This is a genomic window from Campylobacter sp. IFREMER_LSEM_CL2101, assembly GCF_025771825.1.
Lineage (GTDB): Bacteria > Campylobacterota > Campylobacteria > Campylobacterales > Campylobacteraceae > Campylobacter_D > Campylobacter_D lari_C.
Map to the genome: position 1 here is coordinate 1 of NZ_JAKMQZ010000009.1, position 57,671 is coordinate 57,671.

General features: G+C 29.2%; 56 protein-coding genes and 1 pseudogene (1 of these 57 running past the window's edge). 23 read left to right on the forward strand and 34 right to left on the reverse strand.

Annotated elements, in window-relative coordinates:
* Position 1: 1 nt before the first annotated feature.
* The 12 genes from L8V88_RS06240 to L8V88_RS06295 form a co-directional block, all read right to left on the reverse strand.
* Positions 2–2,326, reverse strand: coding sequence for a hypothetical protein (locus tag L8V88_RS06240; protein ID WP_263727265.1), 2,325 nt, complete (start codon positions 2,324–2,326; stop codon positions 2–4).
* Between the two features lie 452 nt (positions 2,327–2,778).
* Positions 2,779–3,363 (reverse strand): hemerythrin family protein, encoded by a 585-nt coding sequence (locus L8V88_RS06245; RefSeq protein ID WP_263724072.1) that lies wholly within the window; start codon positions 3,361–3,363, stop codon positions 2,779–2,781.
* Between the two features lie 8 nt (positions 3,364–3,371).
* Complete coding sequence (locus tag L8V88_RS06250; RefSeq protein WP_258108547.1) at positions 3,372–3,962, reverse strand: bacteriohemerythrin; 591 nt, start codon at positions 3,960–3,962, stop codon at positions 3,372–3,374.
* Positions 3,963–4,159: 197 nt separating this feature from the next.
* Complete coding sequence (cmoA, locus tag L8V88_RS06255) at positions 4,160–4,864, reverse strand: carboxy-S-adenosyl-L-methionine synthase CmoA (protein WP_263727266.1); 705 nt, start codon at positions 4,862–4,864, stop codon at positions 4,160–4,162.
* Positions 4,854–5,705: a bifunctional riboflavin kinase/FAD synthetase gene (locus L8V88_RS06260; RefSeq protein WP_263727267.1), complete on the reverse strand. Its 852-nt coding sequence runs from the start codon at positions 5,703–5,705 to the stop codon at positions 4,854–4,856. Before L8V88_RS06260 ends, cmoA begins: the two co-directional genes overlap by 11 nt.
* Entirely contained in the window at positions 5,671–6,393 is a 723-nt protein-coding gene (locus L8V88_RS06265; RefSeq protein WP_263727304.1) for a TlyA family RNA methyltransferase, read from the reverse strand. The genes L8V88_RS06260 and L8V88_RS06265 overlap by 35 nt, the downstream gene beginning before the upstream one ends.
* Positions 6,383–8,338, reverse strand: a complete 1,956-nt coding sequence (gene ligA, locus L8V88_RS06270) for an NAD-dependent DNA ligase LigA (protein WP_263727305.1) — start codon at positions 8,336–8,338, stop codon at positions 6,383–6,385. The genes L8V88_RS06265 and ligA overlap by 11 nt, the downstream gene beginning before the upstream one ends.
* 2 nt (positions 8,339–8,340) lie before the next feature.
* Positions 8,341–9,483, reverse strand: a complete 1,143-nt coding sequence (gene folP, locus L8V88_RS06275) for a dihydropteroate synthase (protein WP_263727268.1) — start codon at positions 9,481–9,483, stop codon at positions 8,341–8,343.
* Complete coding sequence (locus tag L8V88_RS06280; protein WP_263727306.1) at positions 9,470–10,081, reverse strand: DNA polymerase III subunit delta'; 612 nt, start codon at positions 10,079–10,081, stop codon at positions 9,470–9,472. The genes folP and L8V88_RS06280 overlap by 14 nt, the downstream gene beginning before the upstream one ends.
* A gap of 41 nt (positions 10,082–10,122) precedes the next feature.
* The gene (locus L8V88_RS06285; RefSeq protein ID WP_133319197.1) at positions 10,123–10,659 is read right to left on the reverse strand and encodes a HobA family DNA replication regulator; all 537 of its coding nucleotides are present in this window, start codon (positions 10,657–10,659) and stop codon (positions 10,123–10,125) included.
* Positions 10,660–11,862: an aspartate kinase gene (locus tag L8V88_RS06290; protein WP_263676831.1), complete on the reverse strand. Its 1,203-nt coding sequence runs from the start codon at positions 11,860–11,862 to the stop codon at positions 10,660–10,662.
* Positions 11,862–12,332: an RNA pyrophosphohydrolase gene (locus L8V88_RS06295; protein WP_263724063.1), complete on the reverse strand. Its 471-nt coding sequence runs from the start codon at positions 12,330–12,332 to the stop codon at positions 11,862–11,864. The genes L8V88_RS06290 and L8V88_RS06295 overlap by 1 nt, the downstream gene beginning before the upstream one ends.
* 80 nt (positions 12,333–12,412) lie before the next feature.
* Here L8V88_RS06295 and hemW point away from each other — a divergent pair, with 80 nt between their 5' ends.
* Positions 12,413–13,462 carry a radical SAM family heme chaperone HemW gene (hemW, locus tag L8V88_RS06300; protein ID WP_263727269.1) on the forward strand — a complete coding sequence of 350 codons (1,050 nt, stop codon included), beginning with the start codon at positions 12,413–12,415 and terminating at the stop codon, positions 13,460–13,462.
* Here the strand turns inward: hemW and L8V88_RS06305 are convergent.
* Both L8V88_RS06305 and L8V88_RS06310 read right to left on the reverse strand, forming a co-directional pair.
* Positions 13,459–13,776 (reverse strand): ArsR/SmtB family transcription factor, encoded by a 318-nt coding sequence (locus L8V88_RS06305; RefSeq protein ID WP_263676834.1) that lies wholly within the window; start codon positions 13,774–13,776, stop codon positions 13,459–13,461. The genes hemW and L8V88_RS06305 overlap by 4 nt on opposite strands.
* A gap of 8 nt (positions 13,777–13,784) precedes the next feature.
* The gene (locus tag L8V88_RS06310; protein ID WP_263727270.1) at positions 13,785–14,759 is read right to left on the reverse strand and encodes a permease; all 975 of its coding nucleotides are present in this window, start codon (positions 14,757–14,759) and stop codon (positions 13,785–13,787) included.
* Positions 14,760–14,908: 149 nt separating this feature from the next.
* Here L8V88_RS06310 and tatB point away from each other — a divergent pair, with 149 nt between their 5' ends.
* Genes tatB through queA form a run of 3 tightly spaced genes read left to right on the forward strand, consistent with a single transcriptional unit; the run spans position 14,909 to position 17,059 of the window.
* Positions 14,909–15,301, forward strand: coding sequence for a Sec-independent protein translocase protein TatB (gene tatB / locus L8V88_RS06315; protein ID WP_039618091.1), 393 nt, complete (start codon positions 14,909–14,911; stop codon positions 15,299–15,301).
* A 2-nt stretch (positions 15,302–15,303) separates the two neighbouring features.
* Entirely contained in the window at positions 15,304–16,044 is a 741-nt protein-coding gene (tatC, locus tag L8V88_RS06320) for a twin-arginine translocase subunit TatC (protein WP_047208214.1), read from the forward strand.
* Positions 16,031–17,059 carry a tRNA preQ1(34) S-adenosylmethionine ribosyltransferase-isomerase QueA gene (gene queA, locus L8V88_RS06325; RefSeq protein WP_263727307.1) on the forward strand — a complete coding sequence of 343 codons (1,029 nt, stop codon included), beginning with the start codon at positions 16,031–16,033 and terminating at the stop codon, positions 17,057–17,059. Before tatC ends, queA begins: the two co-directional genes overlap by 14 nt.
* Here queA and mrdA read toward each other — a convergent pair.
* The 12 genes from mrdA to L8V88_RS06385 all read right to left on the reverse strand — a co-directional run bounded on the left by mrdA (position 17,052) and on the right by L8V88_RS06385 (position 27,753).
* On the reverse strand, positions 17,052–18,878 hold the full coding sequence (gene mrdA / locus L8V88_RS06330) for a penicillin-binding protein 2 (protein WP_263727271.1): 1,827 nt from the start codon (positions 18,876–18,878) through the stop codon (positions 17,052–17,054). The two genes, queA and mrdA, sit on opposite strands and share 8 nt — an antisense overlap.
* A 2-nt stretch (positions 18,879–18,880) precedes the next feature.
* Complete coding sequence (locus L8V88_RS06335) at positions 18,881–19,372, reverse strand: hypothetical protein (RefSeq protein ID WP_263727272.1); 492 nt, start codon at positions 19,370–19,372, stop codon at positions 18,881–18,883.
* Entirely contained in the window at positions 19,362–19,961 is a 600-nt protein-coding gene (gene yihA, locus L8V88_RS06340) for a ribosome biogenesis GTP-binding protein YihA/YsxC (RefSeq protein ID WP_039628248.1), read from the reverse strand. Before yihA ends, L8V88_RS06335 begins: the two co-directional genes overlap by 11 nt.
* Positions 19,958–20,416 (reverse strand): lipopolysaccharide transport periplasmic protein LptA, encoded by a 459-nt coding sequence (lptA, locus tag L8V88_RS06345; RefSeq protein WP_263727273.1) that lies wholly within the window; start codon positions 20,414–20,416, stop codon positions 19,958–19,960. The genes yihA and lptA overlap by 4 nt, the downstream gene beginning before the upstream one ends.
* Positions 20,398–20,877 carry a hypothetical protein gene (locus L8V88_RS06350; protein ID WP_263727274.1) on the reverse strand — a complete coding sequence of 160 codons (480 nt, stop codon included), beginning with the start codon at positions 20,875–20,877 and terminating at the stop codon, positions 20,398–20,400. Before L8V88_RS06350 ends, lptA begins: the two co-directional genes overlap by 19 nt.
* Positions 20,878–20,894: 17 nt before the next feature.
* Positions 20,895–21,383 (reverse strand): 3-deoxy-D-manno-octulosonate 8-phosphate phosphatase, YrbI family, encoded by a 489-nt coding sequence (locus tag L8V88_RS06355; RefSeq protein WP_039618077.1) that lies wholly within the window; start codon positions 21,381–21,383, stop codon positions 20,895–20,897.
* Positions 21,384–21,387: 4 nt separating this feature from the next.
* Complete coding sequence (locus L8V88_RS06360) at positions 21,388–22,227, reverse strand: septal ring lytic transglycosylase RlpA family protein (protein WP_263727275.1); 840 nt, start codon at positions 22,225–22,227, stop codon at positions 21,388–21,390.
* Positions 22,163–23,314: a lytic transglycosylase domain-containing protein gene (locus L8V88_RS06365; protein WP_263724056.1), complete on the reverse strand. Its 1,152-nt coding sequence runs from the start codon at positions 23,312–23,314 to the stop codon at positions 22,163–22,165. Before L8V88_RS06365 ends, L8V88_RS06360 begins: the two co-directional genes overlap by 65 nt.
* A complete protein-coding gene (locus L8V88_RS06370) occupies positions 23,314–24,111 on the reverse strand; it encodes a TatD family hydrolase (protein ID WP_263727276.1) in 798 nt (265 codons plus the stop codon). Before L8V88_RS06370 ends, L8V88_RS06365 begins: the two co-directional genes overlap by 1 nt.
* On the reverse strand, positions 24,102–25,346 hold the full coding sequence (locus L8V88_RS06375; RefSeq protein WP_263727277.1) for a response regulator: 1,245 nt from the start codon (positions 25,344–25,346) through the stop codon (positions 24,102–24,104). The genes L8V88_RS06370 and L8V88_RS06375 overlap by 10 nt, the downstream gene beginning before the upstream one ends.
* A 62-nt stretch (positions 25,347–25,408) precedes the next feature.
* On the reverse strand, positions 25,409–26,923 hold the full coding sequence (locus tag L8V88_RS06380) for an AAA family ATPase (RefSeq protein WP_263727278.1): 1,515 nt from the start codon (positions 26,921–26,923) through the stop codon (positions 25,409–25,411).
* Positions 26,923–27,753, reverse strand: coding sequence for an NAD(+)/NADH kinase (locus tag L8V88_RS06385; RefSeq protein WP_263675634.1), 831 nt, complete (start codon positions 27,751–27,753; stop codon positions 26,923–26,925). The genes L8V88_RS06380 and L8V88_RS06385 overlap by 1 nt, the downstream gene beginning before the upstream one ends.
* Before the next feature lie 85 nt (positions 27,754–27,838).
* Here L8V88_RS06385 and aspS point away from each other — a divergent pair, with 85 nt between their 5' ends.
* The 9 genes and pseudogenes from aspS to L8V88_RS06430 all read left to right on the forward strand — a co-directional run bounded on the left by aspS (position 27,839) and on the right by L8V88_RS06430 (position 38,123).
* Positions 27,839–29,590 (forward strand): aspartate--tRNA ligase, encoded by a 1,752-nt coding sequence (aspS, locus tag L8V88_RS06390; protein ID WP_263727279.1) that lies wholly within the window; start codon positions 27,839–27,841, stop codon positions 29,588–29,590.
* Complete coding sequence (locus L8V88_RS06395; protein ID WP_263727280.1) at positions 29,587–30,159, forward strand: adenylate kinase; 573 nt, start codon at positions 29,587–29,589, stop codon at positions 30,157–30,159. Before aspS ends, L8V88_RS06395 begins: the two co-directional genes overlap by 4 nt.
* A gap of 10 nt (positions 30,160–30,169) precedes the next feature.
* Positions 30,170–30,688: an inorganic diphosphatase gene (gene ppa, locus L8V88_RS06400; protein WP_120759358.1), complete on the forward strand. Its 519-nt coding sequence runs from the start codon at positions 30,170–30,172 to the stop codon at positions 30,686–30,688.
* A 37-nt stretch (positions 30,689–30,725) separates the two neighbouring features.
* Complete coding sequence (locus L8V88_RS06405) at positions 30,726–31,757, forward strand: hypothetical protein (RefSeq protein WP_263727281.1); 1,032 nt, start codon at positions 30,726–30,728, stop codon at positions 31,755–31,757.
* Positions 31,758–31,835: 78 nt separating this feature from the next.
* Entirely contained in the window at positions 31,836–34,448 is a 2,613-nt protein-coding gene (locus L8V88_RS06410) for a valine--tRNA ligase (RefSeq protein ID WP_263727282.1), read from the forward strand.
* A gap of 3 nt (positions 34,449–34,451) precedes the next feature.
* Positions 34,452–35,408: a methionine ABC transporter ATP-binding protein gene (locus L8V88_RS06415; protein ID WP_263727283.1), complete on the forward strand. Its 957-nt coding sequence runs from the start codon at positions 34,452–34,454 to the stop codon at positions 35,406–35,408.
* Positions 35,409–35,410: 2 nt separating this feature from the next.
* A pseudogene (locus L8V88_RS06420) lies at positions 35,411–36,067 on the forward strand (methionine ABC transporter permease); the annotation flags it as partial.
* Between the two features lie 9 nt (positions 36,068–36,076).
* Entirely contained in the window at positions 36,077–37,282 is a 1,206-nt protein-coding gene (locus L8V88_RS06425; RefSeq protein WP_263727284.1) for a glycosyltransferase, read from the forward strand.
* 70 nt (positions 37,283–37,352) lie between these two features.
* Complete coding sequence (locus L8V88_RS06430; protein WP_263724045.1) at positions 37,353–38,123, forward strand: MetQ/NlpA family ABC transporter substrate-binding protein; 771 nt, start codon at positions 37,353–37,355, stop codon at positions 38,121–38,123.
* Between the two features lie 29 nt (positions 38,124–38,152).
* Here the strand turns inward: L8V88_RS06430 and L8V88_RS06435 are convergent, their stop codons facing one another.
* On the reverse strand, positions 38,153–39,337 hold the full coding sequence (locus L8V88_RS06435) for an acetate kinase (RefSeq protein WP_263727285.1): 1,185 nt from the start codon (positions 39,335–39,337) through the stop codon (positions 38,153–38,155).
* An 8-nt stretch (positions 39,338–39,345) separates the two neighbouring features.
* Positions 39,346–40,815, reverse strand: a complete 1,470-nt coding sequence (gene pta / locus L8V88_RS06440) for a phosphate acetyltransferase (RefSeq protein WP_318529686.1) — start codon at positions 40,813–40,815, stop codon at positions 39,346–39,348.
* Between the two features lie 85 nt (positions 40,816–40,900).
* Here pta and flgH point away from each other — a divergent pair, with 85 nt between their 5' ends.
* Complete coding sequence (gene flgH / locus L8V88_RS06445) at positions 40,901–41,602, forward strand: flagellar basal body L-ring protein FlgH (protein WP_263664106.1); 702 nt, start codon at positions 40,901–40,903, stop codon at positions 41,600–41,602.
* A gap of 11 nt (positions 41,603–41,613) precedes the next feature.
* Here the strand turns inward: flgH and L8V88_RS06450 are convergent, their stop codons facing one another.
* The 6 genes from L8V88_RS06450 to L8V88_RS06475 are packed head-to-tail and all read right to left on the reverse strand — an operon-like array spanning position 41,614 to position 47,432.
* Positions 41,614–43,014: a Mur ligase family protein gene (locus tag L8V88_RS06450; protein WP_263727286.1), complete on the reverse strand. Its 1,401-nt coding sequence runs from the start codon at positions 43,012–43,014 to the stop codon at positions 41,614–41,616.
* Positions 43,007–43,750, reverse strand: a complete 744-nt coding sequence (locus L8V88_RS06455; RefSeq protein WP_263683534.1) for an alpha/beta fold hydrolase — start codon at positions 43,748–43,750, stop codon at positions 43,007–43,009. Before L8V88_RS06455 ends, L8V88_RS06450 begins: the two co-directional genes overlap by 8 nt.
* A gap of 2 nt (positions 43,751–43,752) precedes the next feature.
* The gene (locus L8V88_RS06460; protein ID WP_039618043.1) at positions 43,753–43,968 is read right to left on the reverse strand and encodes a type II toxin-antitoxin system Phd/YefM family antitoxin; all 216 of its coding nucleotides are present in this window, start codon (positions 43,966–43,968) and stop codon (positions 43,753–43,755) included.
* A 2-nt stretch (positions 43,969–43,970) separates the two neighbouring features.
* Entirely contained in the window at positions 43,971–45,011 is a 1,041-nt protein-coding gene (locus tag L8V88_RS06465; protein WP_263727287.1) for a D-alanine--D-alanine ligase, read from the reverse strand.
* 16 nt (positions 45,012–45,027) lie between these two features.
* Positions 45,028–45,579: a Holliday junction branch migration protein RuvA gene (ruvA, locus tag L8V88_RS06470; RefSeq protein ID WP_263727288.1), complete on the reverse strand. Its 552-nt coding sequence runs from the start codon at positions 45,577–45,579 to the stop codon at positions 45,028–45,030.
* A gap of 5 nt (positions 45,580–45,584) precedes the next feature.
* Positions 45,585–47,432, reverse strand: coding sequence for a FapA family protein (locus L8V88_RS06475; RefSeq protein ID WP_263727289.1), 1,848 nt, complete (start codon positions 47,430–47,432; stop codon positions 45,585–45,587).
* Between the two features lie 126 nt (positions 47,433–47,558).
* On the opposite strand from L8V88_RS06475, the gene murJ reads away from it, so the two are divergent.
* The 9 genes in view from murJ to rseP are tightly spaced (at most 51 nt apart) and all read left to right on the forward strand, a layout consistent with a single transcriptional unit that may run on beyond the window.
* The gene (gene murJ, locus L8V88_RS06480; RefSeq protein WP_263675733.1) at positions 47,559–49,013 is read left to right on the forward strand and encodes a murein biosynthesis integral membrane protein MurJ; all 1,455 of its coding nucleotides are present in this window, start codon (positions 47,559–47,561) and stop codon (positions 49,011–49,013) included.
* Complete coding sequence (gene cysS / locus L8V88_RS06485; RefSeq protein WP_263724038.1) at positions 49,013–50,395, forward strand: cysteine--tRNA ligase; 1,383 nt, start codon at positions 49,013–49,015, stop codon at positions 50,393–50,395. Before murJ ends, cysS begins: the two co-directional genes overlap by 1 nt.
* Positions 50,388–52,151, forward strand: coding sequence for an ABC transporter ATP-binding protein (locus L8V88_RS06490; RefSeq protein ID WP_263727290.1), 1,764 nt, complete (start codon positions 50,388–50,390; stop codon positions 52,149–52,151). The genes cysS and L8V88_RS06490 overlap by 8 nt, the downstream gene beginning before the upstream one ends.
* A 50-nt stretch (positions 52,152–52,201) precedes the next feature.
* A complete protein-coding gene (locus L8V88_RS06495; RefSeq protein ID WP_263727291.1) occupies positions 52,202–53,260 on the forward strand; it encodes a quinone-dependent dihydroorotate dehydrogenase in 1,059 nt (352 codons plus the stop codon).
* Complete coding sequence (locus L8V88_RS06500) at positions 53,257–54,510, forward strand: M16 family metallopeptidase (RefSeq protein ID WP_263727292.1); 1,254 nt, start codon at positions 53,257–53,259, stop codon at positions 54,508–54,510. Before L8V88_RS06495 ends, L8V88_RS06500 begins: the two co-directional genes overlap by 4 nt.
* Positions 54,500–55,396, forward strand: coding sequence for a 4-hydroxy-tetrahydrodipicolinate synthase (gene dapA / locus L8V88_RS06505; RefSeq protein WP_039666865.1), 897 nt, complete (start codon positions 54,500–54,502; stop codon positions 55,394–55,396). The genes L8V88_RS06500 and dapA overlap by 11 nt, the downstream gene beginning before the upstream one ends.
* On the forward strand, positions 55,396–56,175 hold the full coding sequence (locus tag L8V88_RS06510; protein WP_039628226.1) for an enoyl-ACP reductase: 780 nt from the start codon (positions 55,396–55,398) through the stop codon (positions 56,173–56,175). The genes dapA and L8V88_RS06510 overlap by 1 nt, the downstream gene beginning before the upstream one ends.
* 51 nt (positions 56,176–56,226) lie before the next feature.
* Entirely contained in the window at positions 56,227–56,757 is a 531-nt protein-coding gene (gene pgsA / locus L8V88_RS06515; RefSeq protein WP_263727293.1) for a CDP-diacylglycerol--glycerol-3-phosphate 3-phosphatidyltransferase, read from the forward strand.
* Between the two features lie 2 nt (positions 56,758–56,759).
* Positions 56,760–57,671, forward strand: partial view of an RIP metalloprotease RseP gene (gene rseP / locus L8V88_RS06520; RefSeq protein ID WP_263727294.1) — the 5' portion only. 195 nt of this gene lie beyond the right edge of the window; 912 of the gene's 1,107 nt are visible here — the first part of the coding sequence; the start codon lies at positions 56,760–56,762; the stop codon falls past the right edge of the window.

Below are 57,671 nucleotides of genomic sequence, written 5' to 3' on the forward strand. Positions count from 1 at the left end.
TTTAATTTAAATTCACTACTATGCTTTTTGCATCTTTACTTACACTTAGAGTGTATTTAGCTTTTTGAACTTTTGCTTTGATGTTTTTATGTAAGCTTTGATTGTTTTTAGTAATAGTTTCTAATAAGCTTTGTAAGTCTTTTTGATTTAAGTGTTTATTGTTTGCATCTACAAAGCCTTTTTCACTTTGCATTAAAATAATGCTTTTATTTTTTACATTATTGTTAGTATATACATTAATAGAACTATCTTTAGAAAGATTAATAGCTTCTTTAGCACTTAAATAAGTTTTAGTATCATCTTTTAAGATAAAGCTATAATGATCAAAGTTATTAATAGTATTTGCTTTTATATTTGTATTTAATACTAAATGATTATTAGTGCCACTTTTATGCATTAGTGCTTTTGAGCTAAAATCATTTTCCATTCTAGTTTGTAAAAAGCTACCTGCTAATACTTTTATATTAGTATTATTAAAAATATTAGTATTGCCACTTAAATATAAGGTATTATTATAGCTTTTATCATTTTCACTATATACACCAGAAGCTGCTATGATGATAGTAGAATCATCTTTATACTCATCTATATTTAAATTATTTATATGAGTATAATTATCATGAGTATTCTTAGCTATACCTGCACTAATAATAGCTATACCTTCTCTTTTATCAGAAGCTGTACCTAGAGCAAGTCCATCAAAGATAAAAGTATTATTAGCACTTTCATTTTTTGCATTAATAACATAAACATTATCATGTGCTGCAGAAGAATAATCTTTAATATTTAAAGTATTATCATTAGCATTTTCATTGGCTCTTAAAATGATTTTAGAACCTTTATCTATATTAGAAGCATTCGATAAAGATTGTACAAGATTATATTTTATAGTGTTTTTTTCTAAATTATCTGCTTCTATAATAGCAGTGAGGTTTCTACCTGATTTTACATTATCTAAAACTATACTATTAGCATTAGCACTACTAGCATAATAATCTTTATTATCTATACTTGCTTTACTAACTCCATATAAGTATAAAGGCATAGCAATGTTTGAGTTTTTAATAACAATGCTATTATTATTTGCTTTAGAACTTAGAGTTTGTGCTGCTGTGATTTGAATTTTATCTTGATGATTTTCAACAGTAAGTCCTTGGGTTAAATCTCCATTGATATTAATACTATTTCTATTAGCTCCTTTAGTAGCTACCCCACCATAAAGATTAAACTCATTTTTACCTGTAAAATTAGAATTAATCTCAAATGGCTTTTTAAGATTAATGCTAATGCTATTATCATTAGCTATACCATTATTAGTAGCACCTGCATAAAAGTCTAAAAGAGCTTTTACTTCTACATTAGTATTTAATGCTAATAAGGTTTGTAAGTCTTTTATATCTATGGTGTTTTTATAAGCATTACCTTGTATGATTTTACCCCCATAGATTTCCCCTACTAAGATAGCATTATAAGCTAATGGAGTATTTTTAGTATCTACTCTTAAATCTAGTTTTAAATCATTGATTAATACACTATTATTACTTACTTCATAGCTTTGATTATTATTTACATCTACAAAAGCTCCTCCTAAGTGAGTAGCAGCTGATGTTGAATATGCTCCACTTGGACCATGAACTAATAAAGAAGCTCCATCTATAATAACCTTATTATTTTTAGCATTAGCATTATAAGTAATTGCTCCTGTTACATGAGTCATTCTCTCATCAAAGATATTATCTCCTAAAGCACTTTGTCTATAAGGGGTAGTATGAAAGTCTATCTTTACACCCTTATTTAATATAACTGTATTATTATTAGTATTAGCATCAATACCAAAAGCACCTACTACATAAGGAGCACCATTTAAAGGTAAGGTGTAAGTGTTTTCAACACCCATATTTACATAGGCATCTTTTAAGAAATTTAAAGTATTATTACTTGCTTCACCTTTTCTTGCTATGGCTGGAGTGATTAAAAAATTATATTTATTATCTAAGCCACTAGCTTTAGGATTGATTACTTCTTTATCGGTAGGTTTTAAATAATATACTGAAGATAATTCCCCTGCTTTTAATACCAAGGTATTATTATTTGCTTTTGCATTAAAGGTATAAGCAGAAACTAAAAAAGGTATATAGCTTAATTGATTAATGGTAGTATTAGCTGAGTTAGAACTATGAAAGCCATTAACTACAAAAATATCTTCTTTAATACTTGGAGTAAGTATGTCTTGTTTAAAATATAAATCATTCATTTTAGAATGAGCTTTATCTTTAGGATTATCATAGATTAAAGTAATATTTGAAAGATTTTTATTAGTAGCCATTTGGCCATAGAAGTTTTTACCACTTAAGAGTTTATATGTATCAAGATTATAATCATAGACATCATTATTATTAAATTTGTGTTGTTTGATAATATAAGCATTAGAGGCTTTATCATAGTCTGCCTAGGTGGCAGCTTCTAAAGAGCTTAAGGAAATAATAGTAGCAAAGGATAGTTTTAGTAAAGTGTTATTACCCCCCCCCATGAGGCACTTTTTAGACAATTTTTTATTCATTGAAAATTCCTTTCAAAAAATAGTTAATGTGTTGTTTGATTTATTGCTTGTTTGTATATTTTGTAACGCTCATTACTAACAATTTAATAATGAACTAGGAATATTAATATTTTGTTTATAAATTTTTCCTTAAAAATATTTTAAGATAGAAAATATCTTAAAATATTTTATTTAGCTCAAATACCTATTTTATGGTATTTTAGATTGAAAATATACTTTCAATCTAAATTTTCATCTTGTAGTTTAAAAATTAGTTCTTTGGAGCATTTTTTACACTTGTAAGCTATATTTAAATACTTAATTTTTACATGTAAGCCATAATCAAGCTTATGAGTCATATCTTTACAACCACAAATGTATTCAAATTTATCATCTTTTTCCTGCTCTTGTATTTTGTCTTCTTTTTCCAAGCTTTTTTTGAATTTGTTAATCCTCATATCGTGCTCTACAATATGTTCTAAAAGCCATATTGAAACTATTTTGTAAAGTTTTTCCTTAAGATCATTTGTGCTAGCACACTCGCTAAGTAATGCACTCATATCTTTAACGATTTTTTTATGCATTGCTTTATGCTCTGATAAATACGGATAATTTATTGAATGCATATAATTTTCTTCATCTTTAAAATGCGTTCGCATATAATCAAAAAAGTCACTTAATAACTCTTTAACCTCTGTCTTGTAAATATGCCTATTTAAAAGCTTGGCAGTTTTATCTGCTAAAATAAAAAGAGTTTGGTGTTGCAAGTCAATATCTGCATTTTCAATACTATATTTATCATGCCATATAGGGAATGCTTCCACAAAAAACCCTATGCAATGCGAATGGTTTTTTTACAAACTTTACAATTATATTTTGCACCATCAAGAATTTGCAAATGCACGCGATGAGGAATTTTATGTTTTTCATTTAAACAACCACAAACATAAATAATATATTTTGGTGTAATTTCTTCAAAAGTACATTCTACAGCCGAAGTATCTTCTTCAAATGTACTTTCTTTTGCTTGAAGTTGTTTTTGTTTTTCATATTTGTGGTATTTCATATCTTCTTTTAATATATGCTCTAAAAGCCATTTTTCTGTAATGACATTAAGCTGTGCTTTAAATTCATTCACAGTTTTGATATTTTTTACTAAAGCAATTAATGAAGCTGTGATTTCTTGATGAATTTTTTTATGATGTTCTAAATCAGGATAAGCTATGCTTTCCATATATACTTCCTCATCTTTAAAATGAGTTTTTACATATTCAAAAAGCTCACTTAAAACACTTTTAATCTCACTTATACTTGCGTGATTTTCAGCAATTAGATAAGCCTTTTTGGCTATATCAAACAAAGCTTTATGTTGCTCATCAATAGTTTTATTGTGCACACTGTATTCTTTTGCCCATTTAATCATAAAAGTCCTTTTTTATAATATTTTTTAACAATCAAGCAATAAGCATAAATAAACACAAAAAAACGGGCAAGATTATATAATAAATTTTAAATATTTGCAATAGCAATAGTATTAATTTATAAAATATTTAAAATAGAAGAAAAAATATCTGATTTATTCAAAATATGATATTTTTAAGTTTTTTTACTAAAAAATAATTACTTAAAAGCTATGAAGGTTTCAAAATTTACCCATTTAAAAACACTTTCTACTTTAGAAAATCCTGCTTTTTTAAGCATGGTTATATTTTCATTTTGAGTATAAGGTATGAGAACATTTTCCAAGGCTTCTCGTTTGCTTGAAATTTCTAGCTTACTATAACCTTGCTCTAGTTTATACTGCTCATAAATTTGTATCATTTTTTTGGCTATTTTGACATCTTCATAAAGAATTTTTTCACTAAGCACAAATATACCATTTTCATTTAGGTTTTGATAGATTTTATCAACCAGCTCTTGTCTTTTAGGTGGGCGGATAAACTGCAAAGTATAAGTAGCTATAAAAACATCATTTTTAAAAAACTCAAAGTCATCTAAATTTTTTTGATGAAAATCCACTCTAGCTCCAAAGGCTTGGCATTTACTTTTAGCAATCTCTAGCATAGCATTAGCCTCATCAACCCCACTTAAAAGAAAATCTTTTCTTTTTTCATAAAGTGCAAGCAATAAACTAGCAGTAGAACAACCAAGATCGCAAATTCTCGCATTTTGCGAGGCAAAATGATCTATGAGTTCGACTATGAGTTTTAAATTTTGCGTATAAAAAGGCACGGATCTTGACACCATATCATCAAAAACACTTGCTACACTTTTATCAAATTCAAATTGTTTTTCTAAGGGTTTTTTAAAAATTTCATCTTTCATTTAATTTTCCTAAAATTTCTTTTGCTTTGTTGATATCTTTACTAATTTGTGCTTTTAATAAGGCTAAGTCGTTAAATTTCTCATTAGCTCTTATATAGTCAATGAAACTTAATTCCACTGAATTTGCCTTTGTACTTGTAAAATTTTCATCTAAAATATGCGTTTCTAAAGCAAAATTTTCATCAGTAGATCTTATGCCTATAAAGCTTACACTATGATAGCTTTTATTTTCAATCTTTACCAAAGTCGCATATACGCCATCTTTAGGTAAAAAGAAGTCTTTTGCGTATAAATTTAAAGTTGCAAAAAGCTCTTTAGCGCCTATGCCCTGCCCTTTTATGATATTTGCATGTATAGTATAAAATCTACCTAGAAATTTTTTAGCTTTCTTAACTTTTGCTTCTTTGAGTAAGGTTTTAATCATACTTGTATGAACACTTTTGTTTTGAATTTTAAACTCATCTACAATGATGGTATTTATACCACAAAGGCTTTGTATGTCTTTGGCACTGCATTTTCTTTCTTTACCAAATTTAAAATCATAACCTACGATGATTTTTTCTAGTTTGGGAAATTCTTGCTTTAAAAGCTTTAAAAAATCCTCGCCTTTATAGTTTTTGATTTTATCAAAATCACAAAAAATCATAGGAAAATCAACTAAATTTACTCTAAAATCCTTAGGCGTTAGAGCTTCTTTTTCTTCTTTTGTGATGATAAACAAAGCTCCATTTTCATCTAAATGCTTGAAAAGCTCAAAATGCCCCAAATGCATACCATCAAAACGCCCTATGGCTAAATTTGTGATTTTAGTTTTTTCTATAGGCGTAGAAAAACTCAACATTACCTTCTTTTCCTTTTAAATGTGACTCTTGACTTACTTGCAAGATCCAACCAAGCTTTGCACAAGCTTTTTCAAAGCTCTCTTTAGCAGTTTTAATAGCTTTTATATCTTTTACCACTCCATTTTTATCGCGCTTAGCGTTTTTACCTACTTCAAATTGAGGTTTAAAAAGCAAGATGATAAGATCTTTAGCAAGCTTATCTATATGAAAAATCAAATGTATTAAAGAGATAAAACTCACATCACAAGTGATAACATCATATAAATTTTCACTTTTAAACTCACGCAAATCAGTGTTTTCACAAATTTGGATATTTTCTAAATTTCTTAAGCTCTCATGAAGTTGGTTAGAACCTACATCTAAAGCTGTGATGTGTTTAGCCTTATTTTGATGCAGAATTTGCACAAAGCCTCCGGTTGATGAACCTATATCTAAACAAATTTTATCTTTTATGGTAAATACATGCTCTTGTAAAAAATGCTTGAGCTTAAAAGCAGCTCTGCTTACAAAAAGCTCTTCTAAAAGCGTGAGTTTTAAACTCTCATCTTCTAAAGGATTTAAAGATGTGATTTTAAAAGAGGTTTTTTTAAACTCGCCATTGAGTAAAATTTGCTTGTTTTCTATAAGCTCACAAGCTTTATTGCGAGAAATGTTTAATTTTGTGCTTACAAAAACATCAAACCTCATCATCACCGCCTAAAAGAGCATTAAACTCAGCTTCATTAATACATTTAACCCCTAAGTTTTGAGCCTTTTCAAGCTTTGAGCCTGCTTCACTTCCATATAATACAAAGTCAGTTTTTTTAGATACGCTTGAGCTTACTTTTGCTCCAAAGCTTTCGATTAGCTCTTTAAAATGATCGCGTGATTTGCTTAAAGTACCTGTGATAACAAAGGTTTTATTAGAAATATTATCATTTACAATAAGCTCTTTTTTCTCATCCTCTAAATGCAAAATTTCATAAAAATGCTTAATACGATTTGCATTGACATGGGTAAATTCTTCTAAGCTTTTAGCCATTTGCTCGCCAAAGCCTTCTAAATTTGCATAAGCTTCATAGCTTTGCATAAACCATTCAAAGCCAAAAGATTGTGCTAGTTTTTTAGCTGCTACTTCTCCGATATGCTCTATACCCAAAGCAGTGATAAACCTTGATAAAGAGCATTTTTTTGCATTTTCAATGGCGCTTAGAAGATTGTTGATTTTTTTCTCTTTAAAGCCTTCTAAACCTTCAAAATCACTGTATTTTAAGAAAAATATACTTTCTATGTTAGTGATTTTTCCTTCTTTAAATAAAAGCTCGACGATATTTTCTCCAAGACCGTCTATATTCAAACACTTTTTAGATACAAAATGTATAATAGAATTTACAAGTCTTGCTTTACAGTCTAGGTTTTGGCATTTTAAAAAAGCGCCCTCATCTAAAAGCTCATTTAAACACTCAGGACAAAGAGTTGGCTTAGCAATTTGACTTTCTAAACCATCACGTCTTTGGGTAAAAACTTTAGTGATTTTAGGTATGACATCTCCACTTCTTATCACACTTACGCTATCGCCTATCATCACTCCAAGTCTAGCTATCTCATCAAAATTATGCAAGGTTGCAGACTTTACGATAACCCCATCTAAATTTACAGGTTCTAGCACTGCCACAGGGGTAATCACTCCACTTCTTCCAACTTGTAAATTAACCCCAAGCAAGGTTGTGGTTTTTTCCAAAGCAGGAAATTTAAACGCAGCCATAAATTTTGGAAATTTCACGGTATAACCCAAAAGCTTACAATGAGCTAAATCATCTACCCTTACAACCATACCATCCATCATCATAGGCTTTTGATCTCTTTTTTCTAAAAGCTCATGATATTTTTCTAAAACCTCATCTAAAGTTTTCACACAAAAAACAAAATCGTCTTTTAAAAAGCCAAGACTTCTTACAAACTCCATCACTTCAGAGTGCTTACTAAATTCTAAAGAATTCTCCCCCACTCCCCAAGGATAAAATTTTAAATTTCTTTCTTTTGTAATGCTTGTATCAAGCTGTCTTAAAGAGCCACTTGCTGCATTACGTGGGTTTGCAAATAAACTTAAGCCATCTTTAGCTCTTTTTTCATTGATTTTTTCAAAATCTTCTTTTAAAATTACCACTTCGCCACGAATTTCTATCTTGTCTTTATAAGGAATTTTTTGAGGTATGTTTGATATTTCTTTTACATTTAAAGTAATATCCTCGCCTATTTCGCCATCGCCTCTTGTAGCACCGCTGATTAAAATACCATTTTCATAAGTAAGATTTAAACTTGCTCCATCAAATTTAGGTTCTATGAAAAAATCAAACTCGCATTTAGCTCTTTTTGCCCAAGCCCTAAGCTCAGCTTCATCAAAAACATCTTCCATAGACCACATTTTTGCACTATGTGCAAGTTTGTGAAACTCACTTTGTATAGTAGGGGCGATATTTTGTGTAGGAGAATCTTTAGAAATCTTTTCTTGATGAAGCGTTTCAAATGCTTTTAACTCTCTTATAAGTTTATCGTATTCTTCATCGCTTGCTAAAGGCTCATCATCTTCATAATAAGCCCTCATCCATTCTTTTGCTAATTTTACCTTTTCTAAATACTCTTGATAAGTCATCATTACTCCAAAGAAAGTTCATCCATAGCTTTTGCAAGTTCAAACATTTGCTTATGTTCATACACATCATGCACTCTTATAATACTTGCACCATTTTTAAAAGCCTCTAAATGTAAATAAAGCGTACCTGCTAGTCTTTGCTCAACACTTGAGTTAAAATAAGCATTTATCATACTTTTCCTACTAGCTCCGATTAAAAGTTCTTTTTCAAAGCGTAAAAAATGCTCTAAATGCTTAATTAACATCATATTATGCCAAGAACTTTTGCCAAAACCAATACCAACATCTAAAATCACATCTTCTAAACCAAGCTCACTTAGCCTTTCTAGCTTTTGCGCAAAAAAATCATCAAGCTCAGCAAGTACATCTTCATAATGCGGGTTATCTTGCATATTTTGTGGGGTATTTTGTATATGCATAAGTGTATAAGTGGCTTTGTATTTTAAAGCTAGTTTGGCTAAATTTTCATTTTTAAAACCAGTAATATCATTAATAAGCTTAAAGCCTTTATTTAAAGCATATTCTAAACAATACTCATCAAAGCTATCTAAGCTAAAAATACATTTTTCATAAAGTTTTTCTTTATAGATTAAATCTAGGGTATTTTTTAAGCGTTTAAACTCTTCTTCTTTCCCACAATACACACTACCAGGTCTTGAAGAAACCCCGCCTATATCTATATAATCCACTCCTTGAGAGATCATAAGTTCGATTTTTTCTAAAACTTCATTTTCTTTAACCCTACTTTGAGCATTAAAACTATCTTCATTAACATTAATCACACCCATAATTTTTGCATATTTTGGTTTGTTAAAATTAGACTTTAAAAATAGTGCTAAATTTTTAAGTTTAAAATCTTGTAATTTTTCTTTTTCTATAAGCTTTTTGGCTTGATCTTGTGTTACCATAAGTAAGGCATTAGTATGTTCTTTACCTAGTATAACTTCTTTGTGTGTTACAAGTTCAGCTCCAACTCTTAATGCATCTTGCTTGAGTATATTTGCAGCAGGCGCTCTTAACTCTTTAATAAGAAAAAAATGAATTTGAGTTTTTTCACTCATAATTTTCTCGCCTGCTTTGTGTGGTTTTATGTATTTAGAAATTTGTTCAAAGTCTGTGTTAGGATTGATTTTAATGATTTTCATTTTTTCTCTCGTGTAAAATTAAAGCTATGGTACTTAGTAAAATAGTTGGCTTTGCATTTAATTTAGCTAACTCATAAGCTTTGTAAAAAAATTCAATTTCTTCATCGTTTAATTTTATATCTTGTTTAAAACATTCATGGCTTAAAGCATTAATTAGCTCTAAACACTCATGCTTGTCTATATTTTCATATTGTTTTAATAATGAAGCAATTTGAGCAAGATCTATTTTTTTAAGATCTAAATTTAAAGACATTTTTTCTTTTTGAATTTTATGTTTTTCTATGATAAACCTTGAAAGTATAGTAGGTAAAAAAACATTTTTTGAAGGAGCTACGATGATAAAATATACATTTTTTGGTGGCTCTTCAAAAAGTTTTAGTAAAAAATTTTGCGCTTCTTCGCGAAAAGACTTAGCTAGTATAACAATGATTTTAGCTTGCGCTTCAGCTACATAGCTTTCTTTCATAATAGCTTTTGCGGTTGCTTGGGCGTTTTTGTCATAAGTTAAGTCATTTAGTCTTAATTCTAAGTCAGGATTTTTAGGTATGAAAAATTTAAGATTTTTTGCTCCATATTCTTCTGTGAGCTTTTCTTGCATTAGTTCAAAATCATTATGGATAATGATTTTATTTCTTAGATTCAAATTTCTACCTTAGAAAAAAGTACAGCCTCTAAGCTTTGTTCAAATACTTTATATAAAGAAATGAGTTTATAGTCTAATTCTTTATCGCGTGAGGAAAGATAAAAGCTATTTTGTAATTGCTCATCAAAAAGCCAAAGCATACTTTCTGCTTTAGAATTAGCGATTTTAAATTTAAACCCTGTATTAGTTCCTATATAAAAAAAGGCATAACCATTAGGAAAAGAAATGCTCAAAAGATCATTAAGCAAATCTATATCTTCTTGGGTATTGCAAGCTTTATTATAAATTCCTTTTAAAGATACAAAAGGCACTAAAGGTCTTGTAGTATTAGCATTGATTTGGCTTAAAAAATACTCTTCAAACCAAGCTCTTTGCTCATCAGTAATCACAATAAAAGTATAACCTTGCAAAAGCAAAGCTAGCTTAGAAGCGATCAAAGGCGACCATTCAAGACGCCTTTCTTCTAACCAACTTGTATAAGTGCCATTTTCTCGGATTTGTTCTAGGGTAAATTTTAAAAAACTATTACTCATTTATATATCTAGTTTATAAACTTCATGCAATACTCTTACAGCCAATTCGCCGTATTTTTCATGCACGATAACTGAAATTTTAATTTCACTTGTAGAAATCATTTGTATGTTGATATTTTCATTTGCTAATGCTTTAAAAGCTGCCGAAGCTACTCCAGAATGTGATTTCATACCCACGCCCACAACTGAAACTTTTACCACAGCACTATCTGTTTCTATATTAGCATTAGCACCTAAAACTTTTTTCATAGCATTAGTTGCTAAATCAAGCTCGTTTTCAGGCACAGTAAAGCCCAAATTTGTAGCTCCATCTACACCTACATTTTGGATAATCATATCTACATTGATATTTTCATTTGCTAAAGTCCCAAAAATTTCAGCAGCAATTCCTGGCTTATCATCAATATTTCTTAAAGTAACCCTTGCTTGGTTTTTATCTAGTGCTATACCACTAACCAAAGCTTGTTCCATATTTTCCTCCTTAGTAATAATCGTCCCTTCATTTTCATTAAAGCTACTTCTAGTAACTAATTTTACATTTAATTTTTTAGCAAGCTCTACAGAGCGATTTTGTAAAACTTTAGCCCCCAAACTTGCAAGCTCTAGCATTTCTTCATAAGAAATTTTATCTAGCTTTTTAGCCTTTGGCTCAATTCTAGGATCGGTAGTATATACCCCATCTACATCAGTATAAATTTCACACAAATCAGCATTTAAAGCTCCTGCTAATGCAACTGCACTTAAGTCACTTCCACCACGACCCAAAGTAGTAACATTACCCATTTTATCAATACCTTGAAAGCCAGCAACTACTACAATATACCCCTCATCTAAAGCTTTGTTGATATTTGTAGTATCAATGTGTTCTATTCTTGCTTTAGTATAAACATCATCTGTAACAATCCCTGCATTGCGTCCGGAAAATGCAGTGGCTTTTAAACCCATTTCATTTAATGCAATGGCAAGTAAAGATGAAGTTACGCGTTCACCACTACTTAAAAGCATATCCATCTCACGACCTGAAGGATTTTTGCTAAAATGATGAGCAAAATCAATAAGCTCATTAGTAACCCCACTCATCGCTGAAACTACTACAACTAGCTTATCGCAAGTTTTTTTACTTTTTGCCACTCTTTTAGCAACTTCATCAATACGCTCAAGCGTTCCTACACTCGTTCCCCCATATTTTTGTACGATCAGCATTAAATATACCCCCTTTCTTTAAAATATTTCAAAACCTTGATATATATAGGTTTTTTAAAATGGTTAATCATATCATAAACATCTTCTAATGAAGTAAATTTATATGCATCAAATTCAGGATTTTTAGTATTTAGATTAATAATAGCTTTATTTTTTAATCTAACTAAAAAATATTTTTGACTTTGACCATCATAAGGATACATTTTTTGCGCAACCTTAGCTGGAAAATCATAACTAATCCACTCAGGATGTTCAGCTAAAATTTCAACCTCATCTGTGCCTATTTCTTCTTTTAACTCTCTAAATAATGCACTTTTAACATCTTCTCCCTCATCTACTCCACCTTGAGGAAACTGCCATATATCTTCCATATCATTGCGTTTAGCAAGTAAAATTTTACATTCAAAAGGATAAGCTGATGATAGCACTATAGCGGCTACATTTGGCCTATATTTTTTTTCTTTTTCCATGATTTTCTTATCCTTGACTTTTTAATAATATAATTCTAACAAAAAAATACGAATTTATAATCACATTTTAAAGAAGTTTTATGCATTTATACATACATATACCATTTTGTGAAAGTAAGTGTTTTTATTGTTCTTTTACTTCACTTAAAAAAAAGGACTTTGAAAAAGATTATCTAAACGCATTAATGCAAGATATAAAATATCAACTAGATTTTTTTAAGCTTGATAAAAATTCCATAAAGACTGTTTTTGTAGGTGGTGGTACGCCTAGTTTAATGGAAGCTAGTTTTTATGAAAAAATATTTATTTTTTTACAAAGTTATTTACAAAAAGACAGCGAAATTAGTATAGAAGCTAACCCCAACTCGAGTAATTTTTCATGGCTTAAAGAAATAAAAAATTTAGGTTTTAACCGTATTTCTTTTGGAATGCAAAGTTTTCATGAAAAAAAACTACAATTTCTTGGACGCATTCATGATCAAAAAAGCATTTTTACTAGCATAGAAAATGCAAAAAAAGCAGGATTTGATAATATCAACTTAGACTTAATTTATGATACAAAACTTGATGATAAAAAAATGCTTGATTATGAAATTTCTAAACTAACCCTGCTTGATATTAATCATATAAGCGCTTATAATCTAACCATAGAAGAAAAGACAAGATTTGCTAAAAAATTTCATTTTAAAAAAAATGCGCCACGCCTTGCAAAATATTTTATCAAAGCTATTGAAAACCTTGGTTATAAACAATATGAAATCAGTAATTTTGGACAAATTTGCAAACACAATCTTGCTTACTGGCAAGGAAAAGACTATATAGGATGTGGTTTAAGTGCGGTAGGATTTTTAAAAAATCAAAGATTTTATACCAAAAAAAGTTTAAAAGATTATATCAATGATCCTTGTTTTAGAGAGATTGAAAATTTAAATTCAAAAGATTTGTGTTTAGAGCATATTTTCTTAGGACTTAGAAGTATTATAGGAGTGGATGAAACAAAACTAGAACCTTTAGAAAAAGAAAAAGCTATGTTTCTTAGCAAAAAAGGAAAGCTAATTTATAAAAATGGAATTTTTTATAACACCAACTACCTTTTAAGCGATGAACTAGCTTTGTATATTAGCACTTAAGTTTTACATTCACAAGAAATTCTTTTTAACTCAGGAAGCTTTATAGAAAGCTCGTTAATGTTTTTTAGTATATCATTGCAAAAATTATTTAAATTTTCTTTTACTCCATAATACGCCCAAACACCTTGCCTATCTACTTCTAAAAAATTAGCTTCTTTTAAAATTTTTAAATGTCTTGAAAGTCTTGATTGACTCATATTTAAAGAACTTTGCAAATCACACACACAAAGTTTTCCGTATTTTTGTAAGAAAGCTAGGATCAAAATCCTGCTTTCATCATTAATCGCACTTGTTATTTTTAAAAACTCTTGCATAAAAATCCTTATATAAAAAATATTAAAAGCCCAAAACTAATTGCTATAAAAACAATCATACCTGCAAATAAAATCAAAAAGCTTGTTTTGAAAATTCTTTTAAGCAAAATAATCTCAGGTAAAGAACACCCTGCTCCTGCTATTAAAAAACTCATCATTATACCAAGTGGAATTCCGCTGGTAGTTAAAGCTAGTGCTATAGGTATCATAGCTGTACAATTCATATAAAGCAAAACTCCTATAAAAGCTGCTATAAATACACCTAAAACTCCATAATCTTTCATATAATTTTGAAAAAAATCTTGCGGAAAAACACCATGTATAATAGCCCCTATAGCCATACCTATAACAATATAAGGTAAAATTTTTTTATACTCTTTAAAACTTTGTGAAAATAATATTTTGATTTTATTTTCTTTAGTTTTGTTTTTAAAATTTAAAATTCTACTTGTTTTGGAATTTTTGTTAAAAACCAAGCTAGATTTTTGACAACATGAGCTTTGAAAAGTATTATTAGAACAACATGACTTTTGCTCTAATTCATTTTTTAAAAAGTCTTCATTAAAAAATCTTTGAGTGTTTATTTTAGAAACACAAAAAGCAAGAAGTAAAATCACACAAAATAAAAATCCCACGTATAATAAGGATATTTTTAAACCAAAACTTACTACAAACATCACTACTATAATGGGATTGATTAAAGGTGAGGTGATTAAATAAGCTATGCATACCCCAAGTGGAACTTTAGCTTTTAAAAATGCGTTTAAAAGCGGTATGCTCGAACATGAGCAAAATGGGGTTAAACAGCCTAAAAGTATGGCTTTTATATAGCTTGTAAAAGAATCTTTCTTTAAATGCTCATTAAAAAATTTGGCATAGCGCTCATTTAAATAAGCAATAAGCATACTAACTAAAATAAACAAAACAGATATTTCTATAAACAAAATAAGAAAATCTTTTAAAATAAAAACTAATTTTTCCATGCTCTTCCTTTTTGTTTTTAATCAAATATAACAAAAATATATTAATATATCAAGATATCTTTATATATTAATATAGTAAAAGTAATAATATTTTTAAGTATTTTTATGTAAAATGTAAACCATATATTCAAGCGAAAGAAGACAAAATAATGAGTTTTGGTGAAATTTTAGTTATTTTAGTTGTAGCTATTTTAGTACTTGGGCCTGAAAAATTACCTTCAACTATAGTTGAAATTGCAAAAATTTTAAAAGCCATTAAAAGCAATATTGATGAAGCAAAAGCAAGTATTAATAAAGAACTAAAAATAGCAGAATTAAAAGATGAAGCACAAAAATACAAAGATGAATTTTCACAAACTAATGAAAATATCAGAAAAAAACTAAGTTTTGAAGAATTTGATCAACTCAAAGAAGATATTTTAAATAATACCAAAGAATTAAAAAGTGAAATTAATGATTTAGAAAAGGATATACAAGAACTTTCTAATCTTGAAGAAAAAATTCAAAAAGATGAAAAAAATACTCAGAAAATGGAAAGCTAAGAATGTTTGAAGAATTAAAACCGCATTTAGTGGAACTTAGAAAAAGATTATTTATAAGTGTTGCTTGTGTTGTTGTGATGTTTTTTGTATGTTTTAGTTTTAATAACTATATCATAGACATACTAAAAGCACCTGTTGAAGCAGCCTTACCTGAAATTTCAAGACAAATGACCTTCGTTGAATTGCAAGAGCCTTTATTTACCGCAATGAAAGTTTCATTTTTTACAGCTTTTTTGATTTCTTTACCGGTTATTTTTTGGCAGTTTTGGAAATTTGTAGCACCTGGACTTTATGATAATGAAAAAAGATTAGTAGTGCCTTTTGTAAGCTTTGCTAGTATTATGTTTGCACTTGGTGCTTTGTTTTGTTATTATATAGTTATACCTTTGGCTTTTAAATTTTTGATTGATTTTGGGGTGCAAACCCAAGATTTTAAGCCTTTAATTAGCATAGGTTTATATGTAGGCTTTTTTACTAAATTAGTAATTGCTTTTGGTTTAGCTTTTGAAATGCCTGTAATAACCTTTTTCTTTGCTAAACTTGGACTTGTTGATGATACTTTTTTGAAAAAACATTTTAGAGTTTCTGTTTTAGTGATTTTTGTTTTCTCAGCTATGATGACACCACCTGATGTTATATCACAATTTTTAATGGCTGTGCCTTTGTGTGGACTTTATGGGATTTCTATTTATATAGCTAAAAAAGTTAATCCTAGTCAAAAAGAAGATGATGAAAATGATTGATAAAGATCTTTTGCTTTCTAGTTATGATTATGATTTACCCAATGAACTTATAGCAAATTTTCCTATTTTACCCAAAGAAAATGCCAAGCTTTTAGTATATGAAAGATGTAAAGATCAAATTTCACATTTACATTTTAAAGACTTAGCTAGAATTTTACCACCTTGCGAAATCATCTTTAATGACACTAAAGTCATCAAAGCAAGAATTTATGGAAACAAAGAAAGTGGTAGTAAAATAGAACTTTTTATCAACCATCCTTTAAAAAATAATGATTTTTTAGTGCAAATTCGGGGTAAGGTTAAAGAAGGGCAAATTTTATATTTTGAAAATTCTTTAAAAGCTAAAATCAAAAAATTACATGATGATGGCACAAGAGAAGTAGAATTTTTTAATGATGAAAAAGAGCTTAGTCATCATGAAGTTTTTGAAATTTTAGAAAAAATAGGCCATGTGCCTTTACCACCTTATATAAAAAGAGCAGATGAAGCACAAGATAGCATTAACTATCAAAGTATTTTTGCTAAAAATCAAGGCGCAGTTGCTGCACCTACTGCAAGCTTACACTTTGATGAAGTAATGATCGATGAACTTAAAAAAAATCATAATATCCACACTATCACACTACACGTTGGCGCAGGAACTTTTAAAGGTGTAGAATGTGAAGATATACGTGATCATAAAATGCATTCAGAATTTTTTCATATTGATGATGAAACTTGTGCTTTGATTGATTCTTCTAAGAAAATACTAGGTGTTGGTACCACAGTTACTCGTTGCATAGAGTACTATCATAGAAAAAAATTAAAAGAAGGTTTTTGTGATTTGTTTTTACACCCACAAAATACCCCGCAAAGACTTGATTATTTACTTACTAATTTTCACTTACCAAAATCAACTTTAATTATGCTTGTAGCAGCATTTATAGGTAGAGAAAAAACCTTAGGGCTTTACCATGAAGCTATAAAAAACAAATATCGTTTTTATTCTTATGGCGATGGAATGCTAATTATTTAGTCTTTTTCTTGATATATTTTTTATCAATATAACCCAAATCTATAAGTTTTTGATAAATTTTAGCCAGTATAGGTCCCCCTGTGCTACTACCACTTTTCCCATGTTCGATTAAAACCACTACTACATATTGTGGTTTTTCATAAGGCGCATAAGAAGTAATCCAAGCATGAGATCTTAAAAAATACTCTAAATCCTCTTCTTTAATACGCTTTTTTTCACTTTGAGAAATTCCAACCACCTGCGCTGTTCCTGTTTTGGCTGCTATGGTAATAGACGAATTTCTTAAAAATCTTGCCGTAGTTCCACCATCCTCATTAGCAACTTCATACATCGCACGCCTTAAAAGTGGGAGTTTTGATAATTCAAAAGTTGTAAAAACACTTTCATTATTGTCAAAATTTATCTTAGTAACATTATCATCAACGCTATGTAAAAAATGTGGAGTTATATTTTTAGCCGTAGCAATCATAGCTGTAAATTTAGCCACTTGCATAGGAGTAGCAAGAAAATCACCTTGTCCTATACTTGTATTTAAAGTTTCACCTTGATACCATGGTTGGTTGTATTTTTCTTTTTTCCAAATTCTATTAGGTACTGTTCCTATAAATTCATTAGGTAAATCAACTCCTGTTTTTGCACCAAAACCTATTCTTTCAAAAACAGAACTAATAGTGTCAATACCAACTTCTAAAGCACCTTTATAAAAATACACATCACAGCTTTCTCTAATAGCATCATTCATATTTACATAACCATGACCTGTAGCTTTCCAACATCTAAATTTTCTACCACCAAGCTCAAAGTTAGAATCACACAAATATTTATGATTTTCATTCACTTTTCCACTATCTAAAAAAGCTAAAGCTGTACCCATTTTCACAACTGAACCTGGAGGATAAAGACCGTTAATAAGTTTATTAGTAAAAGGATGGTTTAAATCATTAGAAAGTTTATCCCATTCTTCTTGGCTAATACCTGTAACAAAAGGATTAAGATTATACTCAGGAAAACTACCCGCTGCTAAAATAGCCCCGCTTTTTACATCCATTATTATAGCCGCACCTGCTAAATTTTCAAAAATACTAGCTAAGTATTCTTGCAAATCAAGATCTATACTTAAAGTGATATTACTTGAAGTAGGTTTTTTGTAAGAAAGCTCTTCTATTTCTTTATTTAATGCATTTACCTTACTAACCTTTTCGCCCTTTTGGCCTTGTAAAATTTCATTATAAGAACGCTCTATGCCACTACGCCCGACATAGCTAGTTAATCTTGCAATTTCATTTTCATTCATATCATTTAAATTTGCTTTTCCAACATAACCTACAACATGGCTAGCTAAAGCATCATAAGGATAAAATCTTTGAGTAGTAGATTTAACTTGCATATTTTCACGCAAATTAAGCTTAGTAAAATGCTTAATCATGGCATCATATTCTATAAATGGCACCACTTCTATATAATCTTGATTATAATAAGAATCTGCTTTTATATAATTTCGTTTTAATTTAGTTATATTTAAATCAGGAAAAGCATCTACTATGGCTTGTAATTCTTGCTCTAAAAGATTTCTGTTTTTCTTTTTTATATGCAAATATGGCTTTATAGAGATTGAAAAACCTAATTTATTTACCGCTAATGGTCTACCTTTAACATCTAAAATTTGCCCTCTTACAGGTGCTAAAAACTGCGTTTTAATGGCATTTTGCTTGGCTATTTCTTCATAATAAACATTAGATTTTATACTTATATAATACACTCTAGCAAGCAAAAGCATAAAAAAACAAGCTATAAAGCCCATCACTAAGCGCATACGCATAATCAGATTTTTCCTTTAAAAATAACAAAAGAAATCAAAGCTTCAACAGCAAAAAACCATAAATATTCAATACCAAATTTTAAAATTTCATTATTATCTAAATATGCTAAAAACACATCAAAAAGATAGATGAAAATATAAGCACATAAAGTGAATATAACGAGCAAATAATGTCCTAGTTTTAATTTACTTTTAAACCAATCCACAAAAAAATGATAAAAAATAAAAAAAGCTATCCATGAGCTAAAAAGATAAAATCCATGAATAACATCAATTAATAAAAGATAAAACAAAGAAAAATACCATCTAAAATCAAGTTTATTAAGGGTTCTTTCTTTTTCTTTTAAAAGCACTATCATATAACAAAAAAATACCCCAAACAAAGGAGGCATCCAGTAATACACAGAGCTTAGTACTTGATAAAAAATCAAAGATAGATAAAAAAATAAATAAGAAAAATCAAATCTATTTTTTACTAAATTTCTACTCCTCATTAAAACCCAAGCTCTCTAAAATGATTTTTTGTTCTAATTTATCAATACCACTTTTTTTCAAATTTGACACCAAAATGGCATTTTTATTTGCATTTAAAATTTTTGCTTTTTGGCTTTGATTGAGCTTATCTGCTTTTGTAAAAACTGTTATTTTTTTTTGATCAGCTCTGATAAAAGAATCTAAATATAAATCCAAATTTGTATCAATATCTAAATTATCATGCCTTGAATCTATTAGATGGATAAAAAGTTTAATAGAACTGCGCTCTTTTAAAAACTCATCTAAATTTTTATTCCAAATAGCCTTAGTTTTTTTGCTCACTTTCGCATAACCAAAACCAGGCAAATCAATAAATACTAGTTTAAATTTATCCTCATCTTTTTTACAATCAACTTCAAAAAAATTAATAAGTTGGGTTTTGCCCGGAGTTGAAGAGCTTTTTGCTAAATTTTTATTCTTACAAAGAGTATTAATCAAAGAACTTTTACCCACATTAGAGCGTCCTAAAAAAGCGATTTCAGTGTATATAGGTTGTGGGGCTTCGTCTATTTTGGAAGCAGAAATTAAAAATTTAGCATTTAGTATCATTCTTTTACTTCAAATACAAATTTCACAGGTTTTTTATCTTTACTCACTACTCTATAAGTCATATTTTTTCTATCTACTATGATTTTATCCCCTATGAGTTCTTTTTTTGTTTGCATTTCTGTGATTTTTGCATTGCCATTAATCTCATATGTATCCTTAGCTACATTATAAACAAACTCATCACCACTTCCATGATAAGTTTTATCTTTCATCATGATCTTAAATTTAGCATCTTTAGTAGCTATATACTTAATAGGTTGTTTGTTTTTCATATAAATAACTAATTTTTGCGAATTTAAAATATCTTTGCCTTTTTTAACTTCCACATCACCGGTTAATACACTTGTTTCGTTTTTTTCATCTAAATAAAAATCTTTAGCATAAACTTCTATTTTTTGTGCACTAAATGCAAATAAATTTAACAAACACAAAAAAATTATTGCTCTAAAAACCATGCTTTTATTCCTTGAATTTTTAATTCTTTTTGATTCACATCATATAAAAAATTATCCCCAAAAACCTCATTTAAACCTATATATGCTTTAAAATTATCACTAGAAAATAAAATTTTATTTTTCATATCATAAGTTGCTTTTTGGGTAAAAATAGAAGTTTGATTATGATCAAAATAACTTACATTACCTTCTAAAATGGATTTTTCATCATTTCTTACTAATAAATCTGAACTTAAATTATAATCAAGCGCTTGCACTTTAAAATCATCAAAAATATCTTTATCTTGGTATTTTACCCATCGACTTGCCTGATATGTAGCCTTAATTACACTAGCATTTAACTCATAATCAAGCACATCAAAAGCTTGCATATTTGCCACATCTACCTTTTGTGGTTTTATGGCAAATAAATAAGGATCTTGAGTACTTAAAATCACCATAACAAAGGCGAATAAACTCATTAATATAGCAAAAATTTTTATCGCCAAAGTTTATCCCATTGAGCTTGCATATTATTATGTTCAATTAAAATTTCTATCATCTCACTCACTGCTCCATTACCACCTTTTCTGTTTAAAACTTTATCAGTTTTTAAAGCCTTGTGTGCATCTTTTGGCTTAAAGCTATATCCAACTGCTTCAAGCAAGCTCATATCATTATAATAATCCCCAATAGCAGCACATTGAGAAAAATCCAAATTTAATTTTTCTAAAATTTCTTTAGCACAAGCTAGTTTATCACTAATACCTTGATAGACTAAATCAATTTTTAAATCCCTAGCTCTAAAATACACACACTCACTAGTTCTACCTGTAATGATAGCAACTTTTTTACCAAGCTTTTGCCAAGCCTCAATTGCTGCGCCATCTTTTACATTAAATTCTTTAATCTCACCATAATTTTGTGTGTAGATGATTTTACCATCTGTTAAACAACCATCTACATCTAAAAAAATAAGTTCTATCATGATTTTACTCTCTTACTATAAACGCACCTGGGAAAGATCCACTATCAACAAAATCTCTTGCTTCTTGCTCACTTCTAAAACCTTTTAAAAATACTCTATGTAAGCCATCTTTAGCACTTGTTTGTATAGTTGAAGTGTAAGAATTATAATTTTTATATCTACTTGCTATTAGCTCTGCACCACTTTTATTTCTAAATGCTCCAATTTGCACCATAAAAGATCCACCTTGGAAAATATGACCACTATCAGCAATCTCTCCACTGCTGCCTAAATTAGAATTAGTATGCACCGAACCCGAACTTGCACTTGTTCCAAAGCCAATCACTTCAAGTCTTACAGGAGCTGTTCCTGCTTGAATCATATCTATATCTCTTGCAGCCATATTAGATAAATCTATAATCCTACCTGCTACAAAAGGTCCCCTATCGTTAATCCTAACAGTAGTTTGACGATGATTTTTTAAATTAGTTACTTTTACTATGGTATTCATAGGTAAAGTTTTATGAGCTGCGGTATATGCGTGTTGATCATAAGTTTCACCATTAGAAGTTTTTTTACCATGGAAACCCGGACCATACCAACTAGCTATACCATCAGCAGTCTCACCTACTTCTACTACTGTTGGATAATAAGTTTTACCATTAATAGTGTAAGGCTTCATAGTGCCTTTTAAGCTTGTATTATTATGCTTTATACTTTTAAAATCTCTTTCTGGGTAATACACAGTAGGCGTGCTAATAGGTACCATACTACAAGCACTGAACAAAACCCCTACACAACTAACGACTAACGACTTTTGTATGAGAGTTTTTTGATATTTTTTGAGTTGTTTTAATTTTTGCATTATTATTCTCCTTAATTTTTAACACAAGTTTTTGATTGATATTGATTAAATTTCCTTTGATTTTATTATATTCTTTTATGCTTTCAACACTTATTTTGTGTTTTCTTGCAATAGTATAAAGACTATCACCCTCTTTTACTATATAAATTTTTGTATGCGGAATGGTTGTATCCACCTTAGCTAATTTTACATTCTCTAATGCCTTTTCTACTGCCACGCTTTTACTTAAAGGAATATACATGTAATAATCTTTTTTATCAGGTGGAGTAAAGTCATAATTAAAATGTGGATTATAACGTTTAAATTCATTATAAGACATTTTAGCTACTTTAGCAAGCTCTCTTAAAGAAACACTTGGGGGAACTGAGATTTTTTTAACTTCACTTGATAGGGCGTAATTAAGCAAGGCACTATCTTGTGAAATTAAAAAATCATTATTATTAGCCAAAAATGCCATAGTAAGAATTTTTCTAATAAAAATTCTAGTTTCTAATGGTAAGTATTTTTTATCAGGATCAAGCAAAACCCTTAAATCATCACTTTTTGCTTTTTTTATAGCTTGACGTAATTTACCATCACCACAATTATAAGCTAAAATAGCCAAATACCATTTTCCAAACTGCTCTTTTAATTGTTTTAAATAAGTAATAGCTGCATAAGTTGATTTTACTAAATCTTTTCTCTCATCTACATAAGGATCTATCCTTAAACCCAAAGTTTGCGCCGTTGGTTTCATAAATTGCCAAACACCTACTGCTTTAGTTCTTGAAATACTATGAATTTTTAAACCAGATTCTACAATCGCTAAGTATAAAAATTCTTGAGGAATATTTTCTTTTTCTAATATTTTACGGATAATCGGAGTAATTTTATAAAATTCCCTCATCGTATCTACTAAAGTTTTAGAATGCATATCCATGGAAGATTCTTTAAATTCTAAAAAAATCATATCACTAAGATAACTTGCTTCTATATCTAAATTTCTTAAGATTTGTGCTTGTTGCGTGTAATGCTCTGGAGTAAATTGCAAGGCCTTAGCATTTAAACATAATAATACTAAAATAAAAAACAAAAAGCTTTTTTTCATTATAAACCTTGGAAAAACAAACGATTAGCGTTAAAATTAGTAAGTTTTATTATTTCATTTTTTGATAAATTTAAAAGTTCAGCCATTTTTTGAGCTACAAAATGCGTCAAAATAGGATCATTTACCTTGCCACGATGTGGTTCTGGGGTTAAATAAGGTCCATCTGTTTCTAAAACAAGCTTATCTTTTGGAATTTTAGGTAAAACCTCTACTAATTTTTTTGCATTTTGAAAAGTTAAAACCCCACCTATACCAAAATAAAAACCATCATCTGCTAGCTGAAGTAAAAGCTCACTAGCATTAAAACAATGCAAAACACCACCTTGTAAATCTTTTGCATATGTTTTTAAAATATTAAAACTATCTTCATTAGCCTCACGCACATGCACAATCAAAGGCTTTTTATATTCAATAGCTAGTTGAATTTGAGCTATAAAAACTTCTTTTTGCTTTGCTTTTATTTCATCCTCATCAGCCCTTAAGCGATAATAATCAAGCCCACACTCGCCCACTGCAACGCATTTTTTATCATTTATAAATTCTTTTAAAATATCTAAATCAAAATCATCTATATCATAAGGATGTACCCCACAAGAAAAATACACATTTTCATAATCATGTGCAATTTCTCTTGCTCTTGGTAAATCTTTTATATCCGCACCAGGTATGACGATTTTATCTACTCCATTAGCAAAGGCATGGTTTAACATTTCATCTAAATATCCAAAATAAACTTGGCTATCTAGATGACAATGCGTATCTATGATTTTTTCACTAAAATCACAATCTAAAAACATACCTCTACCCTATTTTTACCATTAGACTTAGCTAAATCTAGTGCTTTTTGAGCATTATTAAGTAAATCTTGCATTTGACTTGTTTTAACTCCAAAAGCAACTCCCACAGAAACACTATAATCAACCTCATCTAAAGCTATTAGAACACTTTCTTTAGCAATATTTACTCTTATATTTGAAAAAGCTTTTAACGCTTCTTTATTATCTGTATTTTTTAAAAGTACATAAAATTTACCATCTTCAATTTTAGTTGCTAAGTCCATACCGCGAATTTGATCTTTGATTTTTTTAGCTGTGTGTTTTATTACTCCATCGCCACAATCATAACTTAACTCATAATTAATTGTTGCAAGATTGTCTATATCAATTAATGCCAAAGCCATTTCTTCATTTTCTTGCATATCTTCTAAATAATCTAAAAATCTTTTTTCAAAATTTACATAATCATCAAGTCCTGTTAGCAAATCTTTACCCAAACTATACTCATCAAGTAAAACACATTTTTGCATATAATCTAAGCAATTATTCACTCTACAATTGAGTGATTCTTTTTGGAAAGGTCTAATCACATAATCATTCACACCCTTTCTAAAAGCTCTTGCCTCTAGCGCATCATCTTTATCTCCAACCATAATCACACCAAGCTCTATTTTAGAGTATTTTGAGCGAATTTCTACAAGCAAATCTTCCCCATTAATTACAGGCATAGTTGCATCACAAATTACTAATTTTGTATCAGGATTATCACTTAAATAATTTAGCGCTTCTTCTCCATGCGCTGCTGCTAAGACATTAAAAAGTTGATTATTAAGATTTTTTTTCATTTCTGCACGTAAAGTTACATTTGCGATTGCTAGAATAATTTTAGTTTTATTATTTTTTTGAAGCATTCTAATAGAGTTTAGCATTTCATCAATACAGCTTTCGCTTTCTTTTTGAATATAACCTATAATATCTTTTTCCATAAATTTCTTACGCGTTTGTCCATCACTACTTCCTGTAAGCACTATAGCAGGAATATTTTTTTCTAAAATTACATCTACCACTTCCCCATTAGGAGCATCTGGCAAACAAAGATCTACAAAAGCCATAAAATAATCATTTTTCACTAATTCTTTAGCACTGCTCATATCAAAAGCAACATCTACTTTTAAACCTAAAGTATTTTCTACTTTTTTTGCCAAAAGCTTTGTAAGCATTTTATTATCATCAATAATTAAAATTTTTTCTTCCATAGCCAACTCTCTTTGTAATTTAAAACTATTATTATACCATATAGAAAATTTACTTTTTATTTTTAAAGTAAAGTTCTAGTAAATTCTAAAGCTTCTTGGGTAATATTTTCCCCACTTACCATTCTAGCAAGCTCTCTTACTCTTTCTTCTTTTTCTATTTTTCTTACCCTACTTTCATTTCCTATTTTTTCTACTAAAAAATGGTTGCTTGCTTTTGATGAAAGCTGTGGTAAATGTGAAATTGCAAAAATTTGATAAAACTTAGCAAGCTCTTTTAAAACTTCAGCTATACTCATAGCTTCTTTACCACTTAAATTTGCATCAATTTCATCTAAAAATATTATACCACTAGCTTTATTAGTAACATTGCATTCAGTTGCAATAAAAGAAAGTCTTAGACGGTTTATCTCGCCTGAGCTTAAATTTTTCAAACTAGCTTCATTGATATTTAAACTCACTTCATCTTTACCTAAAATACTTAAAGCACAATCTTTAAGTTCTAATTTAACTTCTTTCATATAAAGTTTTTCAAGATAAAGATTCAGTAATTTTTCAAGCTCTTTTAATCTTTTTTTACGCAAAGTACTTAATTTTTGACTTTTCTCATCTAAAAGCATTTTAGCACTTTGAACTTTTTCTTCTAATTCTTTTTTTTCAAAACTTAAATTTTCATAATGAGCTAATTCTGCTTTTTTCTTCTCTAAAGCTTCTAAAGCTTCTTCTATGCTTCCATATTTTGAAATCAAAGAAGAAAGTTTTTCTATCCTATCAAGTACTTCTTCTATATCAAAATCAAAATCGTCAAAGCTTTGATTTTCCCACACTGCCCTTAATTCATTTAAACACTCTGAAAAAAATGAACTATCAACATCACTAATTTGCAAAGCTTCAATCACTGCTGATTCTAATTCAAAAATTCTGCTTGCCCTATTCCAAGCAGCGTCAATTTTGTCTTTTTTAGAAAGTCTTTTTTTTAAACTCATCAACTCATCAAATTCGCCAATTTTTGGGTTAATACTTTGAATTTTTTGTATTTCAAAGCTCGTAAATTCTTTTAATTCTTCTACTTTTTTTTCTTCTTCTTGAATTTTTTCTAATTTAGTTTTATTTTCCATATATTCTTTATAAATATTTTTATATTCATTTAAAAAATCTTGAAATTTCTTATCCTCTTTTGATTGCATAAAATCAAGTAAGTTTAAAAATCTTTCATTTGAGAACTCATTATTTTCCTTAGCTGAAAGATATTTTACAAATTTCTTAGAAAGCAAGGCTAAATTCTTTTTTGAAATAAGTTGATTATTGATAAAATAACGCGAGCTTTTATCTTTTAAAAGTTTAAATACATTTAATTCTTCATTTTCGATACCAAACTCATCTAATTCAAGTTCATCATTTAACAAAATTTCTACCATTTTAGCTTCACTCTCACTTAGAGCAAATGCTGCCAAAATAGCCTTAAAAAGCACCGATTTTCCAGCACCACTTAAGCCAGTAAAGACAGTAAGTCCCACTTCTAAGTCTAATTTTGCTTGTTTAAAACCTAAATTTTCTTTAATCAAAATACTTTCTATCATCACTTACCCCAATTTAACTTTTCTTTTAAAACTTGGAAATAATCTCTATCTTTTTTATGTATAAAACTAAGTTCTTTTTTACTAAGTCCTATAATAATTCTATCATATTCTTTAGGATCAATCACTTCTTGCCCATCTAAATACAACAAACAATGCTCAACTTTTAGTTCAAGCTCGAAACCATAAGGTAAAACTATAGGCCTTTGGGTTAAAGAATGAGAACAAACCGGAGTTAGAACAAAAATTTCACTCCAAGGATGAACTATAGGCCCACCTGCGCTAATATTATAAGCAGTTGAACCACTTGAACTAGCTATGATTAAACCATCTCCATAATAAGCATTAAAAAGTTTATTTTCAAAAAAAACTTCCACATTTGCCATTAAAGCATTATCACGAGAAAAAACTGCGTCATTAAAAGCAAATTTTTTGATAATCTTATTTTTTTTATACAAAGTAATTTGAAGCATTTTGGCTTTTTCTATTTTAAAATCACTTTTAAAAAAATCTTCAAAAAAACTTTCTATCTCATTAAAAGAAAGGGCTGTTAAAAAACCTAAATTTCCTGCATTTATCCCCAAAATAGGCTTTTTAGCCTGATAAGCTTGCCTACATAAAGACAAAAGCGTACCATCCCCACCTAAAGAAATCAAAAAATCTAATTTTTGTAAATCTTTTAAATTAATTTTTTCTTGTTCTAATAATACAAGCTCTATATTTTTTTGCAAAAAAATTGTTTTTAAAAAAGCAATTTGCTCATTTAAATTTGTATTTAACCTGCAAAATAAGCCTATTTTTTGAATTTTTTCTATATTTATATTTTTTTTCATAAAAAAATTATAACAAAACTTAGCTAAGCAAAAGAATAAAATACTATAATAACAAAATTGAACAAAATTAAGCTAAGGAAAAATTTTGAGAACTCATTACAATACAGAGCTTAACATACAAAATGTTGGCGCGGAAGTAACATTATGTGGTTGGGTAAATTCTTACCGTGATCATGGAGGTGTAATTTTTATCGATCTTAGAGATCGTAGCGGACTTATACAGTTAGTATGCGATCCTGCAGATAATCAAGAAGCACACAATATAGCTTCATCAGTAAGAAATGAATATGTTTTAATAGCTCAAGGAAAAATTCGCCCACGCGGTGAAGGACTTGTAAATCCAAAATTAAAAACCGGGGAAATAGAAGTTGTTATAAGCAAACTTACTATTGAAAATGAAAGCGCTGTAATACCTTTTGCTATAGGCGATGAAAGCGTGAATGAAGAATTAAGATTAAAATATAGATTTTTAGATTTAAGAAGTAAAAAACTTTATGATAATTTTGCTCTAAGATCAACTGCTTGTATAGCAACAAGAAATTCTTTAGCAAAAATGGGATTTTTAGAGGTTGAAACTCCTATTTTAACTAAAGCAACTCCAGAAGGCGCAAGAGATTATTTAGTACCATCACGCGTACATCAAGGCGAATTTTATGCCCTACCTCAAAGTCCTCAACTTTTCAAACAACTTTTAATGTGTTCAGGATTTGATAGATATTTTCAAATTGCAAAATGCTTTAGAGATGAGGATTTAAGAGCAGATCGCCAACCTGAATTTACTCAAATAGATATAGAAATGAGTTTTTGTGAGCAAAAAGATATCATAGCTATGGCAGAAAATTTACTCAAAGATATTTTCAAAGCTTGCGGAAAAGAAATTAGCATACCTTTTAGACAAATGAGTTATAAAGAAGCTATGGAAAATTATGGTTCTGATAAGCCTGATTTAAGATTTGATATGAAATTTATTGATGTAATTGATATTTTTGCAAAATCAAATAACGAAATTTTTGCAAATATCGCAAAAGATACGAAGAAAAATCGCATTAAAGCTTTAAGAGTTCCAAAAGGCGATACGATTTTTTCTAAACGCCAAATGCAAAGATTTGAAGAATTTGTGCGCAAATTTGGAGCGGCAGGACTTGCATTCATACAAATGAAAGAAGATGGTCCTAAGGGTCCACTTTGCAAATTCTTTAGTGAAGAGGATTTAAACGCTTTAATTCAAAGATGTGAATTAGAAGTTGGAGATGTAGTATTTTTTGGCGCAGGAGCTAAGAAAACCGTGCTTGATTATATGGGTAGATTTAGATTATTCCTTGCTGATGAAATGAAAATTATTGATGAGGATAAGTTAGAATTTTTATGGGTTATTGATTTTCCTATGTTTGAACAAAATGATGATGGAAGCTATTCTGCAATGCACCATCCATTTACTATGCCAAAAAATATTGATGAGCAAGATTTAGAAGAGATTAATTCTATTGCACATGATGTGGTATTAAATGGTGTAGAATTAGGTGGTGGTAGCATAAGAATTCATAAAAGCCCTATCCAACAAAAAGTCTTTAAACTTTTAAATATTGATGAAGAAGAACAAAGAAAGAAATTTGGTTTCTTACTTGATGCATTAAGCTTTGGAGCACCGCCACATGGTGGTATAGCAATAGGCCTTGATAGACTTATCATGCTTTTAACAAAATCTTCAAGCATTAGAGAAGTTATAGCATTTCCTAAAACACAAAGAGCGCAATGTCTTATGACTCAAGCTCCAAGCGAAGTAAGCAATGAACAAATGAGAGAATTAGGTATAAGATTAAGGGAGAATACTAAATGAAACAATTATTTTTAATCATAGGCGCACCAGGTAGTGGCAAAACAACTGATGCAAGCATTATAGCTACAGATGATGCAAATATTACTCATTATTCTACAGGTGATTTACTAAGAGCAGAAGTGGCTAGTGGAAGCGAACTTGGAAAGACTATTGATAGTTTTATTTCTAAAGGAAATTTAGTTCCACTAGATGTAGTTGTAAATACCATCATCACTGCTTTAAAAAATGCACCAACCAACACGATACTTATAGATGGTTATCCAAGAAGTGTTGAACAAATGCTTGAGTTTGATAAGGTATTAAAAAATCAAAATGAAGTAAATTTAAAAGGTGTTATAGAAGTTAAAGTTAGCGAAGAAGTTGCTAGAGAAAGAGTTTTAGGGCGTGCTAGAGGTGCTGATGATAACGAAGAAGTTTTTAATAATAGAATGAAAGTTTATTTAGAACCTTTAGAAGAAATAACAAATTTTTATACTAAAGAAAATATCCACCATGTAATCAATGGTGAAAGAAGTATTGAAGCTATCGTAGCTGATATGAAAAATTTAATCAATGATTTATTAAAATAAAGGATAAAAAATGGATATTAGCAAAATCAAAGTTGGAGAAGTACCAAACAAACTTAATGCAGTTATTGAAATTCCTTATGGATCAAACATTAAATACGAGCTTGATAAAGAAAGCGGAGCCATCATGGTTGATCGTGTGATGTATTCAGCTATGTTTTATCCAGCAAACTATGGTTTTATACCAAATACTCTTGCAGATGATGGCGATCCTATTGATGTTTTGGTTTTAAATGAATACCCTATCCAAGCAGGAGCTGTGATTCCTTGTCGTTTAATAGGAGTATTGTTAATGGAAGATGAAAGCGGTATGGATGAAAAATTACTAGCTGTTCCTGTAAGTAAAATTGACCCAAGATATGATAATATTAAAAGTTTAGATGATTTACCAAAAGCAAGCTTAGATAAAATCAAAAATTTCTTTGAAACATATAAAATGCTTGAACCTAATAAATGGGTAAAAGTAAAAGAATTTGCAGGCATTGAAAAAGCAAGTGAAATTTTAGAAAATTCTATTAAAAATTATAAATAATCAAAAGTCCTTTTAAGGACTTCACAAAGGATAAAAAATGAAAAGTATTATTGCTTTTAGTATAGCTTTTGTGGTGCTAATAGGCGCTAGTATTGGTTTTTATATGTGGTATTTTGAAGATGATTCAAATACTTATGTATATGATTATAAAAAAAGTAGTTCTTATCAAAGCTACACTCCGCCAAGTACTCAATACAATCAAGAAAGAAATAATATAAGTGATAATACTTATCAATCACAACAAACAGTTCAAGAGCTCTTAAAAGAAGAAACTCCAGTGCAAAATAATCCTATCATGGATGAAAATAAAAACACTCAAGAAGTTGCACCAACAACCCAAACAAATATAGCTGAAGTTTCTAAAAATGAAACTATTACACCTAAAGCAACCCAAGAAAAACAAAAAGTTCTCGTTGAAAACAACAAACAAACAAGTATAAAAAAAGAAACAACAACAAAATATAAAAATACCATGCAAGAATACATTGCAAAAGGTAAAACTAGCAGATATGAGCCAAGTTTGAGTGATGATTTTGTTAAAGTTTATGTATTAGATGGAAAAAGCTTAAGTGATTATAGAATTGATATGTTAAAAGAAATGATTAATCCTGTTAAAGTTAATTCCCAAGATTATAATTTAACTATTTTTATTGATATGCTTTCAAATGACAATATGAAACTAAGCATATATAATAAAGATATTGTTTTTGCTAAAAATAAGAAAAAATACAATTATGTAGATGTTAAAATTTCTGATTTGAAATTTTTATTTGAAAGAAATGGGTATAGCGAATACAGCAATGAAAATTTACTGGAAAAAATCAATCAAAATCTAGCAAGAGAAGATATACTCAAAAGAGTTAAAATTCAAGGTTATGCAGACGATAGAGGTAGCACTTTTGCAAACTATATGATAGGGTTAAATAGAGCAATGAATGTGGCCAAACATTTCTTTAGTTTTACTGAGGTTATAGAAATAGAATCTTTGGGAAAAGATACCTACCCTACTAAAGATAAGTCTGATTCTCAAAGACAAAATAATCGTAAAGTAGAAATTAGTTTTTTATAACTAATTTCTAAATTTCAAAACTTCTTTAACAATTTTAAGCTAACATAACAATTTATTTTCATTCTCAAGGTAGCAATTATGTATGATAAATCACTAGAAAAAGAATATTATAAAATTTGCGAAGAACGCGGATATTTTGAAATCAATGGTAATGAAAAAATTCAAGAAAAAGGCAAAAACTTTTGCATTATGATGCCTCCACCTAATGTAACAGGCGTTTTGCACATAGGTCATGCTCTAACTTGTACTTTACAAGATATCACAACGCGTTATAAAAGAATGGATGGTTATAAGACTCTTTATCAACCAGGGCTTGATCATGCAGGGATTGCAACACAAAATGTTGTAGAAAAACAACTTTTAGCTCAAGGCATTAAAAAAGAAGAACTTGGTAGAGAAGAATTTATAAAAAAAGTATGGGAATGGAAAGAACAAAGCGGTGGTACCATAGTTAAGCAAATGCGAATTTTGGGTATCACTCCTGCTTGGAGTCGTTTGCGCTTTACTATGGATGAAGGTTTAGTAAATGCGGTAAAAAAAGCCTTTGTAGATCTTTATGATAAAAAGCTTATTGTGCGTGGAAATTACATGGTAAATTGGTGTACTCATGATGGAGCATTAAGTGATATAGAAGTAGAACATAAAGAAAATAAAGGAAAATTATATTATTTAAAATATTTCTTAGAAAATTCTCAAGAATACATTGTAGTAGCCACCACAAGGCCAGAAACTTATTTTGGCGATAGCGCTGTGATGGTTAATCCAAACGATGAAAGATTTAAACACTTAATAGGCAAAAATGTCATCTTACCTTTAATAGATAGAAAAATTCCTATTATTGCTGATGAGCATGTAGATATGGAATTTGGTACAGGTTTTGTAAAAGTAACCCCAGCACATGATCATAATGACTATGAAGTAGGCTTAAGACATAAACTTGATTTTATTACTATCTTTGATGAAAAAGGTATTTTAAATGAACATTGCTTGCATTTTAAAGGCTTAGAAAGATTAGATGCAAGAGATGTTATTATAAAAGAATTACAAGAAAAAAATTTTGTTGAAAAAATAGAAGATTATACTAATCAAGTAGGATATTGTTATCGTTGTAAAAATGTAGTAGAACCTTACATTTCTAAACAATGGTTTGTAAAAAATGAAATCGCAAAAGAAAGCATAGAAAAAGTTAATCTTGGTGGAAGTAAATTTTACCCTGCACATTGGATTAATAGTTTTAATGCTTGGATGAGGGATTTAAAAGATTGGTGTATTTCAAGACAACTTTGGTGGGGTCATCAAATTCCTGTGTATTATTGTGAATGCTCTCATGAATGGGCAAGCGAAGAAACTCCAAATCAATGTCCAAAATGCCAAAGCACTAATTTCAAACAAGACCCTGATGTTTTAGATACTTGGTTTTCTTCAGGTCTTTGGGCTATGAGTACTTTAGGTTGGGGTAATAAAGACTGGGGTAAAAACACACTTTGGCATGAAGATGACTTAAAAGATTTTTATCCAAATTCTTTATTAATCACCGGCTTTGATATTTTATTTTTCTGGGTTGCAAGAATGATGTTTCAAAGTACTAATGCCTTAGGTGAGCTTCCTTTTAAAGATATATATTTGCATGCTTTGGTTAAAGATGAGCAAGGTAGAAAAATGAGTAAGTCTTTAGGTAATGTCATTGATCCTGTGCAAAGTGTGGATGAATACAGTGCTGATATCTTGCGTTTTACCCTTGCTCTTTTAGCTATCCAAGGTAGAGATATAAAATTAAGCAACGACAAACTCATACAAGTTAGAAATTTTACGAATAAGCTTTATAATGCAAGCAAATTTTTACTTTTAAATGAAGAAAAATTTGAAGATTTAGATAAAAGCAAAATTCAAACTAACTTGGCAAAATACATACTGTCTCGTTTTGAAGTATGCGTAAAAGAAACAAGAGAAAATTTAGATAATTACCGCTTTAATGATGCGGCAAATACTTTGTATAGATTTTTCTGGGATGAATTTTGTGATTGGGGGATCGAGCTTAGTAAGGCTGAAAAATCAAGTATAAAAGAACTTGGAAGCATTTTTAAAGAAGCATTAAAGCTTTTAAATCCTTTTATGCCATTTATTAGTGAGTATTTATACCATGAGTTAAGTAAAACTTCTATCCAAACTCATGAGTCTATAATGATTTCAAGATATCCTAAATTTAATTCTAGAGATGAAAAAATAGAAAAATTATTTAATATCATTATAGAAAGTATAGTGAGTTTACGCCGTGCAAAAACCTTAGTAGAACTTGCAAATGCAAAAATTCAAAAAGCTTGTATAAAATTAAACGATGAGAGTTTAATAGCTGAGTTAAAAAATTACACTAATTTCATCTCGACACTTGCAAAATGTGAAAAAATCGAGTTTATCAATGCAAATTTAGAAAAATCTATTAGAGATGTAAGTGAGAATTTAGAAGTATTTATACCAACTCAAGATCTTGATTTAAGCGGTGTTTTAAATAGGCTTAATAGTCAAAAAACAAAACTTGAAAAAGATTTTAACAAGCTAGATGCTATGATGAAAAATGAAAAATTTATTTCTAATGCACCTGCTGCGGTTGTTGAGCAAAATAAAACTCAACTTGAAAGCATTAAAACTCAACTTGATAAAATCAATGATGAAATTTCTAATTTAGAAGGCTAATAAGTGATAAAAATACAAAATCTTAAAAAATATTATGGCAAAGAATTAGTTATAAATGATGTTTCTTTAGAAGTTAAAGAAGGAGAAATTTATGCTCTTGTTGGACACAGTGGGGCAGGAAAATCAACTTTGCTAAGATGTATTAATGGTTTGGAAAATTATCAAAGTGGTAGCGTAGAAGTTTTTGGTAAAGAAATAGCTACCTTAAAAGAAAAAGAGTTAAGAATATTTAGAAAAGATATAGGGATGATTTTTCAGCATTTTGCACTTATGAGTAGAAAAAGTGTATTTGAAAATGTAGCTATGCCTTTAGAAATTCATAATTTTGACAAAAGCGCAATTCAAAAAAGAGTTAATGAGCTTTTAGATCTTGTGGGACTTTTAGCTAAAAGCAAGGCATATCCAAATGAACTAAGTGGTGGGCAAAAACAAAGGGTAGCCATAGCTAGAGCCCTTGCTTTAAATCCTAAAATTTTACTAAGCGATGAAGCTACTTCTGCACTTGATCCAAATACTACAAACAATATTTTAGAGCTTATTGCTAAAATCAATCAAGAATTTAACATCAGCGTAGTATTAGTAACTCATGAAATGGAGGCAGTAAAGCAAATAGCACAAAAGGCTGTATTATTAGAGCATGGACAAATCATAGGTCAAGGGAAAATTGAAGATTTATTCTTAAAGCCAAGTGAAAAAATGCGTGAATTTCTAGGGGAGAGTGATTTTTTACCACAAAATGGAGTCAATGTGCGCTTATATTTTTGCAAAGAAAAAGCAAATCAAAGCATAATCACTCATATGGCTAGAAGTTTAAATATTGATTTTAATATAGTTTGGGGTAAAATAGAAAAACTAAACAACAATGCTTTGGGAAATTTGGTAATCAATATAGAAGCTAAAGATCAAGAAAGAGTTTTAAATTATTTACAAGAAAATGGCGTTATTTGGGAGCTTGTGTAATGAATTTAGAAGCAATTTTAAAAAATTTTGAAAATATACTTTATCCGGCATTATTAGAAACTCTTTATATGAGTTTTACAGCCACTTTTTTAGCCTTTTTAATCGCACTTATCCCTGCAATTGTGCTTACTGTTACTGATAAAGGTGGCTTATGGGAAAATAAAAGCATTTACAGTGTGCTTGATTTTATTATCAATATTTTAAGATCCTTTCCATTTTTAGTACTCATTGTAGTTTTAAGCCCTTTTACAAAATATCTCATTGGTATTAGTATAGGAACAACTGCTACCATAGTACCACTTACCATAGGAATTGCGCCTTATTTAGCTAAAATGATTGAAAGTGCTTTTAAAGAAATTGATCCTGCTATCATTGAAGCAGCAAGATCTTATGGAGCTAGCAAAGCACAAATTATCTTTAAAGTTATGTTTAGTGAGGCTTTACCAAGCATTATTAATGGTATCACTTTGATTTTAATCATCGTAATAGGATTTTCCGCTATGGCAGGAACTGTTGGTGGTGGTGGTTTGGGCGATGTAGCTATTCGCTATGGTTATGAGCGTTTTAGAACTGATATTATGATTCAAACCGTTGTGATTTTAATTGTTTTGGTTCAAATCATACAATTTATAGGAAATATTCTTTATAAAATCACCAAAAGATAAACAATGAAACATAAACTTGGTATTTTGCTAGCAGCGACTAAAAATTCAAGCTTTACCATAGGAACCTTGCTCATTAACATTATGGATGTTATGGGTGAGAAGGTAGATGTGTTTTACATTTTACATGATGGTTTTAGCTTGAATGATCAAAATATCATGCAAAAAATTGTTAAAAATAAAACAATTAAATTTCTTCCTTTTACTCAAGAAGATTTTTTAGCCACTCTTAGTAAAAATCAAAATGATATTAATAATTTATTTTTCTTAAAAAGATGGACGCATATGGCTTTTGCAAGATTTGAAGCTTTTAAGTTTTTAGATGAATGCGAAAGTATTATTTATCTTGATTTTGATGTTTTACTTTTAAAAAGTATAGATGAACTTAGCAAATTAAGAGCTAGAAAATATCATTTTGGTGCAAGATTAGGTAAAACTTTGCTTCAAACAGCTCTACCTTTAGAAAAAAATCATAATAATAAGCGTGTATATCAAACAGGGATTTTAGTTTTTACTGATCTTATACCAAATCCTTTACAGTGTTATCAGTTTATCTATAATTATCTTTCACAAAATACTAAAAACTGGCAAGATCAAGGAATTTTTTCCTTAATGGCTTATGAAAATCACTTTAAAGTTAAAGATTTAAAAGACAAATACACAGGAAGTACTCATTATCTTACAAATCTTACGCAAAATGCTTCTATAGTTCACGCTTGTGGAACTAATAGTCGTTTTTGGAATAGTAAATTTTGCAATCAAACATGGCCCAAATGGCAAGAATATTATGAAAAATGGCTAAAACTTGGTGGAAGTAAATATACAGGATCTTTTTATAAAGATAATAAACAATCCGTCCAACGCACAAGATATCATTTATCATACAAACTAGGCTATGCTTTTATAGAATGCACTAAAAATAAGAAAAAAATTCCTTTTTTACCTTTTACTTTGTTAAAGATTTACTATAAACACACAAAACTTGCCAAGCAATATCAAAAAGATTTAAAAACAAAACCTTATCTTAAACTTCCACCTTTATCAAGTTATGATGATTATAAAAGCGAGGGTATTAAAAACCAAAATACTTATTCTTATAAAATCGGACAAGCTCTTATTAAGGCTCAAAAAAATTGGCACAAAGGTGGTTATGTAGATTTTATAAAAGAACTCAAACATTTTGCCAAAGAATACAAAAACAAACAAAAATAAAACTTTTCCTATCTTATTAATATTTTTACAATATAATCAAGCATATTAAAAACTATAAAAAGGAGTTAAAATGAAATTGTTAAAATTGCTCGCCGCAAGCACAATTTTAGGTGCAAGTTTATTTGCTAATGAAGTTATTACTGTAGGTGCGACACCTGTTCCTCACGCTGAAATTTTAGAACAAACTAAAGATTTATTAAAAAAAGAAGGTTATACATTGGAAATTAAAGAATTTAATGACTATATTTTACCAAATCTTAGCACAGATAGCAAAGAACTTGATGCAAATTTCTTCCAACATCAGCCTTATTTGGATGAGTTTAATGCCAATAAAGGCACAAAATTAATTAGCGTTGCAAAAGTTCATATCGAACCAATGGCAGTTTATTCTAAAAAATATAAAAACATCCAAGATCTTCCACAAAATGCTACCATAGCTGTACCAAATGATCCAACAAATGAAAGCAGAGCTTTAGATATTATCGCTAGTACCAAGCTCGTTAGTTTTGAAAATAGTGCATTAAAAACTCCACTTGATATTAAAGATAATCCAAAAAATATCAAATTTAAAGAATTAAAAGCAGCACAACTTCCAAGAGCTTTAGATGATGTTGATTTTGCAGTGATTAATTCAAACTATGCTTTATCAGCAAATTTAAATCCTGTAAAAGATTCTATTTTAATAGAAAGTAAAGAAAGTCCTTATGCAAATATCTTAGTAACCACTCAAGATAATAAAGACAATCCTAAAATCAAAGCTTTAGTAAAGGCTTTACAAAGTCAAAAAGTAAAAGATTTTATCAATGAAAAATACCAAGGTGCAGTAGTCCCTGCATTTTAAAAATAAACCTTGAGTTTTAAAACTCAAGGTTATTTATTTTTAATAAGTTCTGTGGTAATTTTAGCTATTTCTAATTCTTCTTCTGTTGGAACAATTAAAATTTTAATTTTAGAGTCTTCTTTACTAATCTCGCTATTTCTAAGCTGTGCATTTTTATCTAAATCTATATCAAATCCCAAATGCTCTAGTCTTTGACAAACTTTTGCTCTAACAATATCATCATTTTCGCCTATACCAGCTGTAAAAATCAACGCATCGACTCTAGGTAAAATCGCAAAATATGAGCCAATATATTTACTCAAACGATAACAAAACATATCAAGAGCAAGTCTTGCTTTTTCGTTGTTTTGTTCAATTTGCGCTTCAATATCTCTAAAATCATTAAACCCACAAATTCCATAAACACCACTTTTTTTATTCATTATAGTATCTAAATCAGACGGGTTTAAATTTAATTCTTTTGCCAAAAATGGCAATACAGCAGGATCAATATCTCCACATCTAGTTCCCATGATCAAACCTTCTAACGGTGTAAAGCCCATAGAAGTATCTACGCATTTTCCATTTTCTATAGCACAAACACTCGCACCATTTCCAAGATGCGCACTAATTGCATTAAATTCATTAATATTTTTACCAAGTATATGCGCAGCTTGTTTACTTACATAAGAATGTGAAGTGCCGTGAAAGCCGTATTTTCTAACTTGGTGTTTTTCATAAAATTCATAAGGCAAAGCATACATATAAGCATAATCAGGCATGCTTTGATGAAAAGCTGTGTCAAAAACTGTCACATTAGGAACTTTTGGAGCTGCTTTTATCATAGTTTTAATACCTATTAAATGTGCAGGATTATGTAAAGGTGCTATATGAGCAACTCTATCAATTTCTTTTAAAATTTCATCATCCACTAAACAATGTTTGGTTAAATTTGGACCTCCATGAACTATCCTATGTCCGCATCCATCAAGTTCATTTAAATCATGTAAAATTCCACTTTGAGCAAATAGTTCATTTACTAATTCAATACCTTGCTCATGATCTTTAATCGCTAATTCTTTTTTGTATTTTTGACCACTTTTTAGATCTTTTAGTTCTATTTTAGAGCTTTGCTCGCCTATTTTTTCCACTAAACCAGATGCTAGGGCTTCATCTTTTTCAAAAAGCTTAAATTTAATTGAAGATGAGCCTGAATTTAAAACTAATATTTTCATTTTTCTCCTTATTCTTGTGCTTGAATAGCACTTAAAATCACAGTATTAACAATATCTTCTACCAAACAACCTCTACTTAAATCATTAATCGGTTTTTTAAGACCTTGTAAAATCGGGCCAATAGCTAAAGAATTTGCTGTTCTTTGCACTGCTTTATAGCAAATATTTGCCGCATTTAAATCAGGAAACACATATACATTTGCCTTTCCTGCCACTTTAGAATTTGGCATTTTGCTTTTTGCTGTTAGCATATCATATGCTGCATCAAATTGTATAGGACCTTCTAGCTCAAGTTGAGGATATTTTTCTTTAGCTATTTTAGTAGCTTCTTTAATTACATCTACACTAGCCCCGCTTCCGCTATCTCCACTAGAATATGAAAGTAAAGCCACTTTAGGTTCAAGTCCAAAAGCTTTAGCACTATTTGCACTCACATAAGCAATTTCAGCAAGTTGCTCAGGGGTTGGATTTGGCATAACAGCACAATCAGCAAAAACCAAAACCTTATCTTCTAAAGACATAAAAAACATACCAGAAACTAAGCTCACATCAGGTTTTGTTTTGATAATTTGCAAAGCAGGACGAATAGTTTCAGCAGTAGTTGTACTCGCACCACTTACCATAGCATGTGCTTTTTGAGTATGCACAAGTAAAGTCGCAAAATAAGTTTTATCTTGCACTAACTTTTTAGCTTCTTCTTTACTCATACCTTTGCTTTTTCTAGCTTCATATAAAAGCTTTTCAAATTCTTCATTATATTGAGAATTTTTAGGATTTATAATACGCACACCATCGATATTGATATTTAAACTATTAGCTTTCGCACAAATTTCATTGCTATCACCTAGCAAAATCAAATCAACAATTTCATTTTGTATCAAAAATTCACTAGCTTTTAATACTCTTTCATCAAAACTTTCAGGTAAAACCACTATTTTTTTATCTGCTTTTGCTTTTTCAAAAAGCTCATAAGAAAATCTTGCCTGAGTTTTATAAGTATATTCTTGTAATAAATCTTGAGTAAAATCTTTATTTTCTTTTAACAAAACAAAGTCGCTAAGCTTTTGGCTTAGTAAAAAATTTAACATAGTATGATTTTCACCTTGACTTTTTGCATATAATGGAGCATTTAACTCTTTAGCTAAGGCTATATTTAAACTCAAATCTCCCATCAAGCCAAAATCATCTACTCCAACCACTATAACAAAATCATTTTCCTTTTTTATTTTTTCATAATCTTGAATTATTTTTTTAAAAAAGTCATTTGAATTTTGAGTAAATTTGCTTTGATAATCATTTTTTTCAAAACTGCTAAAAAAATCTAGTTTAGTATTAGTTTTTGAGCATATTAAAGCAATTTTTTCTTTATTTTTTTCACAAAAAACAGGAAAATAAAAAGCTATTTTACCTTGAACTTTTCCTAAAGACTGTGTTAAAAATTTCTCATCAACACAATTTAATAAAAACATGGATTTCATTTTTTCCTCTTTTTTAACAAAATAATTGTTTTTTTGTAATATAATAATTTTAAAATTCATCACAATAATATAAGGTTATAAAGCTATGAAATTTAAAAATGTTAATTTTTACTTGTTACCTTTTGTAATGTTTGGTTGTAGCGCCACAGTCGATCCACATATTAATATGAAACCTCCAACTTATGTAGAAGAATTAGCTCCAAAGCAAAATCATAACACCCAAAGCAACCCTGGATCGTTGTTTGGTAAAGGAGATAATCCTTTATTTTCTGATAAAAAAGCAATGAATGTAAATGATTTAGTTACCGTAGTCATTAGAGAAAATGCTACACAAAACTCACAAGGCTCTAAAGCTACAAGTAAAAACAATAATGTTAATTTAGGCGGAGGACAAGTAACCACTGGTGCTGGACTTAGCAAAGCTAGAGATTTTATCAATGATTATACAAATATAGGTTATACCACAGCAAGCACTTCACAATATCAAGGCACAGGAAGCCAAACTAGAAGTGAAAATTTCCAAACCACCATTTCTGCTAGAGTGATTAAAGTTTTATCTAATGGAAATTATTTTATAGAAGGAAGTCGTGAGCTTTTAATTAACGGTGAAAAACAAATCATTCAGCTAAGTGGGGTTATAAGACCTTATGATATTTCTCAAGATAACATGATAGATAGTAAATACATAGCTGATGCAAAAATTCTTTATAAAACAGAAGGTGATATAGATAAATCAACGCGTAAGCCTTGGGGAACAAAATTCATGGAAACCATTTGGCCTTTTTAAGCTAAATGGTTTTACATAAAACTTGGCGCATCATTAGAAAATAAAATCAAATCTCCATTTTGGGTTAATTTTGATAAAGCTTGTACAAGTTGAGATTTTTCTTTTAATACATAAAAATCTAATGTAATATGTTTTTGCAAAATCGTGCTATTAGCCTCTGAAGTAATAATTACAAAATCGAAACATTCGTTGATTATCTTACATAATTTTATATTTTCTTCTTCATTAACTTCAACTATACCAGGAGTTACCAAAATTTTTCTTCCTTGATAGTTTTTACAAAGCTCATAGCTTTGACTCATACCTTTAAAATTTCCATTAAAACCATCATCTATGATAAATTTAGGCTCTTTAGAAATCACTTGCAAACGATGCTCTACTGCTTTTAAATTTGATACACTTTTTATAATATTTTCTATTTTTATTCCTAAATAATGAGCAAGTAAAATACACACGCTAATATTATAAGCATTAAAAGCACCTAATAAATTCGCATGAAAATCATAAATATTATCATCTAATCTTACTTTAAAATCTAAACCTTCTAAACTTGCCCTAACATCACTTAAACAATCATCATAAAATTCATTTTCATATAAGGTGCTTGAGTGTAAAAAGTATTTTTCCAAGCGCTTAGATTTTAAAGCTTGCAACTTAGCACTGCGGATATTATCTTGAGTTTTAAAATACTCCAAATGCGCCAAACCGATCTCACCTACTATGCAAATTTGAGGATTTAAAAACTCTGTAATTTCTAAAATATCATTTTGCTCTCTTGCGCCAGCTTCTACGATATAAATTTCAGTATTATTTTCTAAATTTTCATTGATATCTTTTACTATACCCATGAAAGTATTAACACTTCTTGGAGTTTTATAACACTTAAACTCATCTTTTAAAAGTTCGTATAAAAAATTTTTTATACTTGTTTTTCCAAAACTTGCAGTAATTAATATAATTTTTAAATTTGGATTATCACAAATCTTTTTATTTGCCTTTTTTATAAATGTATTTTGGTTTATTTTTTCTACTAAAAAGCTAAATAAAAATGCAGCTACTAAAGCTTCCAAACCTATCCAAAAAAATGGCATAAATACTAAAGTAAAAAGCGACAAAAATAAAAAATAACGCTTAATCCTAGCAGTAAAAACTAGCTTTTTATCTAAATTTTTATATAAGTATCCACCATATAACAAAGACAAAGCAAAAACTATAAAATATAAATAAAAATTTCCACTATATAAAGAAAACACAAAAGCAAAATAAGGAATTATTAAAAAATATAAATGCCACAAAGGCTTAGCAAAATGTAAAATTATGCGTGAGAATTTATAAGAATACCATTGCAAAGCTAAAATCAGATAAAATCCAAGTAAAAAATTCAAACTTAAAAAAGCTATCATACTAATCATTTTTTAAAAATTCCTCATGTATTTTTTCATTTATAAAATCAGCATGTTTTAAAAAGAAAAAATGATCCCCATCTAATGCAAAAAAATTTCCCTTTTGTGCTAAAGAATGAATAATCGCTCCACTTTTTAAAGGCGTAGCCTTATCTTCATTACCCCAAAAAATCAAAATAGGGTTTTTAAGCTTTTGAAATTCATTTTCTAAATTTTCATTAACAACCTTCTTAAAGGTTTCATACATCACTTCACTCATGCCTTGAGCGTCTTTGCTAATAAAAAATTTCCTCCAAAAATCCCCATAAGGAAGATTTTTTAAAATCTTAAACAAGGCTATTTTAAACCTCACTTTAAAGCTTTTTGGCAAAACCACACCTGCACTAGAAAGCAAAATCAAACCTTGAAAATTAGCATTATGACACATAATAGTCGCAACTTTCCCGCCAAAAGAATGCCCCATTAAATAATCTGCCTTTTGCTCAATTGTAGTTAAAAAGTCTTCTACAACCTTGGCATAAGCATAAGAATCCATAGGTGCATCTATGCTTGAATTTCCAAAACCAGGTAAATCTAAATAAATTTGTTTAAAATCATTCAAAGACTTTTCAAAAGCTTGTTTCATAAGCTCTTTATTAGCACCCCAACCGTGTAAAATAAGAATTGTTTTTTCACATTTTGGATTGATGATTTCATAGCTTAAATTATAAAAATATCCATTAGAATATACTCTAGTTTTTGCCATTTCTAGCCTTTTTTATCTTTATAAATTTTTTCTAAAAGCATTACAGCTTCATTTAAACGCTCATATTCTTCAAAACTTAAAAGCACGGCTTCAAATTTATTATTTTTTACTATCACCACCCTGCTATTTTCACTTTTTTTTGTTTTTTCAAGCATAGTGCTGAAATTTCTTACTACTTCAGTTGCAGTATAAATTTCATCTTTGCTAAAAGTAGCCATGATTATAATTTACCTTTTTGTCCATTAATGCTGTGAATAAAAGCATAATCAATCTTAATTTGCTTTTCTAACTCTATATTTTTTGCTAAATTATTAACTGTATTAGTAAAATCTTCAAATAAATAATTTGCCAATGATCCTGGATTTGGATTAATCTCATTTAAATAAACCTCATCATCTATCACAAAAAAATCACAGCGAATCAAAGCTCCTTTAAATAAAGGATTGTAAATTCTCGTAAAATTATCCCTGAGTTTTTGTTTTAATTCTTCGCTAATATTTGCTTCACTGACTTTAGAACTTTCTGAAAAGCCTAAATATTTTTGTTCAAAATCTAAAATTTCATTTTTTCTAGGCTCTTCAATGATAGAAAATTCCATTTTTTCACCTATCATACAACCTGCTAAGTTGTATTCTTTAATATTGCTTACAAATTGTTCTACTACAACATCCTCATCAAATTCAAAAGCAACATCTTTAGCATATTTAAGCTCGCTTTCATCTTTAACTATACTTATACCTATGCTACTACCTAATCTTGCAGGCTTTAAAATACAAGGAAAATCTAAAGAAACATTTTGCTCTTTATGCAAATTTAAAACCTTATAATCAAGTGTTTTCACCCCTACACTTTGTGCATAAAGTTTAGTTAAAACCTTATTAAAAGATAAAACACTAGCTTCTATGCGCGGTCCTATGTATTTTATACCATAAAAATCAAGCAAAGCAGCTATTTTGCCATCTTCACCATCTTTTCCATGTACGATATTTACCGCTACATCAATGTCAAGTTTTTTCTCACCTAACATGGTTTTTATAAAAAACCCACCCTGTTTTAGTATTAAAGCTTTTTCTTTTTTATAAGCACCACTACTAAAAGTTTTTGCATTCATTTTTTCTTCATCTATAAGAAAAAATTCCTTATTTTTATCACAAAATATAAATTTTTTTTGCACTTTGAGTACTTTTTTTAATACCACAGCACTCACAATGCTAATTTCATGCTCATAAGAATTTGCACCAAAAATTACACCATATATCATTATATTTTTCCTTTTATTATGCTAATTTTTTCAAAGCCTCTTTAATAAGCTCACTAGTATTTTTACTCTCACAAGTTCTTAAAACTTTTAAAATATTTTCTTGTTTAAAACCAAGTGAAAGTAAAGCTGCCAAAGCTTGTGCTTGATCTTGATTAGAATTTTCTATATTGATTTTTGCATCACTTAACTCAGCTATAATTCTTTTTGCACTCTTTGGACCAATACCAGGAACCTTTTTAAATACACTCTCATCGCCACTTTGCAAAGCTGCATAGAAAGTATTAGTATCTAAGCTTGAGCAAAGTGCCATAGCAGTAGTTGCTCCTATACCACTAATTTTGATTAATAATTCAAACATTCTTTGCTCATTAATATCTAAAAATCCATATAATTTATGAGAGTCTTCTTTGATAATTTGCGTGATTAAAAACTCAACCTTTTGATCTTTTTCAAAATTACTTGAGCAAAAAAGCGACACATAAACACCATAACTTACCCCACTTGAAGTTTTTAAAATTACAAAAGTAGGTTCTTTTTTACTCACTATTCCTTCAATTGCCACTATCATTTAGTTTATTCCTTGTAATTACTAATAGAGCGAATTTCATAAACACTTACTCCATCTTCAGTATCTATCTTTTCAAGTTCAAAACACTCAATCATCTCATCATTACGCGGATGATAGCTTAACTCTTTTCTAGGATTTAATAAAACAAATTTAACTTCGTTTAAATCCATCCATTTTCCACTTTTATTAATAATTTTTGATTTTAAAAGTTCATCTTGAATTTTTTTAAGCTTTTCTATATTTGCTTTTTCTTCCTCTTTTAAAGTTTCTATCTTATTAGCTAAAATATTTAAATTTTCAATCTTTTGATTAAAATCTTTAATAGTAATCTTATAAGCTTGCGGTATAGCTCTTTTTGCATTCATTAATTCTTTTGCCTTTTGCTGTAAAATTCTCACAGAATCTTTACTCACATGGATAGTATGCTTGGTTTCTTCAATTTCCTTGACTAAATTTTCTTGTTCTTTTTTTAACTCTTCAATATGCAAAAGTATTTCCTCGCCACTTTTTTCTTTATCAAAAGCTTTGAGATCTTGAATTACAAGTTTATTGCCACTTCCTTGAATTTTTTCAACGCGGATTAAACTTTTAGCACTACATAAACAATTTCCACCAAGTTCTTGTATATAAATTTCATCAGCAATAATCTCCCCACCCACAGCCTTTTTAATATTTACTTTTTTAGCCTTAATAGAGCCATTTTCTAAAGTTTCAGCAAAAATTTCCTCAGCCTCACAATATCCTCTTAAGATATTAACCTCAACCTTTTGCCCTATAATAGTACTTTTATGGTGCATATTGCCTTTAAGAATTACTTTTTTACCTCTTAAAACAGAATCTTGAGCCATATTGCCCACAACCTCTAACTCTTGTGCTTCAACGGTAATTCTAGGGCCTATTGCATCCTCTAAACTATTTGTATTTTTAATCACGATAATAACTTGCTTATCAAAACCCGCCCAAATAGAACCCGTGCTTTTAAAATCAACCTTGTTAAATTCTAAATAATTTTCTATCTCATAAATAGATTTTTTTTGGATAATAAATCCATCTTTTTTGGCAATATATTTTATACTTTCATCATCTTCTTTAACTTCAAAATTATCCGAACAAATAACTTTTTCTTTGTTTGTTTTTGGCGGGAGGGCTTTTAAAATTTTAAATCTTAAATCTTTACCATCACTACCCTCTTTTGGTTTAATCCTCTCAATAGCCACCTCATCTTTTCCTATAGGTGCTACATAGTTTCTATTCATCACATCATTGTGTTTTTTTAGATTTTCTAAATAGTGATATTGAATTTCTTCATTTGTAGGCTCTTGTGGATTAACTCCCTTACATACTTCAAATTCAACTTCAAAATCAAATTTTTGCTTTTCTTTAACTTTAGTATTAAAATCAATAATTTGCTTTTTAAAATCAAAAATTCTAAATCCAAGTAAATATTTTTCTTTTATCATCGCTTTATAAATAGCTTCTAAAAGCTCTAGTGCTAATTTATCATGAAAAGCAATAGCTTCACTAGCTCTAACACTAGCTTTTAATAAAGTACAAAGCTCATTAGCATGCAAGCTAACTTCAAAAGTTGGTATGCGTGCAAATTTTTTAAAATAAATTTCTATTTTATACTCTTGCTCTATACTTAAATCATGAATTAAAAATTTTTCATTTTCTTCAAAAATTTTTAATTCTTTTTCATTAACTTTTATCCATTCTTGATTATCATAAGTATAAGAAGTACTAAAACTTAACAATCTAAAATCAAGTTCATCAACTTCGCATTTATTTTCAGAAGCAAATATCAAAAGCTCTTTATAAGGGTCTTTAGTATATAAAATTTTCTTCTCTTCCATAGCTTAAGCTTCCTTATTTGTGTATAAAATTTTGATTTTAGCAAAAATAAAATCAAAATTTAGTTAAAATTATTGCTATTAAAAAATTTTATAATACTCAAACTAATGTTTAAAGAATGAAAATTAATGAGAAAAAATATTATTTTTAAAAATTTCATCATCAATGCCTTGGGAATTTTATTTTCTAGGATTATGGGTGTTTTAAGAGATATTGTTTTAGCCTTGTACTTAGGTGCTGGAATTTATAGTGATATTTTCTTTGTGGCTTTAAAAATGCCTGCTTTTTTTAGAAGAATTTTCGCTGAAGGGGCTTTTGGACAAGCTTTTTTACCAAGTTTTTTAAAAGCAAGTAAAAAAGGTGCTTTTTGTATAAATGTCTTATTACAATTTAGTATTATTGTTTTTTTAACCTGTGTTTTAGTGAGTTTTTTTGCTGAATTTTTTACAAAGATTTTTGCCTTTGGTTTTAACAAAGAAACGATCATTCTAGCTGCGCCTTTAGTTTCTATTAATTTTTGGTATTTGTTTTTTATTTTTTTAGTAACTTTTTTAGGCTCTTTGTTAAATTATAAACAAAATTTTTTCATCACTTCTTTTTCTGCTTCATTTTTTAATCTTTTTGTTGTGATTGCCGGATTTTTTGTCACTCAAGATAAACCTTTAGAAGCTTTGTATTATTTTTCATATGCGACTGTTTTAAGTGGTCTAGCTCAACTTATATGGCATATTTTTGCTTTAAAAAACACTAGAATTTTAAAAAGTATGTATTTAAGCATAAAACTTAAAAAAACAAAGACTAATTTAGATAAGTTCCACTCTACATTTACTCATGGACTTTTAGGCTCTTCAGCAAATCAAATTAGTTCATTATTAGATACCACTATAGCTAGTTTTTTAATGGCTGGAAGTATTTCGTATTTGTATTATTCTAATAGGGTTTTTCAGCTTCCTTTAGCTCTTTTTGCAATCGCACTAAGTCAAGTAAGTTTTCCAAAAATACTAAGACATTTAAAAGCAAATGAAGAACAAAAAGCCTTAGCTTTTATGCAAAAAGCTTTTGAATATTTAAGCGTGCTTTTGATTTTAGCTAGTATAGTGGGGATTATCTTAGCTAAAGAAATTGTGGAGTTTTTATTTCAAAGAGGAAATTTTAATCAAGAAGATACAAAAATCACTGCATTTTTATTACAAGCTTATCTTTTAGGACTTTTACCTTTTGGTTTACAAAAACTTTTTTCTTTATGGCTTTATGCTAAATTTAAACAAAAAATAGCCGCTATAATCGCCTTTAAAACACTTTTTATATCAGCATTTTTTAGTATAGTGATTATTTTACTTATCAAAGAAGAAGCTTATAAGAGCTTAGGCATTGCATTAGCTTCATCTATTAGTGCTTTTTATTTATTATATGCTAATATAAAAGAATTTGGCTTTAAAAATCTTTGGGGTATTTTTAGGGTTAAATTTTGGCTTATTAGTATAGTATTTTTAAGTTTATTTGCTTTAGGCTTATTTGAAATTAAAGATATTTTAATACAATTTTTAATTGAAATTTATCATTTTTTTAAAGGTTTGTTTTAATGGTTTTTTTTGATAGTGTTTTAAAGAAAAAATGCGAATTTATCCCACATGAGGCAAAAAAAGCAAATATTTATTTATGCGGGCCTACTGTATATGATGATGCACATTTAGGACATGCAAGAAGTAGTGTGTGTTTTGATTTTTTAAGAAGAGTTTTGCTAGCAAATGATTATAAAGTAGTTTTTGTTAGAAATTACACTGATATTGATGATAAAATCTTAAAAAAAATGCAAGAGAGTGGTAAAAGTTTAGAAGAAATTACAAATTTTTATATTAAAAGATATGAAGAAGATATGCAAGCGCTTAATATCTTAGAACCTGATTTTAAACCAAAGGCTACAGCTTATATTGAGCAAATGATTATATATATAGAAAAACTTTTAGAATTAAACCTAGCTTATAAACTTGAAGATGGGATTTATTTTGATACTAGCAAAGATGATAAATACTTTTATATCTCTAAAAGAAATTTAGAAGATAATCAATCACGCCTAGAAGAAAGCGTGGCTAAAAAAAATGATAGCGATTTTGTTTTATGGAAATTTGATGAAAAATTTTATCCTGCAAGTTTTGGCAAAGGAAGACCAGGTTGGCACACAGAATGTGTTGTGATGATAGAAAGTATTTTTAAAGATAAACTTGACATTCATGCAGGGGGTATAGACTTACTTTTTCCTCATCATGAAAACGAAGCTTGTCAGTGTCGTTGTAAAAACAATCATGAATTAGCTAATTTTTGGCTACACAATGGCTTTGTGCAAATTAATGGTGAAAAAATGAGCAAAAGCTTGGGAAATAGCTTTTTTCTAAAAGATTCTTTAAAACTTTTTAGTGGAGAGGTTTTGAGATTTTATCTTTTAAGTGTGCATTATAGAGCGCATTTTAACTATGCTTTAGAAGACTTACAAGCTGCTAAAAAAAGACTTGATAAATTTTACCGCTTAAAAAAACGCTTAAATTTAAATGCTTTTATAGATGAAAAAACTACCATAGAAAGTGAAGTAGCTAAAAATATCTTAGAAGTTTTAAATGATGATTTAAATGCCTCTAAAGCCTTAGCTTTACTTGATGAGTTTATCAATGAAAGTAATATTTATTTAGATAAAAACCCAAAAGATAAAACTTATAAAATACAATTGGAAAAAACCTTAAAAGAACTTGCTTTTATTTTTGGTATAGGTTTTATAGATACTATAAAATATTTTCAATTTGGTATTAGTGAAGAAAAATGTCAAGAAATAGAAGAAAAAATTGCTCTACGCAACAAGGCAAAACAAGAAAAAAACTATGCCTTAGCAGATCAAATTCGTGATGATTTGGCTAAAGAGAATATTCTTTTAATGGATACACCAAATGGTGTGGTATGGGAGAAAAATGGATAAAAATTACAAAGAAATGAAGCTTAAAGAAGTTTTTACTCGCTTTAAGCCTTATTATAAAGATTATTGGTTTTATTTTGTTTTAGCTATTATTGGCATGCTTTTAACCAGTGGTGGCACAGCAGCTAGTGCATACATCATAGAGCCTATTTTAAATAAAATTTTTATAGAAAAAAACGCTCAATTGCTTTATTATATGCCTTTGCTTGTTATTTTAATTTATGCTTTAAAAAATCTTGGCGCTTATATGCAAGTTTATTATATATCTTATGTTGGGACAGATATTTTAAGAAGATTAAGAGAATTAGTTCTTGGCAATCTTTTGCGCTTAGATATGAGTTTTTTTCATAAATACAGAAGTGGGGAATTAATCAGCAGGTGTACTTCTGATATTGGAGCTTTGCAAAATATAGTTTCTACTATAATACCTGAAATTTTAAGAGAAAGTTTAACTGCCATTGGGCTTTTAAGTGTGGTGATTTATCAAAGTCCAAAACTTGCTTTTTTTGCTTTAGTAATTTTACCTTTAGCAATCTATCCCCTTGCTATTTTTGCTAAAAAAATCAAAAAAATAGGACACAATACCCAAGAAAAAAATTCTGATCTTACTTCAAGATTAAGCGAAATCTTTTCTAATATAGAACTTATTAAAGCTTCTAATGCAAGTAAAAATGAAATGCAAAAATTCAGCCAAACTAATAGTGAAGTTTGCAAACTTTCCTTAAAAGGCATTAGAATCGAAGCTTTAAGTAGCCCTTTAATGGAATCTATGGGTTCAATTGGCTTTGCAATAGTAATTATAATAGGCGGCAAAGAAGTAATCGATGGAAGTTTAAGCATAGGTTCTTTTTTTAGTTTTACTACAGCTTTATTTATGGCTTATACTCCTATTAAAAGACTTTCTTCACTTTATACAAGATTACAAAATGCAGTAGCAGCAAGTGAGAGAACTTTCTATCTAACTGATTTAGAACCGCAAATTAAAGGTGGTGATGAAAAACTTACAGAAAATATCCAAAATATTCATTTTAAAAATGTCTCTTTAAGCTATCAAAAAGATAAAATGGTATTAAAAGATGTAAATTTTTCTTTTAATAAAGGAGAAATTCTAGCCTTAGTTGGATCAAGCGGTGGCGGGAAATCCTCTATTATTAATCTTTTAATGTATTTTTTTGAAAAAGATAGTGGAGAAATTTTAATCAATCAAAGAGATATTAGTTCTTTTGATATTGTTAGTTTAAGAGAAAATATCTCTTTAGTAACTCAAAATATTTATATATTTAATGACACTATAGCTCAAAATATAGCTTATGCTAAAGAATACGATGAAGCACGTGTAATAGAGGTTTTAAAACAAGCTAATGCTTATGATTTTGTTCAAGAACTTGGCGGTATACATACTGAATTAAAAGAACATGGAAAAAATCTCTCCGGCGGACAAAAACAACGCATTGCTATAGCAAGGGCTTTATATAAAAATCCTCAAATTTTAATTTTTGATGAAGCAACTTCAGCACTTGATAATGAAAGTGAAAAAGCCATAGTAAAAACTATAGAAAGCTTAAAAAAAGATCGCTTAATACTCATCATCGCTCATAGACTTAGCACTATAGAAAATGCTGATAAAATTGCTGTACTTGATAAAGGAAAAATAGCTTCTATAGGAAATGATGCTTATTTAATGCAACATTGTGAAATTTATCAAAAATTAAAACAAAAAGTACAAAAAACTGACAAAGATAAAGAAAATGAAAACTAAGAATTATCATTTTTTTAGTACAATATGCTATTTTGTAAAAAAGGAAAAATATGACCTATGAAAGCTTAAAACCTTTAATATATAAATTAGATCCAGAAAATGCTCATGCTTTGGCTGAATTTAGCATGCGAACACTAGATTGTATATTTCCTGGAGGGCTTAGTTTTTTTGCAAAAGATTGCGTAATAAATGATGAAATTTTAAATCAAGAAATTTTTAATTTAAATTTTTACAATCCTGTGGGCTTAGCAGGTGGCTTTGATAAAAACGCCACGATGATAAGACCGCTAAGTGCTTTAGGTTTTGGCTTTTTAGAATATGGAACTTTTACCCCAAAACCTCAAAATGGTAATGAAAAACCTAGACTTTTTAGACTTGTTGAACAAGAAAGTATTCAAAATGCTATGGGTTTTAACAATAAAGGTAAAGACGCCATTGCTAAAGAAGTAAAAAAAATCTATCCATTTAGCATACCTTTAATAGCAAATATAGGTAAAAACAAAATCACCCCAAATGAAGAAGCTATTAATGATTATATTATTTTATTAAAAGAATTTAAAGATTTGTGTGATTTATTTGTGGTTAATATATCCTCTCCAAATACCAAGAATTTAAGAGATTTACAAAGCGAGGAATTTGTAAGTACTTTATTTAACCAAGCAAAAGAAATCACAAATAAACCTGTGATTTTAAAAATTGCTCCAGATATGAATATAGACAGTGCAATTTCACTTTGCAAAAGCGCTATTAGTGCAAAAGCTGATGGTATTATCATGGCAAATACTAGTATAGATTATTCTTTGATTGACAATGCAAGAACTTTTGGCGGAATTAGTGGTAGATTAATCACCCAAAAAAGTGCGACATTTTTTAAAGAAGTAGCTAAAGAAATTTATAAAGATACTATTTTAATAGCAAGTGGTGGTATAGATAGTGCTGAACTTGCTTATGAGCGTATTAAAAATGGTGCTAGTTTGGTTCAAATTTATACAGCTATGATTTTTAAAGGACCAAGTATTGTTAAAAACATCAACCAGGGTTTAATCGAGCTTTTAAAACAAGATGGTTTTAATCATATTAGTCAAGCTATAGGAGTTAATTTTAAATGATTAATTATAAAAAAATCATCCTTGAAAATGAACTTGAAGTCTATACTTTACCTGTAAATAAAAAAAGCGGAGTTATAAGTGTAGATATTTTTTATAAAGTTGGTTCAAGAAATGAAAAAATGGGGAAAAGTGGCATAGCCCATATGCTTGAACATTTAAATTTTAAAAGTACAAAAAATTTAAAAGCAGGTGAATTTGATGAAATAGTCAAGGGTTTTGGCGGAGTAGATAATGCAAGCACGGGCTTTGACTATACGCATTATTTTATAAAATGCTCTAGTGAAAATTTAGATAAGTCTTTATGGCTTTTTGCTGAATTAATGCGTAATTTAAATTTAAAAGATGATGAGTTTCAGCCTGAAAGAAATGTAGTTTTAGAAGAAAGGCGTTGGAGAACTGATAATAATCCTTTGGGATATTTGTATTTTAGATTATACAACCATGCCTTTTTACACCATCCATATCACTGGACCCCGATAGGCTTTTTTAAAGATATACAAAATTGGAAAATAGAAGATATACAAGATTTTCATCAAACTTTTTATCAACCCAAAAATGCTATTTTGCTTGTGAGTGGCGATATAAATGAAGATGAAGTATTTACTTTAGCTAAAAAACATTTTCAAAATATAAAAAACACCAAAGAAATTCCTATAGTTCATGAAAAAGAACCTGAACAAGATGGTGCTAAACGCGTGATCTTACATAAAGAAAGCGATACGCAACTGCTAGCACTTGCATATAAAATTCCTGCATTTAATCATGAAGATATGCCAAAACTTTGTGCATTAAGCGAACTTTTGGGAAATGGAAAAAGTTCTTTAATAAGTGAAATTTTAATTGATAAATTAGAATTAATCAATGAATTTTATGCTTATGCAAGTGAAAATATAGATGAGAATTTATTTATATTTATTTGCGTTTGCAATGAAGGTATAAAAGCAGAAGATGTTGAAAAAGAGCTTTTAAAAATTCTTGAAGATGTAAAAAATGCCAAATTTGATGATACTATCATGGAAAAAATCAAAAATACTGTAAAAAGCGATTTTATCTTTTCACTATGCAATGCAAGCAGCGTTGCAAATATTTATGGCTCTTATCTTGCAAAAGGCGATTTAAAACCTTTGCTTGATTATGAAAAAAATATAGAAAATTTAAGCAAAGATGATTTAATTCATTGTGCTAAAAAATACTTCAATGAAAACAAATCTACTACAATAATTTTAAAAAGGGGTGAAAATGGACAATAAAATCATCATAGGAGCAATGACAGCTTTAATAACTCCGTTTAAAAATGGAAAATTAGATGAACAAACTTACCACAAACTCATAAAAAGACAAATAGCAAATGGGATTGATGCGGTAGTGCCTGTTGGAACAACCGGAGAAAGTGCCACCTTAACCCATGAAGAACATAGAATTTGCATAGAAATAGCACTAGATGCTTGCAAGGGAAGTTCTTGCAAGGTTTTAGCCGGAGCAGGAAGTAATGCTACACATGAAGCTGTAAGTTTGGCTAAATTTGCACAAGAGCATGGAGCTGATGGTATTTTAAGCGTTACTCCATATTATAACAAACCCACACAAGAAGGTTTGTATTTGCATTATAAAGAAATAGCAAAAAGCATAGATATACCTGTACTTTTATATAACGTGCCAGGAAGAACAGGTTGTGAACTTCAAACAGAAACCATTATAAGATTATTTAGAGATTGTGAAAATATTTATGGGGTAAAAGAGGCTAGTGGAAGTATTGATAAATGCGTTGATTTGCTAGCGCATGAGCCTAGAATGATGCTTTTAAGTGGGGAAGATGCAATTAATTATCCTATACTTTCAAATGGTGGTAAAGGTGTGATTTCAGTTACTTCAAATTTACTTCCTGATATGATTTCAAAATTAACTCATCTAGCTTTAGAAGAAAAATATATTGAAGCTAAAAAAATTAATGATGAGTTGTATAATATCAATAAAATTTTATTTTGCGAAAGCAATCCTATACCTATTAAAGCAGCAATGTATATAGCAGGTTTAACTCCTACTTTAGAATATCGTTTGCCACTTTGTAAACCTAGTGATTGCAATTTAGCAAAAATAGAAGCGATTATGAAAAACTATAATATAAAAGGATTTTAATGGATACTTTTTTTCAAAATAAAACTTTAGTAATTAGCGGTGGAACAAGAGGGATTGGTAAAGCTATTGTATATGAGTTTGCAAAAGCAGGAGCTAATGTAGCTTTTACTTATAATTCTAATGCAGATTTAGCTCAAGAAATTGTAAAAGATTTAGAAAATAACTATAAAATCAAAGCAAAGGCTTATGAGTTTAACATACTTGAACCAGAAACTTATAAAGACTTATTTGAAAAAATCGATCAAGATTTTGACAGAATAGATTTTTTCATCTCTAATGCTATTATCTCAGGTCGTGCTGTTGTAGGTGGATATACTAAATTTATGAAATTAAAACCTCGTGGAATAAATAATATTTTCACAGCAACCGTAAATGCTTTTGTTGTCGGAGCACAAGAAGCAGCAAAAAGAATGGAAAAAGTTGGTGGGGGTAGTATATTATCTATTTCTTCAACAGGAAATTTAGTACATATTGAAAACTATGCAGGACACGGTACAGCAAAAGCAGCAGTAGAAGCTATGGCAAGATATGCTGCAACCGAACTTGGCTCTAAAAACATCCGTGTAAATGTAGTAAGTGGTGGACCAATTGACACTGATGCGCTTAAAGCATTTACAAATTATGAAGAAGTTAAAAATGCAACTATTAATCTTAGTCCATTAAACCGTATTGGACAACCTCAAGATTTAGCAGGAGCATGTTTATTTTTATGTTCTGATAAAGCAAATTGGATCACAGGACACACTTTAATCGTAGATGGTGGTACCACTTTTAAATGATTCATTACCCCATTTTGGGGTATTTTCTTTAAACACAAGGATTAATAAACAATGAATTTACCTAATATCTTAGCATTTATAAGGATATTATTAGCTCCACTTTTGTTTTTTTTGCTTATTAATGATTTTGAAAATATTCATCCTAGTTGGGTAAATTATTTTGCTTGTGTTATTTTTGGTATAGCTGCCTTGACTGATTTTTTTGATGGTTATATTGCAAGAACTTGGAATCAAACTACAAAACTTGGAGCTATTATAGATCCACTAGCGGATAAAATGCTTGTTTTGGCTGCTTTTTTAGGATTGTTACTCATCCAAAAAGCTGATCCTTGGATGATTTATATTATTCTAGTAAGAGAATTTTTTATAACCGGTTTTCGAGTAGTTATGGTGAGTGAAAAATTTGATGTAAGTGCTTCTTTTGCAGGAAAAATAAAAACAACCTTTCAAATGATAGCCATTATATTTTTAATCATGCAGTGGCCTTTTGCTAATACATTGTTATTTATTGCATTAGTGCTTACACTTTATTCAGCTTTTGAATACATACTAGCTTATATAAAACATTTAAAAAAGGTATAAATTTGAAATCATATTTATTTTTATTTATTATCTTAGCCATTGGCTTTAAATTTTATTCTTTTAGCTTTTTAATAACGCTTTTGGTTATATCTTTTTTAATTTTTTTTCACGAGTTAGGACATTTTTTAGCCGCAAAACATATGAAAGTCGATGTAGAAATTTTTAGTATAGGCTTTGGAAGAGCTGTTTTTAAAAAAACTTACAAAAACACAGAATATCGCTTATCTGCTCTACCTTTTGGTGGTTATGTTAAACTCAAAGGACAAGATGATTTAAATCCTAGCGAAAAAAATTACGAACCAAATAGCTATAATACTCTAAGTCCTCTAGCTAGAATTTATATACTTTTTGCAGGACCATTTTTTAATTTCTTTTTAGCATTTTTACTTTATATAGCCATAGGTTTTTTAGGAATTCAAAAGCTTGCACCTATTATTGGTAATATAGCACCAAATTCAGCTGCACAAAAAGCAAATTTACAAATTGGAGATAAAATCCTAGCTATAGATGGAGTTAAAATTCAAAGCTTTGAAGAAATCGGTAAACTTGTACATATAAAACCAACCCTACTTAGTATAGAACGCAATGACAAACTCATCAACATCACCCTAACCCCGCAAATTGATCAAGGTTATAATGAGTTTTATCAAAAAGTTCAAAAACCACTAATTGGCATAGCACCTAAGGGTGAGTTTGTTACTATTTATCATCCAGGAATTAGTAGTTTAAAATACGCTTATGAAGAAAGCATAGAAGCTTCTTTGCTTATTTTTAAAGGCCTTGCTAAAATCATCAGTGGGGAGTTAGACGCTAAAAACATGGGTGGAATCATCACTATGGTAGATATAACCTCCAAAGCAGCAAATACTAGCATAGTGGTTTTATTTTTAATCACTGCTTTAATTTCTATCAAC

What these genes read in the sequence shown, in the direction of transcription:
- L8V88_RS06240 (WP_263727265.1), bottom strand. Translation starts at nt 2,326, where the DNA reads ATGGCTACTAATAAAAATCTTTCAAATATTACTTTAATCTATGATAAT.
- L8V88_RS06250 (WP_258108547.1), bottom strand. Translation starts at nt 3,962, where the DNA reads ATGATTAAATGGGCAAAAGAATACAGTGTGCACAATAAAACTATTGAT.
- cmoA (WP_263727266.1), bottom strand. Translation starts at nt 4,864, where the DNA reads ATGAAAGATGAAATTTTTAAAAAACCCTTAGAAAAACAATTTGAATTT.
- L8V88_RS06260 (WP_263727267.1), bottom strand. Translation starts at nt 5,705, where the DNA reads ATGTTGAGTTTTTCTACGCCTATAGAAAAAACTAAAATCACAAATTTA.
- L8V88_RS06265 (WP_263727304.1), bottom strand. Translation starts at nt 6,393, where the DNA reads ATGAGGTTTGATGTTTTTGTAAGCACAAAATTAAACATTTCTCGCAAT.
- ligA (WP_263727305.1), bottom strand. Translation starts at nt 8,338, where the DNA reads ATGACTTATCAAGAGTATTTAGAAAAGGTAAAATTAGCAAAAGAATGG.
- folP (WP_263727268.1), bottom strand. Translation starts at nt 9,483, where the DNA reads ATGAAAATCATTAAAATCAATCCTAACACAGACTTTGAACAAATTTCT.
- L8V88_RS06280 (WP_263727306.1), bottom strand. Translation starts at nt 10,081, where the DNA reads ATGCAAGAAAAGCTCACAGAAGAATATGGAGCAAAAAATCTTAAATTT.
- L8V88_RS06285 (WP_133319197.1), bottom strand. Translation starts at nt 10,659, where the DNA reads ATGAGTAATAGTTTTTTAAAATTTACCCTAGAACAAATCCGAGAAAAT.
- L8V88_RS06290 (WP_263676831.1), bottom strand. Translation starts at nt 11,862, where the DNA reads ATGCTGATCGTACAAAAATATGGGGGAACGAGTGTAGGAACGCTTGAG.
- L8V88_RS06295 (WP_263724063.1), bottom strand. Translation starts at nt 12,332, where the DNA reads ATGGAAAAAGAAAAAAAATATAGGCCAAATGTAGCCGCTATAGTGCTA.
- hemW (WP_263727269.1), top strand. Translation starts at nt 12,413, where the DNA reads ATGCATTTATACATACATATACCATTTTGTGAAAGTAAGTGTTTTTAT.
- L8V88_RS06305 (WP_263676834.1), bottom strand. Translation starts at nt 13,776, where the DNA reads ATGCAAGAGTTTTTAAAAATAACAAGTGCGATTAATGATGAAAGCAGG.
- L8V88_RS06310 (WP_263727270.1), bottom strand. Translation starts at nt 14,759, where the DNA reads ATGGAAAAATTAGTTTTTATTTTAAAAGATTTTCTTATTTTGTTTATA.
- tatB (WP_039618091.1), top strand. Translation starts at nt 14,909, where the DNA reads ATGAGTTTTGGTGAAATTTTAGTTATTTTAGTTGTAGCTATTTTAGTA.
- tatC (WP_047208214.1), top strand. Translation starts at nt 15,304, where the DNA reads ATGTTTGAAGAATTAAAACCGCATTTAGTGGAACTTAGAAAAAGATTA.
- queA (WP_263727307.1), top strand. Translation starts at nt 16,031, where the DNA reads ATGAAAATGATTGATAAAGATCTTTTGCTTTCTAGTTATGATTATGAT.
- mrdA (WP_263727271.1), bottom strand. Translation starts at nt 18,878, where the DNA reads ATGCGTATGCGCTTAGTGATGGGCTTTATAGCTTGTTTTTTTATGCTT.
- L8V88_RS06335 (WP_263727272.1), bottom strand. Translation starts at nt 19,372, where the DNA reads ATGAGGAGTAGAAATTTAGTAAAAAATAGATTTGATTTTTCTTATTTA.
- yihA (WP_039628248.1), bottom strand. Translation starts at nt 19,961, where the DNA reads ATGATACTAAATGCTAAATTTTTAATTTCTGCTTCCAAAATAGACGAA.
- lptA (WP_263727273.1), bottom strand. Translation starts at nt 20,416, where the DNA reads ATGGTTTTTAGAGCAATAATTTTTTTGTGTTTGTTAAATTTATTTGCA.
- L8V88_RS06350 (WP_263727274.1), bottom strand. Translation starts at nt 20,877, where the DNA reads ATGAGTTTATTCGCCTTTGTTATGGTGATTTTAAGTACTCAAGATCCT.
- L8V88_RS06355 (WP_039618077.1), bottom strand. Translation starts at nt 21,383, where the DNA reads ATGATAGAACTTATTTTTTTAGATGTAGATGGTTGTTTAACAGATGGT.
- L8V88_RS06360 (WP_263727275.1), bottom strand. Translation starts at nt 22,227, where the DNA reads ATGCAAAAATTAAAACAACTCAAAAAATATCAAAAAACTCTCATACAA.
- L8V88_RS06365 (WP_263724056.1), bottom strand. Translation starts at nt 23,314, where the DNA reads ATGAAAAAAAGCTTTTTGTTTTTTATTTTAGTATTATTATGTTTAAAT.
- L8V88_RS06370 (WP_263727276.1), bottom strand. Translation starts at nt 24,111, where the DNA reads ATGTTTTTAGATTGTGATTTTAGTGAAAAAATCATAGATACGCATTGT.
- L8V88_RS06375 (WP_263727277.1), bottom strand. Translation starts at nt 25,346, where the DNA reads ATGGAAGAAAAAATTTTAATTATTGATGATAATAAAATGCTTACAAAG.
- L8V88_RS06380 (WP_263727278.1), bottom strand. Translation starts at nt 26,923, where the DNA reads ATGATAGAAAGTATTTTGATTAAAGAAAATTTAGGTTTTAAACAAGCA.
- L8V88_RS06385 (WP_263675634.1), bottom strand. Translation starts at nt 27,753, where the DNA reads ATGAAAAAAAATATAAATATAGAAAAAATTCAAAAAATAGGCTTATTT.
- L8V88_RS06395 (WP_263727280.1), top strand. Translation starts at nt 29,587, where the DNA reads ATGAAACAATTATTTTTAATCATAGGCGCACCAGGTAGTGGCAAAACA.
- ppa (WP_120759358.1), top strand. Translation starts at nt 30,170, where the DNA reads ATGGATATTAGCAAAATCAAAGTTGGAGAAGTACCAAACAAACTTAAT.
- L8V88_RS06405 (WP_263727281.1), top strand. Translation starts at nt 30,726, where the DNA reads ATGAAAAGTATTATTGCTTTTAGTATAGCTTTTGTGGTGCTAATAGGC.
- L8V88_RS06410 (WP_263727282.1), top strand. Translation starts at nt 31,836, where the DNA reads ATGTATGATAAATCACTAGAAAAAGAATATTATAAAATTTGCGAAGAA.
- L8V88_RS06425 (WP_263727284.1), top strand. Translation starts at nt 36,077, where the DNA reads ATGAAACATAAACTTGGTATTTTGCTAGCAGCGACTAAAAATTCAAGC.
- L8V88_RS06430 (WP_263724045.1), top strand. Translation starts at nt 37,353, where the DNA reads ATGAAATTGTTAAAATTGCTCGCCGCAAGCACAATTTTAGGTGCAAGT.
- L8V88_RS06435 (WP_263727285.1), bottom strand. Translation starts at nt 39,337, where the DNA reads ATGAAAATATTAGTTTTAAATTCAGGCTCATCTTCAATTAAATTTAAG.
- pta (WP_318529686.1), bottom strand. Translation starts at nt 40,815, where the DNA reads ATGAAATCCATGTTTTTATTAAATTGTGTTGATGAGAAATTTTTAACA.
- flgH (WP_263664106.1), top strand. Translation starts at nt 40,901, where the DNA reads ATGAAATTTAAAAATGTTAATTTTTACTTGTTACCTTTTGTAATGTTT.
- L8V88_RS06450 (WP_263727286.1), bottom strand. Translation starts at nt 43,014, where the DNA reads ATGATTAGTATGATAGCTTTTTTAAGTTTGAATTTTTTACTTGGATTT.
- L8V88_RS06455 (WP_263683534.1), bottom strand. Translation starts at nt 43,750, where the DNA reads ATGGCAAAAACTAGAGTATATTCTAATGGATATTTTTATAATTTAAGC.
- L8V88_RS06460 (WP_039618043.1), bottom strand. Translation starts at nt 43,968, where the DNA reads ATGGCTACTTTTAGCAAAGATGAAATTTATACTGCAACTGAAGTAGTA.
- L8V88_RS06465 (WP_263727287.1), bottom strand. Translation starts at nt 45,011, where the DNA reads ATGATATATGGTGTAATTTTTGGTGCAAATTCTTATGAGCATGAAATT.
- ruvA (WP_263727288.1), bottom strand. Translation starts at nt 45,579, where the DNA reads ATGATAGTGGCAATTGAAGGAATAGTGAGTAAAAAAGAACCTACTTTT.
- L8V88_RS06475 (WP_263727289.1), bottom strand. Translation starts at nt 47,432, where the DNA reads ATGGAAGAGAAGAAAATTTTATATACTAAAGACCCTTATAAAGAGCTT.
- murJ (WP_263675733.1), top strand. Translation starts at nt 47,559, where the DNA reads ATGAGAAAAAATATTATTTTTAAAAATTTCATCATCAATGCCTTGGGA.
- cysS (WP_263724038.1), top strand. Translation starts at nt 49,013, where the DNA reads ATGGTTTTTTTTGATAGTGTTTTAAAGAAAAAATGCGAATTTATCCCA.
- L8V88_RS06490 (WP_263727290.1), top strand. Translation starts at nt 50,388, where the DNA reads ATGGATAAAAATTACAAAGAAATGAAGCTTAAAGAAGTTTTTACTCGC.
- L8V88_RS06495 (WP_263727291.1), top strand. Translation starts at nt 52,202, where the DNA reads ATGACCTATGAAAGCTTAAAACCTTTAATATATAAATTAGATCCAGAA.
- L8V88_RS06500 (WP_263727292.1), top strand. Translation starts at nt 53,257, where the DNA reads ATGATTAATTATAAAAAAATCATCCTTGAAAATGAACTTGAAGTCTAT.
- dapA (WP_039666865.1), top strand. Translation starts at nt 54,500, where the DNA reads ATGGACAATAAAATCATCATAGGAGCAATGACAGCTTTAATAACTCCG.
- L8V88_RS06510 (WP_039628226.1), top strand. Translation starts at nt 55,396, where the DNA reads ATGGATACTTTTTTTCAAAATAAAACTTTAGTAATTAGCGGTGGAACA.
- pgsA (WP_263727293.1), top strand. Translation starts at nt 56,227, where the DNA reads ATGAATTTACCTAATATCTTAGCATTTATAAGGATATTATTAGCTCCA.